Raw genomic sequence first — 55752 nt, 5'->3', positions numbered from 1 at the left:
TCCCGGCTTCACCGCACTGGATTTCATCGGACCCTACGAAGTGCTGCGCTGGCTGCCGAAAGCCGAGGTTCGCTTCCTCTGGCATGAGCCGGGGCCCGTGACTGCCGACTCCGGCGTGCTCGTCGTCGGCGCAACCCACTCCTTTGACGAAACACCGTCTCCCGACGTCGTTTTGGTGCCCGGCGGTATGACGTCGGTGGAGCATGCCCGCGACGAGAAGCTGCTGGACTGGGTGCGTCAGGCCCATCAGACCGCGACGTGGACGACGTCGGTGTGCTCCGGCTCGATCATCCTGGCCGCCGCCGGCCTGCTCGACGGCAAGCGCGCTACATCGCACTGGATGGCGCTGAGCGCCTTGAAGGCCTTGGGCGCCATACCGGTCGGCGACGAACGGGTTGTAGCAGAGGGGGAACCCGGAAAAAGAATCGTGACCTGTGCCGGAGTATCTGCGGGTATCGACCTGGCCTTGTGGCTTGCGGGCCAGATCGCCGGGGACGACCGCGCGAAGGTCATCCAGTTGTCGATGGAATACGACCCCCAGCCCCCGTTCGACTCCGGGCACATGTCGAAGGCGTCGGCGAAGACCAAGGCGACCGCCACCGCGCTGATGGCCCGCGATGTGGCCAAACCGGCCCAGCTGAAGGCGGGCACCCTGCTGATGTGGAATCATGCCCTGGATGCTGCCCGGGCCAAGGTCGCGCGCCGCTGACCGAAAGAAGCCGACGCGCCCGCGATTGCTGCAGTTGAGAGCGTACTTTCCGCCATATGCTTGGCGGATGCGACGGCTCGGACTCATGGCGATCGCGGTGTTAGCCGTGGCCGGGTGCGTCGGATGCACGTCGACCGTCCCGGGGACCGCGGTCGCCCGCGACATTCCGCGAGCGTCGGCCCCGGCGCCGGCGCGCGGCCTGAGGGGATTGCTGCTCAGCCTCGACGAGATGAAGCAAGTCCTGAAGTTCTCCGGTCTGGCCAGCCAACAGGCCTGGAGCCAGCCTGACCCGCGCGGGACGTTTCGGCCCGATCGCTGCGTCGGCGCTGTGTTCAGCGGGATGGCAGGATCCTATGACGGCAGCGGCTACCGCGACTTCTATGAAGTCAGACAGCAGGACGCCAGCGTAGGAGGCTGGTCGCACTGGGTCGATCAGGGCATCGCTGCATTCGACAATTCAGTGGCCGCAAAGGGTTTCGTGGCCAAACAGGTCAGCCAATGGCGGCGATGCGCGGGCCGGCAGTTCAGCTACGCGTTTCCGTACCCGGACGAGTGGCGGGACCCGTACGTCATCGGCAACACCCTGGATTCCGGTTGCGTGACGATGATCAGCAACGTGGTCCCGCACGACGAGCGCTACACGGACATCCGGGTATTGGCGGCGAAGTCCAACCTCGTGGTCGACCTGCAGTTCACCGGATTCGACCTGACCGATGAGCCGATGACGGCGACCTCTCGGATCCTGGATCGCATCGCGTCGGGAGGCCGTGACTGCGCGTTCTGGGGCTAAGCCCGCTGGGTGACCCGCCACAGCCGCCGGGGCAGGTCTCCTTCCTCGAAGGCATGCACCTCGATCAGCGTCCAGCCGTTCGCGAGGCCCTCGACGAGATCGCGGGTGAAGAAATGCACGGCAAAGCCACCGTGCTCGTAGATGTCGTCGCCGTGGGCGATGCCGGCGCCGTAGTGGGCATCGCCGGTATGCCGGACGGTGTAGACGAAAATCCCGCCCGGCCTTAGTACCCGGCGTACCTCGTCGACGAGCGCGTGAATCTGCTTGGTGGACAGCGCCATACACAGCAGCATGTGCGCGAAAACGGCGTCAACGGACGCGTCGGGCAGCGGAAGCGGGTCGCGGACGTCATGCCTGGTTGTAGTCAGGCGCTCATCGATGCCCGACGCCTGGGCGGCCTCGCGCAGCTGCCGCAGACCGATGTCGCTGAAATCCAGCGCGTGCACTGCGAAACCCTCACCGGCGAAAAACAGCGCGTCGCGGCCGTGGCCGGCCCCCAGCTCGAGCACGTGGCGGGCGCCCGCGCCCTGGAAGATGTCGGCGGCGTAGACGGCCGCGGCGGAGGGCTGGTTGCCATACATGGCCGGGTGGGCGGCATAGCTGGTGTCCCAGTGGTCGCGCTGCCGGTCGCCTGGCATGTCAGCCATTTTGCGCTGCTGAAGCGTCCGGGCTGAGCAGCGCGACGCACGCCGCGAGCCATCGCGTAGGTTCACACGCGTGACCAACTTGGCTTACGACGACCGCGGGAGCGGTGAACCCGTGCTTTTCATCGCCGGCCATGGCGGTGCCGGACGCACCTGGCACCTGCATCAGGTCCCGGCGTTCCTGGCGGCCGGCTACCGGGTCATCACCTTCGACAACCGCGGGGTGGGCGCGACGGCGAACGCCGAGGGTTTCACGACCCAGACCATGATTGCCGACACCGCGGCGATGATCGAATCCCTCAATGCCGCTCCGGCCCGCATCGTCGCCGCGTCGATGGGGGCGTACATCGCCCAGGAGCTGATGCTGTCCCGGCCCGATCTGGTCAGCAAGGCGGTGCTGATGGGTACTCGCGGCCGGCTGGATCACGTGCGCGAATTCTTCCACACCGCCGAAGCCGAGATGGCCGCCTCCGGCATCGAGCTACCGCCCTCGTACGACGCGAAAGTCCGGTTGCTGGAGAGCTTTTCCCCCAAGACACTGAACAACGACGCCGCCGTCGCCGACTGGATCAGCATGTTCACCATGTGGCCGTCGAAGCTCACCCCGGGCACGCGCTGCCAGCTCGATATCACGCCGCGGAACAACCGGTTGCCCGCCTACCGCAGCATCACCGCGCCCGTGTTGGTGATCGGTTTCGCCGACGACCAGATGACGCCGCCGCACCTGTGCCGTGAGGTGGCCGACGCCATTCCCAACGGCCGTTACCTCGAATTAGCCGATGCCGGGCATCTCGGGTTCCTCGAGCGCCCGCAGGAGGTGAACGCCGCGGCGCTGCAGTTCTTCGCCGGCATGGCCGCCTAGGGCCACTGACTAGGCTGTAGGGGTGAATCCCTCGACGGCACAGGCCCGCGTCGTCGTCGACGAGCTGATCCGCGGCGGGGTCCGCGACGTGGTGCTGTGCCCCGGCTCGCGCAATGCCCCGCTGGCTTTCGCGCTGCAGGACGCCGACCGGGCCGGCCGGATCCGGCTGCACGTCCGCATCGACGAGCGCACCGCCGGGTATTTGGCCATCGGCCTGGCGATCGGGGCGGGCGCGCCGGTGTGCGTCGCGATGACGTCGGGTACCGCGGTGGCCAACCTGGGTCCGGCAGTCGTGGAGGCCAACTACGCGCGGGTGCCGCTGATCGTGCTGTCGGCCAACCGGCCCTACGAGCTATTGGGCACCGGCGCCAACCAGACCATGGAGCAGCTGGGCTACTTCGGCACCCAGGTGCGCGCCACGATCAGCCTGGGCCTCGCGGAGGATGCGCCCGAGCGGATGCCGGAGTTCAACGCAACCTGGCGATCGGCCACCTGCCGGGTATTGGCGGCCGCCACCGGCGCTCGCACCGCCAACGCCGGGCCGGTGCAGTTCGACATCCCGTTGCGCGAACCGCTGGTGCCCGACCCTGGCTCGGCGCCCACCCCGGCGGGTCGGCCGGGCGGCAAGCCCTGGACCTACACGCCGCCGGTCAGCTTCGACCAGCCGCTGGACATCGACCTGAGCCTGGATACCGTCGTGATCTCGGGCCATGGCGCCGGCACGCACCCGAATCTGGCGGCGTTGCCGACTGTCGCCGAGCCGACCGCCCCGCCGGCGGTCAATCCGCTGCATCCGCTGACGCTGCGGCTGCTGCACCCGCAGCAGGTGATCATGCTGGGCCGGCCCACCCTGCACCGGCCGGTGTCGGCCCTGCTGGCCGACCCGTCGGTGCCGGTCTATGCGCTGACCACCGGGCCGCGCTGGCCCGACGTGTCGGGCAATTCGCAAGCCACCGGCACCCGGGCGGTGGTCACCGGCGAGCCGAACCCGGCATGGCTGCACCGCTGCGCGGAGCTCAACCGGCACGCGATCGCCGCGGTGCGCGAGCAGCTCAAGGCCCACCCACTCACCACCGGCCTGCACGTGGCCGCTGCCGTCGCCGACGCGCTGCGGCCGGGTGACCAACTCGTGCTGGGCGCCTCCAACCCGGTGCGCGACGCGGCGCTGGTGGGCCTCAACCCGCACGGCGTCCAAGTGCGCTCCAACCGTGGCGTGGCCGGCATCGACGGCACGGTTTCTACCGCGATCGGCGCGGCGCTGGTGCACGACGGCCGCACCGTCGCGCTGATCGGCGACCTGACCTTCGTGCATGACAGCTCGGGGCTGCTGATCGGGCCGACGGAGCCGGTGCCGGAGCAGCTGACCATCGTGGTGTCCAACGACAACGGCGGCGGCATCTTCGAACTGCTCGAGCAGGGCGATCCGCGCTTCTCCGACGTCTCCTCCCGCGTGTTCGGCACGCCGCACGACGTCGACGTCGGCGCGCTGTGTCGCGCTTACCACGTCGAGAGCCGCCAGATCGAGGTCGACGAGCTCGCCAGCGCGCTCGACGAACCGGGCAGCGGCCTGCGGGTGCTGGAAGTCAAGGCCGACCGATCCTCGCTGCGCCAACTGCATGCCGCCATCAAGGCCGCGCTGTGATATCACCGAAAACCCTGGCGCACATCCTGATTCACGGTCGCACCGATGACGGCCCCAACACCTTGACGCGGCGCATCCTGCGCTGGACGCGGATCGGGGTGTTGATCGCCGTCGGTCTGGTCACCCTGCAGTCGGTGCTGCTGGTGGCTGGGGCGTGGCGCAACGACCTTGCCATCGAACGCAATATGGGTGTGGCGCAAGCCGAAGTGCTGAGCGCGGGGCCGCGGCGCTCCACCATCGAATTCGTCACCCCCGACCGGGTGACCTACCGTCCGGAGCTCGGCGTGCTGTATCCGTCCGAATTGGCGACGGGGATGCGGATTTACGTCGAGTACGACAAGCACAACCCGAATTTGGTGCGGGTGCAACACCGCAACGCCAAGCTGGCGATCATCCCGGCGGGGTCCATCGCGGTGGTGGGCTGGCTGGTCGCCGCCGCTGCGCTCGTCGGTCTGGCGTTGCTGGAAAAGCGCCTCGATCGTCAGCCGAGCAAGGTGTCCAGCCAAGCCGGATCCTGAAGATCGATGACCCGGTTGGTCTTGGGGTCGTAAACCGTTGGGGTGCTGGGGTTCTCCGGGTTCACCGCCTTCAGCCGAGCCCGGTTGGCGCCGTTCATCGCGGCGGTGTCGACGGCCGGAAGGCTGGCCGCGATCCGCATCGCAACCCACTCAGGCACACCGCTTTCGCGGGCCATCGCCGCCAGATCGTCGTTGTTCGGGCTGCCTCCGGTTCGATACAAGTTCTGCACAAAGGCCTGATAGACCGTCGCCGAGGTCGTTGGATCGGCGGCCAGAAACAGCGCATTGCTGACTCTGGCGGAGGTGTCGTTGTGATGCCTGTCGTCGAGGAACGTCAGCCACCGATAGGTCACCGCCAGTCGACCGGAGCCGAGGTTGTCGGCGATCTGTTGGCCATACGACGATTCGAATTCCGCGCAGTGCGGGCACTGCGGTTCGCAGAAAATCTCCAACTGCACGGGCGCATCGGCCGATCCGACCACCACGCCGTAGCCGTCGCCGCTGTGCGGCACGTCGGCGTAAGCCGTGCCGGCGCCGATTGTGACCAAACACACCGCCAATACACCCAGCCACCACCGCATATCTCGACCCCTCAGCAGTACATTTCGCACACCGTATGCTCGTCGGCAACCTTATCGACAGGCGGCGCTGACACCCTGAGGGTGTGCGCGTAGCGATCGTCGCGGAGTCCTTCCTCCCGCAGGTCAACGGCGTCAGCAACTCGGTGCTGCGGATCCTCGAGCATCTGCGCCGCACCGGTCACGAAGCTCTCGTCATCGCGCCGGACACCCCGCCCGGCCAGCCACCCGCCGATCGGATTCACGACGGCATCCGGGTGCACCGGGCCCCGTCGCGGATGTTCCCGAAGATCACATCGTTGCCGCTGGGCGTGCCGCTGCCGCGGATGCTGGGCGTGCTTCGTGGTTTCGAACCTGACGTGGTTCATCTGGCCTCCCCGGCGCTGCTCGGCTACGGCGGGCTGCAGGCCGCCCGGCGTCTCCATGTACCGACGGTGGCGGTATTCCAAACCGACGTCGCAGGTTTCGCCGCCGCCTATGGCATCGGAATGCTGTCACGCGCGGCGTGGGCATGGACCCGGCACCTGCACCGGCTCGCCGACCGCACGCTGGCGCCGTCCACCTCGGCGATGGAAGACCTTGCCGCGCACGGCATTCCGCGGGTGTATCAGTGGGCGCGCGGAGTCGACGTGACCACGTTCGTGCCGTCCGCGCGCGACGAGGCGCTCAGGCGCCAGTGGTCCCCGCAAGGCAAGCCGATCGTCGGCTTCGTCGGCCGGCTCGCGCCAGAGAAGCATGTGGAAAGGCTGGTGCGCCTGGCGCGTAGCGACGCCGTTCAGCTGGTCATCGTGGGTGACGGCGTCGACCGCGCCAAGCTGCAATCAGCAATGCCGACAGCGGTTTTCACCGGAGCGCTGTACGGCGAGCAGCTGGTCGCCGCATACGCCAGCATGGACGTCTTCGTGCATCCCGGTGAGCACGAGACGTTTTGCCAAGCTGTGCAGGAATCGCTGGCGTCGGGGCTGCCGGTGATCGCCCCCGACGTCGGCGGCCCACGCGACCTCGTGAGCCCGTGGCGCACCGGCCTGCTGCTTGGCGTCGACGAGTTCGAAGCGCGGCTGCCCACCGCCGTCGCGCATCTGCTCGACGAGCGGCCGCGGTATGCGGTGGCGGCCCGGCGCAGTGTGCTGTACCGCAGCTGGCCGGCGGTCTGCGACGAATTACTCGGCCACTACGAGGCGGTGCTGGGAAACCGAGGGAACCGGGTAGCGTCGACGGCGTGAGCCGCGCGACATTGGACAAGAATCCCCGTGAGGTCGCGTCGATGTTCGACGGCGTCGCCCGGCGCTACGACCTGACCAACACCGTGCTGTCACTCGGCCAGGATCGCTACTGGCGACGGGCCGCCCGCTCGGCGCTGCGGATCGGGCCGGGCGAGAAGGTCCTGGATTTGGCCGCGGGTACGGCGGTGTCGACGGTTGAGCTGGCCACCTCCGGCGCATGGTGTGTGGCGGCGGACTTCTCGGTCGGAATGCTCGCGGCCGGCCGCGGCCGCAACGTGCCGAAGGTGGCCGCCGATGCCACCCGGTTGCCGTTCGGCGACAACGTGTTTGACGCGGTCACCATCAGCTTCGGGCTGCGCAACATCGCCGACCGGCAGACGGCGCTACTGGAGATGGCTCGCGTCACCCGCCCCGGCGGCCGCTTGGTGGTGTGCGAATTCTCCACTCCCACCAGCCGGCTCTTCGCCACCGTTTACAAGGAGTACCTGATGCAGGCCTTGCCTCGAGTGGCGCGAACGGTGTCGAGCAACCCCGAGGCCTATGTCTATCTGGCCGAGTCGATTCGGGCCTGGCCTGACCAGGCCACGCTGGCGCATGAGATCTCGCGGGCCGGCTGGTCAGCAGTGCGCTGGCGCAACCTCACCGGCGGCATCGTCGCGCTGCACGCCGCCTACAAGCGCTGACCGGCCCACACTCAACGCAACTGACCGAGCGTCAGCGCGAACGTCGCGGCGTTGAGCGCCAGGAACAGCGAGGCAAGGCCGAACTGCGGGGAGATGTCGTCGGCCAGGACATGGGTGTACATCGCGCAGACAAAGAAGATGACCAGCCCCGCCGCCGCGGCGAGTCCAATGCCCGGAATCCACAGGCCCACAACAAGTCCCAGCGCGCCGAGCGTCTTGAGTGTGCCGATCGGAAATGTCAGCCAGGACAACGGCACCCCCGCCGCTTCCATACCCGGGATGATCGGCGCGAAGTGCGCCAGCGCGGCCACGCCGGAAAACCCGTTGAACGCGATCGCGATCAGTGTCACGACCAGGTAGGCCGTATGCATCAGCCGGCCGCTAGCGGGTCGAGGCGGAAAACCGCGATTCGGCCGGCGAGCGCCTCGACTTCGTCGGGTGTGCCCTCGCGCACCAGGCCGGCGCGCTTCAGGAAGCTCACCCCGATCGGGACTTCGACCGGAAACGCGCGCAAGACCGGCCGGGCGTCTTCGGGAGGCAGTTCAACAATGTTGACGCGCCGCGATTTACGGCCCCGGGCAAGGGTTCCCGAGCCGGCGGCCCGGGCGTTGCGCGCCCAGTCGGCGTTCGGGAATCCGGCCACGGTGTAGAGCTGGCCGCGCAGAGTGAACGGGGTCATCGGCGTACTGCGCGGCCGGCCGGTCTTGCGGCCCGGCACCGTCAACACCATGGGCGGGCCCGTCGGGATGCCCAATTTTTGCATCGCGATCATGAGCTTGTTGGCCGGCTTCAGCCAACGCGGAGGCTTCGGGTCAGACATTGGATCACCCCAGATGTGCGGATAGCAGCCAGCCGGCAACCGACATGCGCCCATTGGGTTCGGGCCGGAAATCGGCGCCCATCAACGCGGACAAGTCGGTCGAGCCGTCGGGAGCATTGGCGTACAGGCGGGCAGGTTTGATCTCGTCGATCACCCAATACTTCGAGACGATATCCCGCAGCTCGTCGGCGGTGACGGCGTTGGCCGGGCCCTCGGGCATCGCTGCCTTGTCGAAGACCAGCACGAAATACGATGCCCCCGGCGCCGCGGTGCGCACGATCGATCGCTGGTAGCCCTCGCGGGCCTCGACCGGGATCGAGTGGAACAGCGTGGAGTCGACGATCGTGTCGAAGCGGCCGTCGTACCCCGTGAACGAGCTGATGTCGGCCACGTCGAAGCTGGCGTTGGTCAGGCCGCGTTTGCGGGCTTCCCGCCAGGCCAGGTCGATCGCCGTGGGCGAAAGGTCAATGCCCACCGTGGTGTAACCCCGCTCCGCCAGATACAGCGAGATCGCGGCTTCGCCGCAGCCGACGTCGAGCACCTCGCCGTGGAACTTGCCGGCATCGATCAACGCGGCCAGCTCGGGTTGTGGCTCCCCGATGCTCCACGGCGGTTTGCTTCCCGGGCCGAATTGCGCGGACTCGCCGCGGTAGGCCGATTCGAATTCGAAATCCAAAGGTTCAGTCATGCCACATGTATATCAACTTGCCTGATATATGTCAATGGTCTTGATATAGGAAGCCTGGCCTGATGGTGCGGTTTCATACGCGACACGCCGAGACGGGCGTATGAAACCGCACAGTCGATGCGAGAGAAAGCCCTCAGCTGAACGGTTTTCGGCGATCCACCAGCCGTGAGAGCCGCCCACCGGCGCGCCACATCCGCGCGACCCAGTCGGCGTCGTCGTCGGTGACCAGGTTGCCCATCACCCGCACGGCGATGCTCATCAGCCTCGTCGAGCGCATCGCCAGCGGACCAGAAGCGGGCAAGAACCGCGGGAAAGTCAGCAACAACGCCAGCCGGCGCGCCACCGAAAACCCGCGCCCGTAATGGGATTGCAGCACCCCAGGCCACGCCCGCGACAGGTCACGCGAATCCAGGAGCTCGGCGGCCAGTCGCCCGGTCTCCAACCCGTAGTCGATGCCCTCGCCGTTCAACGGGTTCACACAGGCCGCGGCGTCGCCGATCAGCATCCAGTTCGGCCCGGCCACCCCCGACACCGCGCCGCCCATCGGCAGCAGCGCCGACGTCACCGCGCGGGGCTGGCCGCTGAACCCCCACTCGTCGCGGCGCAGGTCGGTGTAATACGACATCAGCGGCTTTAAAGCCAGGTCGGCGGGCCGCTTCGACGTCGAGAGCGCACCCACGCCGATGTTCACCTCGCCGTTGCCCAGCGGGAAGATCCAGCCGTAGCCGGGCAGCACCGCGCCGTCGGGGGAGCGCAGCTCCAGATGCGACGTCAGCCACGGCTCCTCGCTGCGCGGCGTGGCCAGATACCCGCGCGCGGCGATGCCGTACACCGTCTCCTGATGCCAGCGTCGGCCCAATACCCGGCCCAACGGAGAGCGGGCGCCGTCGGCCACGATCAGCGAACGGCATCCGACCGCGCTACCGTCGGCGAACACAACCGATGCCACCCGTCCAGCTGAATCATGGTGGACACCAACCGCTTTGACACCAAGGCGCATCCGCGCACCGGCATCCTCGGCGACTTTGCGGATCCGGTCGTCGAGCTCCACGCGGGTCACCGCGCTGCCGGTCGACGGGAACGACGGACCGGGCCAGTCGACTTCCACCGCACTGCCGAACCCGCTCATCCGCAGCCCTCGATGCCGAATCCGTGCGTCCAGCCACTCGCCCAGGCCCAGCCGCTCCAGCTCTGCGACCGCGCGCGGGGTCAGCCCGTCGCCGCACGACTTGTCGCGCGGGAAGTTCGCCGAGTCGATGACGAGCACGTCGCGGCCCGCCCGGGCTGCCCAGGCCGCTGCCGCCGATCCGGCCGGCCCTGCGCCCACGACCACCACGTCGGCATGGGAGTCCATGTTCACCAGTATGTTGGTCGGGTGAGGACTCCGGCGACTGTGGTGGCAGGCGTGGACCTGGGCGACGCCGCCTTCGCCGCGAATGTGCGCGACGGGGTGGCTCGCATCGAGCAACTGATGGAGACCGAGCTCCGCGGGGCCGACGAGCTGATGACCGCGGCGGTGCTGCACTTGTTCGAGGCGGGCGGCAAACGGTTTCGGCCGCTGTTCACGGTGCTGTCCGCGCAACTCGGACCCAACCCGGACGCCGACGAGGTGACGATCGCCGGAGCGGTCATCGAGCTGGTGCATCTGGCGACGCTGTATCACGACGACGTGATGGACGAGGCGCAGGTGCGTCGCGGCGCGCCTAGCGCCAACGTGCGCTGGGGCAACAACGTCGCGATCCTGGCCGGGGATTACCTGTTCGCGACGGCCTCGCGGCTGGTGTCCCGGCTGGGCCCCAATGCGGTGCGGATCATCGCGGAGACGTTCGCCCAACTGGTGACCGGGCAGATGCGCGAAACCCGGGGTGCGGCCGACGGGGTGGATTCGATCGAGCACTACCTGAAGGTGGTGCATGAGAAGACGGCGTGCCTGATCGGTGCGGCCGGGCAGTTCGGCGCGATGTTCTCCGGCGCCGACGAGGATCAGGTTCAGCGCCTGTCCCGACTGGGTGGCATCGTGGGCACCGCGTTTCAAATCTCCGACGACATCATCGACATCGACAGTGACCCCGACGAATCCGGCAAGCTGCCCGGCACCGACCTGCGTGAGGGTGTGCACACGTTGCCGGTGCTCTACGCGCTGCGCGAAACAGGACCTGACGCCGACCGGCTGCGCCAACTGCTGGTCGGACCGGTCACTGACGACGCTGTGCTGGCCGAGGCGTTGGCGCTGCTGCGGGCATCGCCGGGCATGGCCAAGGCCAAGGAGACGGTGGCGCGATACGCGGCGCAAGCGCGATCGGAGCTGGCCGCGCTGCCCGACCTGCCTGGCCGGCAAGCGCTGGCAACCCTGGTCGACTACACGGTCAACCGGCACGGCTAGTTGCGGAACCCGGCGGCTCGCTCTGAGCGTTTAATGAGAAAGCCTGGGTGTTCGTAGGAGGAAGCTGATGACCTGGCATCCGCATCACAACACGTTCAAGACGTTCGCGCTGCTGGTCGGCATGTCGACATTGATCGTGCTGGTCGGCGGGCTGTTCGGCCGCACGGCGCTCTGGCTCGCTGTGCTGTTCGCCATCGGCATGAACCTGTACACGTACTTCAACAGCGACAAGCTGGCGCTGCGGGCGATGCATGCGCAGCCGGTATCCGAGGTGCAGGCACCGGCGATCTACCGGATTGTTCGCGAGCTGGCCACGGCCGCGCACCAGCCGATGCCGCGGCTATACATCAGCGACACCGCCGCGCCCAACGCGTTCGCCACCGGGCGTAACCCGCGCAACGCCGCGGTGTGCTGCACCACGGGGATCCTCAACATTCTCGACGAGCGTGAGCTGCGTGCGGTGCTGGGCCACGAGCTGTCGCACGTCTACAACCGCGACATCTTGATCTCGTGTGTGGCCGGCGCGTTGGCGTCGGTGATCACCGCGCTGTCCTACTTCGCGATGTTCTTCGGCGGCAGTAGCCGCGACGGCGGCAATCCCTTTGCGCTGCTGCTGGTTACGCTGCTCGGCCCGATCGCGGCGACGGTGGTGCGGCTGGCGGTGTCGCGTTCGCGCGAGTACCAGGCCGACGAGTCTGGCGCCGTGCTGACCGGCGACCCGCTGGCGTTGGCGTCGGCGCTGCGCAAGATCTCCGGCGGTGTGCAGGCTGCCCCGCTGCCGCCCGAGCCGCAGCTGGCCGCCCAGGCGCACCTGATGATCGCCAACCCGTTCCGCAGCGGCGAGCGGATCGGGTCGCTGTTCTCCACGCACCCGCCGATCGCCGACCGGATCCGCCGGCTCGAGGCGATGGCCGGGCGCTAGGGCTCGGCAGTCTCAGCAGCCTCAGGAGTCTCCACAGCCGACCATGCGGTGACTCTCCAAGTTGAGGGCGCATGTGATATCAAGCCGGCGTGAACCACTACACCTACCGCGCCGAATGGTGGCCCGAACAAAGCGAATACGTGTGCCGGTGTATCGAGTTGCCCTGGCTGCAGAAGTGGGCGTGGACTATGCGCGACGCGGTCGCGGCCGTGGAGCAGGCCGCCGACGAGTACATCGCCGAGTGCGACGCAGACGGCGTAAACCCGCCGGTGCCGCTGACCGAACGGAAATACAGCGGCAAGTTCGTCGTCAGGACGTCGCCGGCGCTGCATGCGCGCCTCGCTGTTGAAGCCGCCGAGCAGAATGTCTCCATGAACCAGTGGGTGATTCAGAAGCTGGCGGACCGCCGGCCGAGCGCCCTCTTCGACCTCTGATATCAGATGCGGCATCGTTTCCTAGCACCACATATTCCTTCGCTCACGGTGCTAATGAGACTGGTGTGACCTTCCATCGAACCTAAGATGAATTGATGGATATTCATGAGGCCGGCCTGTCGATGGATCTGGGCGAATTGGTCTTCGAGACGCGCGTGGGTGCCGATATGACGCAAGCCCAGTTGGCTGCCGCGCTCGGCACGGACCAGTCGACTGTTGCCGCGTGGGAGAGCGGTGAGCAGGTGCCGCAGGTCGACGAGCTAGACCGGCTGGCTCAGGTGTGCGGAAAGCGACTGCACATCCGCATCGACGTCGACTAGAAGCCCGCGCCGTGGACCTCGTGTCCCGGTGTCTCCGCGGTCAATCCGCGGTAAGCCTGCTCGACGGTCGAGCCGTGGTTGATCACGGCGTCAACCTCGCGGGCGATCGGCATATTCAACCCGTACTTGTCGGCGAACTCCATGATCACGCTGGCGGCCTTGACGCCCTCGGCGACTTGGTTCATCGACGAAATGATTTCGTCGATCGGTTTGCCCGCGCCCAGCTGCTCGCCGACGTGGCGGTTGCGGCTGCGCTGACTGGTGCAGGTGACGATCAGGTCGCCCATGCCGGCCAGACCGGCGAAAGTGTCGCGTTGCCCGCCCATGGCCTCGCCGAGTTTGGACATCTCGCGCACCGAGCGAGCCATCACCAACGCGCGGGTGTTCTCGCCGATACCCAGCGAGTACCCCATACCGACGGCGATCGCGTAGACGTTCTTCAGCGCACCAGCCATCTCCACGCCGATCACGTCGTCGATCGTGTACACGCGAAAACGCCTGGTGCGGAATACCTGTGCGAGCCGCGCAGCCAGATGGTGATCCGGCATCGCCAGCACCGCCGCCGCCGCGTAGCCTTCGCCCACTTCGCGGGCGATGTTCGGCCCGGCCAGAATACCGGCCGGATGGCCGGGCAAGACCTCGTCGATGATCTGCGTCATCCGCATGTTGGTGCCTTGTTCGAGGCCCTTGACCAACGACACCACGGGCACCCATGGGCGCAGCTCGGCTGCGAGTTGGGTCAGGACGTCGCGGAATCCGTGCGACGGCACACCCATGACGACGACGTCGGCGGCGTTGGCGGCTTCGGAGAAGTCGGTGGTCGCACGCAGCGTGTCGCTGAGGACGGCGTCCTCGCCCAGGTAGCGGGTGTTGCGGTGGTTTTCGTTGATGTCCTTGGCGGTTTCTTCGGAGCGCACCCATTGGAGCGTCGGTGCGCGACGCGCGCAGATGGACGCGACGGTGGTGCCCCAGGAACCACCGCCCAGGACGACGACCTTCGGTTCACGCAAAGCTGGCATGCCAATCAGCGTATTGCCGCCGACCGATCTTTACCGGCGGTTGGTGAACTGCGAAGGAAACGAAGCCTTTAGAGGTGGCCCCAGCCGCGGACGCCGTCCCAGCCGCCGCACCCACTGTTGGTGCACGCGTTGACGATCGCGCCCTGGAAGGGGTTCCAGCTGCCGCAGCCGTTCCAGCCCGGACCGCTGCCGCAGCCACCGCCGCCGCCTTGTCCGTCGGGGCCGCCGCCACCTTGTGTGCCGCCAGGATCGGCCAGGACGACCTGGTCGGGTGCGGCGGGCGGGGCCGTCGTGATCAGCACGGCCATTGGTCCGGCGCCGATTGCCGTCGCGGCAGCAGCTGCGACGACCATCGATCTGACGAAACTCCGTGTGATTAGCATTGCTTCATAATGCTCCGCGTGCGGCACGACTTTCAAGCAACTTGTGACCGCTGACACTGGCCGAACACCATCGCCTCGTCAATCCGGTCGAACCGGTAGTCGATGGCGTCGGCGAAATAGTTCTGCCGCACATTCCACGGCCGCTTGGTGCCGGATTTGGGCAGCGCGTGCAGCGAGCGCAGCACGTAGCCGGCCTGGATATCCCACGACGGTTTCTCCGGCATCGGCTCGCCGTCGAGATGCGGGTAGGCGTGCGTGTAGCCGCGGGATTTCATGTACTCCAACAGTTTTGCCGTCGCACGGGCGGTGATGTCGGCGCGCAGCGTCCACGAGGCATTGGTGTAACCGACGCACCAGAACAGGTTGGGCACATCCTCCAACATGTGCGCCTTGTAGACGAATCGGTCCTGCGGTTTGATCTCGGCGCCGTCGATGGAGATCGTCGCGCCGCCGAGTGCCTGCAGCTGTAGCCCGGTGGCGGTGACGACGATGTCGGCGTCCAGGTGCCCGCCGGATCTCAAAACTATTCCGGTGGAATCGAAGTGGTCGATGTGGTCGGTGACCACCTCGGCGCGGCCCTCGGTGATCGCGACGTAGAGGTCGGCATCGGGAATCAGGCACAGCCGTTGGTCCCACGGGTTGTACCGCGGCTTGAAGTGGGTGTCGACGTCGTAGCCTTGGGGGAGGTGTTTGAGCGCGATCTGGCGGATCCACCACTTCATGAACCCCGGCGTCTTGCGTGACAAGAACCAGATCACGCCCTCCAGCAACGCGTTGCGCAGCCGGATGATGAAGTGAGCAGCGCGGCCCGGCAACAGTTTTCGCAGGACGTCGGCGAATGGACTGTATCGCGACGCTGAGAACATATATGTGGGGGAGCGCTGCAGCATGGTAACCTTCGCTGCCTTTTCGGTAAGCGACGGAATCAGCGAAATCGCGGTGGCCCCACTGCCGATCACCACCATCTTCTTGCCGGCGTAGTCGAGGTCCTCGGGCCAGTGCTGCGGATGCACGACGGTCCCGCCGAACTGCTCGATGCCGGGGAAGTCCGGCGTGTAGCCCTCGTCGTAGTTGTAGTAGCCGGACCCGAAGAACACTAAGCGGCCGCGGTAGATCGTCTCAACGCCGTCCTGCTCGGCGGTCACCGTCCAGGTATCCGTCGACGAATCCCAGTCTGCGGAGCGAACATAACTGTTGAACCGGATGTTGCGGTCGATGCCGTACTTACGCGCAGTCGCGTTCAGGTACTCACGGATGTGAACCCCGTCGGCCACTCCTTCTTTTCGGGTCCACGGCTCGTATGGGAAGCACAGTGTGAAGATGCTGCTGTCGGAGCGAACGCCGGGGTAGCGGAACAGATCCCAGGTTCCGCCGATCTGGTCGCGCCGCTCCAGGATGACGTAGCGGGTATCGGGGTTGCGCTCGGTGATGCGGTAGGCCGCACCCAGACCCGAGATGCCGGCGCCGACGATGACGACGTCGAAGTCTCCACCATTCATGTTCATCAGACTAGGGACCCACCGGTTGATTGGGCCAGAGCGTCTACCGGTAGTTGACGAACTGCAGGGCGACGTCGAGGTCGGCCTTCTTGAGCATGGCGATGACGGCCTGCAGGTCGTCGCGCTTCTTGCTGGAGACGCGGACCTCGTCGCCCTGAATCTGCGTCTTGACGTTCTTGGGGCCCTCGTCGCGGATGAGTTTGGTGATCTTTTTGGCGTTCTCGCTGCTGATGCCCTGCTTGAGGGTGCCGGTGACCTTGTAGGTCTTACCGGAGGCCTGCGGTTCGCCGGCGTCGAAGGCCTTGAGGCTGATGTCGCGGCGGATCAGCTTCTCCTTGAACACCTCGACCGCGGCCTTGACCCGCTCCTGGGTGGAGCTCGTCAGCTCGACGGCGTCGTCACCCTTCCACGCGATCTTGGTGTCGGTGCCCCGGAAGTCGAACCGGGTGGCCAGCTCCTTGGCGGCCTGATTGAGCGCGTTGTCGACCTCCTGACGATCGATCTTGCTCACGACGTCGAACGATGAATCCGCCATTGGATCCGTCCTCTCTCGATTGGGTCTCCGGCCGTTTGTATCCTGGGTACATCCTCGTTGTAGTGTGCTAGGCGCACCAAGGCAGGTTGCCCGAGCGGCCAATGGGAGCGGACTGTAAATCCGTCGGCGTATGCCTACCCAGGTTCGAATCCTGGACCTGCCACCAAGGTCATGGATCCGCTGAAGCGGACGACTCGCCCGAAACATCGGTCGGTACATCCGCACAAATTGGGGTAGCCATCCACCCTAGGCGCCCAGCTCGGCCGCGCCGGACACTGTTGGGGTTCCGTTCCCTCTAGCAGAGGTTCCACCATGACAATCGTCGCAACCACTATCATCCATCCGAACCCCGGCGTGGCCTGGGACGACGTTCAGAAGCAGCTGAAGCGTGCGAGCGCGCTTGCCAGCAAGCATGGCGCCGAGAACGTCACGGTCCTCGTCAACATGGTCGGGGGTCAGGGGACCAACGCCATCGGCTTTCTGACGACCGCACAGGACTGGGCCACCTACGGCCAGGTCCAGCAGAGCCTCAACACAGACCCGGATTACCAGGGGCTTCTGATTGATGCAAGCCAAATAGCCACCTGGGAGAACTACGTCAGCCAGACGATCGACCTCTAACGCCCCACCTCATAGGTGGGCGACGCCCCTGAGCCGGATGATTGCCGGTGGGCCCTCCCGATTGCCTGGGTAGTCACTACCGGTAGTGACTACCCAGGCCCAGGCCACTCACTAAAGAGATCGGCGAGCGGGTGTAGTTCTGTTCTCTTTGCATTGAATACAATATTCGTCATTCGGCTTCTGACTTTCGTGTATTCCATTGCATTGAGGGCATTCCTGGATGTACTTATGAGTCGGATACCAATCCCACGCCATTAACTCTTGTTTTCGCCTGAATTGGTTTCCGGTGCTCCTACTTATGCTGGACAACATTCTGATCGTTTTCCCTGTCAGTGCTGTTTATGGTTTTCATTTACAGGTTGCTCGTGGCTAAACAACGCGCCCAGACGGGCTAGACTTCGGCAGCTGTGAATCCCCGGCAGTAGCAGCTACGGGCTTTCGGGCCTACCACTCAGTGTTCCCAGGCGCGGCTGGTTGAAACGCCCAGTGGGCGCACGCCAAGGGAAGCCAACGCTACTTCGCTAATCGGGGCTGACCACACAAATGAAAGATGCTACCGCTTTAGCGTGAGGCCCCCGTCAATGCCGTCGAGCCATGGCCGAATCGGGGGCTACCCAGTCGGTCGACACCTTGCGGTGCTTGATCAGCCATGTGTTGCCGTCGGGCACCAAAGTGTCGCGATAGCGGCCGAAGTGGTCGAGCCCGATGTGGGTGATCACCGTGAAGTAGGACGACACCTGCGCCTGCTCGGGAGTCACGTTGGTGAACAGTACGTTGGCGAGGTTGTGTCGCACGATCGGCTTGATGTCGGCGGCGACGGCGATGTTCCCGGCGACGCCGCCGAGGAACTCCACGATCTCGGATCGGCCACGCAACGGCGTTGAGGCGCGAATCTCGAGAACACCGTCGGCGCAGAAGGTCTCGGCGAGCTCGTCGAGCCGGCCGGCGTCACCCGACCAGTTGTACCGCGCGAGAGTGTCGCGGATCTGCTCACGGGCGACCAGTTCCCACAGCTCCACGGTTGGCAACCGTACTCCTACCCGCGATTGGTAATCTTCATTGCGATATGCGCAGGACCACAGCGCCGAAGAAGCCGACGGTGGCGATCGTCGGCGCGGGCGCGGGCGGCATCGCGATGGGCATTCAGCTGGCCCACGGCGGATACGACTTCACGATCTTCGATTGCGGCGACGGCTTCGGTGGAACGTGGCGCAAGAACACTTATCCCGGCGCCGCGTGCGACGTGCCGTCGCACTTCTACTCCTATTCGTTTGCGTTGAATCCACGCTGGAGCAAGACGTTTGCCGGCCAGCCGGAGATCCTCGCGTACCTGGAGAATGTCGTGGCCGACCATGGTCTGGCCGACCATTTGGTCCCGCACACCCGCGTCACGACGCTGCAATGGTCGGACACAGATCAGCGCTGGACGCTCACAAGCGAGGACGGCCGGATCCGCGAATTCGACGTCGTGGTGACCGCCGTGGGAATGCTCGACGTTCCCCATATCCCAGACATCCCCGGCGCCAGCCAATTCCGCGGACGAGCATTTCACTCGTCGAACTGGGACCACTCCAAATCGACTGCGGGCGAACGCGTCGCATCGATCGGCACGGGCGCGAGCGCCATCCAATACGTCCCGGCGATCGCGGCGGACACCGCCCACCTGACGGTATTTCAGCGCACTCCGATCTGGGTGTCGCCGCGGTTCGACGAGCCATTCACCGCGGAGCAGCAGGAGCTCTTTGAGCGCGACCCCGAGGAAGCGCTGAAGGTAAGGGAGGCGGCGCGTCAGGAATACGAGGCTGCGAATTTCGGCGCCGACTCCGCCATGACCAAACAGCTCACTGACATCGCGCAGAGCTATCTGATCCGCAAGGTCAACGATCCGGAGCTGCGTGCGAAGCTGACCCCGTCGTATCCGGTCGGCTGCAAGCGACCGCTGCAGTCCCGCAACTGGTTTCCGACGTTCGCGCTGCCGAACGTGACGCTGGAGACCTCGCCGATCGTGGAGTTCACCGAACGGGGTCTGCGCACGGCGAACGGCAGAGAGCATGAGGTCGACACCGTTATCTATGGGACCGGTTTTCGTGCCATCGACTTCCTGGGCACGCTCGACGTGTACGGCCGGGGCGGGCGCCGGCTGCACGACGATTGGCGCGACGGCGCCGAGGCCTATCTGGGCACCGTGGTGCCGGGATATCCCAACCTGTTCACGCTCTACGGCCCCAACACCAATGGGGTTACCTCGATCATCGCCATCCTGGAAGCACAATCCGAGTTCGTCCGCCGCACGCTCGACGAACTGACCGCCCGACGGCTGACGGCGGTGGAGATCAAGCGAGAGATCCATGACGCCTACAACGCCGAGATTCAGGAAGCCATGACCGGCACTGTCTGGCTTGCGAACTGCAACAACTACTTCCGTCACCCCAATGGCAAGGTCATCACCCAGTTTCCCTACAACGGGCAGACCTTCGTGGAACGGATCTCGCGAGTCGGGCTCGACGAGTTCCGGCTAACGACGCTCTCGTAGGGCCGTCAGCGCGCGACGTTCGTTCTCGTGCAGCTTGGCTGTGAGCAGCTGATGCTCGAAATCCGGATCGGCTGTCAGGAAGCTGCCCGTGCCCGGCGCGCCGGCAGACCCCAGCTTGTTCATCCGCTTGGGCACCGGAGCCCCTTGGTATTCCAGCGGAATCGGGCCGAGCGGCTGGTGGACTTCGATGTAGGCGCCATGCGGCAGCCGCTTGATGATGCCGGTCTCGATGCCGTGCTCGAGCACCTCCCGGTCACTGCGCTGTAAGCCGATCGCCCACCGGTAGGCGATGAAGTAGACGATGGGCGGCAGCACCACCATTCCGATCCGGCCCATCCACGTCATCGCGTTCAACGAGATGTGCAGCTTCAGGGCGATGATGTCGTTCATCGCACTCAAGGTCAGCACCATGTAGAACGCGATCGCCATCGCGCCGATTGCGGTGCGCACGGGGACATCTCGCGGCCGTTGCAGCAGGTTGTGATGTGCTCGATCGCCCGTCACCTTTCGTTCGATGAAGGGCCACGACAACAGCAGGACGAACACCGCCCCCATGAATACCGCCACCCACACCGGCGCGGGAATCGTGTAGTGGCCCAGGTTCAATTCCCATGCCGGCCATACCCGGAGAAATCCTTCGGTCCACATCAGATAGAAGTCCGGCTGCGACCCGGCAGACACATGCGACGGTCGGTAGGGGCCCAGATGCCAGATCGGGTTGATCTGCAACAGGCCGCCCATCAGTCCGAGAATGCCGACGATCATGGCGAAGAATGCGCCGGACTTGACCGCGAATACGGGCAGAACACGAACGCCCACAACGTTTTTCTCGGTACGGCCCGGGCCGGGGAATTGGGTGTGCTTCTGATACCACACCAGAGCCAGATGCACAGCGATCAGGGCCAAGATGATGGCCGGGAAGATCAGCACGTGGATGACGTACAGCCGCGGGATGATGACGTGCCCGGGGAAGTCACCGCCGAACAGCGCCCAGTGCAACCATGTTCCGATCACGGGCAGGCCGAGAGTGATCGACGACAGGGTGGCCCGCACCCCGATCCCCGACAACAGGTCGTCGGGCAGTGAATAGCCGAACAGACCCTCGAACATCGCCAGGATCAACAACAGTGAGCCGATCACCCAGTTGGCTTCCTGGGGCCGACGGAACGCGCCGGTGAAGAAGACTCGGGCCATATGCACCATGATCGCCGCGGCGAACAACAGCGCGGCCCAGTGATGGACCTGCCGCACGAACAGCCCGCCGCGCACCTCGAAGCTGATGTCGAGTGCGCTCTCGTACGCGCGTGACATCGCCACACCGCGCAGTGGCATGTAGACGCCGTTGTAGGTGACCTCGGTCATCGACGGGTCGAAGAACAGCGTCAGATAGACGCCGGTGATGAGCAGCACGATGAACGAATACAGCGCGATCTCGCCAAGCAGGAATGACCAGTGGGTGGGGAAGACCTTGTTGATCGCCCGCCGGACACCGCTGGCGAGCGGATAGCGCTGATCCAGCGCCTCGACTTGTTTGGCCGCGAGCTCACGCATGTCGAAACCACCCCAGCTCCGTTGCGGGTACTACAACAAGGTAGTACTACACAGTGTAGTACGCGACTGCGCGCTTGTATAGATCTGGGCCGTAGACGTTCGCCGTAAGGGTCGCGGCGTGGCGGAAATGAACGAATTCAACCAGTTTGCTGGCTAATTCGGTCGCAGTCGGCAGGTAAGGAGCGATCGTGGAGCTGGTGGTACGCCCTCCCGGGTTTCGGGCGGCTAACACGGATGTGGGCTGGCAGACGCTGCCTGCCAGCCCACATGTGACGAAGACGTCGCTAAACGAGTGTCACCCCGACTGCCTGAGGACCCTTGGTCCCCTGGTCGACGTCGAATTGAACCCGCTGGTTCTCGTCGAGCGACCGAAAACCGCTCCCGCGGATCTCTGAGTAGTGAACGAACACATCTTCTGTGCCGCCGTCAGGAGCGATAAAACCGAAGCCTTTGTCGCTGTTAAACCATTTCACAGTTCCCTGTGCCATACTTTTCAACTTCTCTCATTCAGAACGGATGTACGAAAAACATCCTGACTCACAGTAGCACAGCAATAACGCGCATCCGCAACGTGAGCGTAGTTGGCAATTTTGGTGCGCGACCTAGCCCCACGTGCGCTTGATTTGTCAAAGTTTCTGGTTTTGAGTCGCCTCGAACCACGTTGACATCGCCTCTACCTGCGCGTTTACTGGGAGGCCTACCCCGACAAATGCCGTCGCGACCATACGCATTCACCTTCGGATCGGTGCGTTTCTGTCTACCGGGATTCGCAGAGTGAAGGGCCAGAAATGAGCAAATCTGAGAATATGCAGCGAAATACCCTGCACAAGAACGTGATCCGTATAGGGGATTCCGAAGGTGGAGCGCCGGAGAAGATGTGGTCGTCTCCGACGGCGCCATGAAGCGAGAGGTGGGCGCGGAGCTCGAAGTCGAGATCACTGACCCGACTACGCTGGAGTTCCAGATTGCTATCGCGCCGCATCCGAATACTGAAGTGTCGGAGCGGTTGTCGTTCGTGCTGGACGGAAATCCCGTTCAACCCTTAGAGATCAGCGGTATGCATGGCAACCGCATCCATAAGTTGGACGCTCCGGTGGGCAGCTTGACGGTCGAATATGCCGCGACGATCGTCGGTAGGACCTGCCCGGCGCCGGTGACTGAATACGACCTGTCCATGTACCTTCGCCCAAGCCGGTACGCCGAGGCCGACAAGTTCTATGGTTTTGCCGCAACGGAATTCGGCAGCTACGTCGACTCGACGACTCTGCTGGAGAGAGTCTCCCTCTGGGTGGGCACTCGGTTGAACTACGTGCCGGGGTCTAGCGACCCGATCGACGGAGCGGTGGAGACCATGCTCGCCGGCGCCGGAGTATGCCGTGACTACGCGCACCTCGTGGTAGCGCTGCTTCGTGCGGTCAAGGTTCCTGCTCGCGTCGTGTCGGTCTACGCGCCGGGACTTTCTCCGATGGACTTCCATGCAGTCGCTGAGGCTTTCGTCGGCGGACAATGGCGCGTAGTCGACGGCACCTTGCTGGCGCCACGGCAGTCGCTGGTGCGCATTGCCACCGGACGCGATGCCGCCGACATCGCCTTCTTGGACAACCACAACGGTGCGATCACCCTGAACAAATTGGCGGTGACGGCGATCGTCGACGGCGACCTCCCCATAGACTCGATCGAACAGCTGGTGTCGATCGGCTAAACGATGAATCCATGCGCTAATCAGGTGACCAGCGCCAAGGCGTGGGTGCGTCGCAATTTTCCTGAGGGCGTCTTCGGGATCATTCCCGGCTCGAGCACGAGCACGTTGCGGGGCCGGACGTCGACCTCGGCGACGACCTCGTGGGCTACTCGACGCTCGATGCGGTGCACCTCGGCGGGGTCCTCCCAAGCATTGGATTCAACGGCGACGGCGAACGTCTCCCGCGGGTGTCCGGCGTTCAACCGCACCGCCACCGCACAACCGGGGCGGACCCCGTGAACACGGGATGCAGCACGTTCGATGTCGGTCGGATGGATGTTGCGCCCGGCCATAATGATCACGTCCTTCACGCGGCCGCACACCACGACGTTGCCGGTCTCCGTGAAGTAACCCAGGTCACCTGTGTCGTACCAACCCTGCTGATCCTGGGCGGCGATGAAACCAGCAGCCGTCGTGTACCCCAGCGTCACCGGTTCGCCGCGCACTTCGATGACGCCAACACCGCGGACCGGCAGCACGGTACTGTCTTGGCCGACGACACGGGCTTCCAGCCCCTTCAGCGGACGGCCGACCGAGGCCAACCGCCGGGTTTTACCCCTCGATGCCGGGACGGCTCGGTGCAGGATGGCGAGCAGGTCAGCGTCCACCTCGTCGACCACCAACCCGCGGCCACACTCGGTGAACGACACTGCGACGGTCGTCTCGGCCATCCCATAGGCGGGCACGATCGCTTCTGGACGCAACCCGAACGGCGCACCGGCCTCGCACAGGTCCTCGACGTCGGCCGGCTCGACTTGCTCGGCCCCCGAGAGCGCCCAGCGCAGCGTGGATAGGTCGAACTGGCCGGGCTGCGCCTGCCTACGTAGGCGTTTGGTGAACATCGTGTAGGCGAAATTGGGCGCCGCCGTCATGGTCGCCTTGTACTTGTCGATGAGCTTCGCCCACAGCAAGGTGTCGCGCAGGAAGTCCATGGGGGTGACCTTGACCAGCTCGACGCCGAAATACATTGGGACGGTTAAATAGCCGGTCATGCCCATGTCGTGGAAGCACGGCAGCCAGCTGACGATGACGTCGTGTTCCCGGTCGACGTTTGCGCCGATGAACATCGCCTCGGCATTCGAGACGAAGTTGCGATGACTGATCCGGACGGCTTTCGGCGGTCCCGTGGAACCCGACGTCAGTTGCAGTAGGGCCACGTCATCGTCGTCGGTCTCGACCGGGTCGGTCGAACGGCATTCGAGCAAGTGCTCGATCGTGAGCAGCGGCATTCCCAGAGGGCCCGCTCGTGCACCTGACGCCAGGTATGCCGGACTGGGGCGTCCGGTTCGCCGGTGATCATGCCCTTGAGACTGCTATGGGCGCTGTCATACATCGTGTCGGTGAATCGGCTCACGACAATCCCTTTGGCTCCGGCGCGACGGCGCGGTGTGTTTGGTCGGATCGGTAGTGCGTCGGTATCGACGAGCCGCTGAGGTACGACCGGGGAAGTAGCGTGACCCTCTCATGTACACCCCAGATGGTGTTAGACCCCCTGACTGTACAGACCCGGCCACCGTCGAGCGGCTGACCGCGCAAAAAGCGCTGGATCTGTAATCAAAGGGCGACCTCCGGCTGCCGATCGCACAAACCGACTGTCGGGCGGCTGTGCAGTCATTCGATGCGTCTTTGTGGGACCTAAGATCACACGGTGACTACCGGACCTGAACCGTTCACGATCGACGGGGTCGGCGGCACCCGGATCGTGGCCGACCGGCTGGGCGATCCCCGAACGCACGCGGTGGTGTTCCTGCATGGCGGCGGGCAGACCCGGCGCTCGTGGGGGCGGGCGGCCGCGGCTGTGGCCGAGCGCGGATGGCAGGCGGTCACCGTCGACCTGCGCGGCCATGGCGAGTCGGACTGGTCGGAAGACGGCGACTATCGCCTGATCAGCTTCGCCGGCGACATTCATCAATTACTGCGCCAGCTACCGTCACAACCCGTGCTCGTCGGCGCATCGCTGGGTGGCTTCACGACAATGCTTCTCGCGGGGGAGATTTCGCCGGGCATCGCCCGCGCGGTCGTCCTCGTCGACATCGTCCCGAACATGGATCCATCCGGTGCCACGCGGATCCACAACTTCATGGCGGACCGGATGAAATCGGGATTCGAGTCGCTCGACGAGGTCGCCGACATGATCGCGGAGTACAACCCGTATCGGCCGCGGCCAACCGACCTCGACGGGCTGCGCACCAACCTGCGTCGCCGCGACGGCCGGTGGTACTGGCACTGGGATCCGAAGTTCATCAGCGACACCGCGTCGCGCCCGCCCAGCGAGGTCGCCGACGTCGATCGGTTGTACGCGGCGGTGGAAACGATAATCGCCGACGAGGTCCCCATGCTGCTCGTGCGCGGTCAGATGAGCGACCTGGTCAGCCAGGAACGCGCCGATGAATTCTTAGCCCGTTTCCCGCAAGTCGAGTTCGTCGACGTCGGCGGCGCGGGACACATGGTCGCCGGCGATCGCAACGACGTTTTCGCAGATGCGGTGTTGGACTTCCTCATCCGCCACGGGCCGTCCTGAACGTCCCAATATCGTCGAGTGTGTAATTTCGTACGCGACGCGCCGGCGCTGGCGTCCAGAATCGCACACTCGATGAAGAGCCCTGTCCGCGGCCATGCCAAGCTCAGTTCGTCGCACTAGCAGCGACGGCCACGACGTCCTGTGCGCCCAGGTCTGTCGCGGCGGTGATCACCGCCCGGTCGATCTGGCGCAGTGCGTGCAACGCGGCCCGAAGTCGTCGGCTATCGGGCTGCTCGCTCTCGGCGGCGTCGAGGAAGTCGGTAGCCGGGAAAACCGTTGCCGGGTGGTTGAACTCAAGCGCAGTGATCAGCACGTCGATGTTGCGGCGTATCTGCGCAGCGGCCGACCGGACCGCGCCGGCCAAATCCGGAGAGGCCTCGTCGTATCTGTCGCAGCTGCGGGCCAGGACTCGCGCGTAGCGGTCGCAGGCGGTCAGCATCCGCAGGCCGTGTCGCATACTGCGTCGGCCCGCGAGGCCACCGAGCCCGGCAGTCAGCGGCTTGGCGGTGTTTCGGAACTGCTGCAGATCTCGGTCGAGTTGGCGCGCTGTCTCGGTCAGACTCGCGGCCGGGCGGTCACCGAACATGGTGGCAACAGAAGCCTCGATCACATCGGACAGCGTGGTGAAAAACGTGCGGGCATCGTTGCGGATCGTCGTTCTGGTGTTCACCGGCAGCACCAGCATCGCGACGGCGACGCCGATCACCGCGCCGATCGCCGTTTCTTCAATCCGCAACAGCAACAAGTGATACGTGAACTGCCCGAGCAGGCCATAGAGCAACGCCAGCATCGTGGTGATCCAGAAGGTCATCAGGCTATAGGTGACCTTCATGAAATAGAAAGCGCAGAACAGACATACGAAGATCATGACGAGCGAGGCCGCGGTGTTGCCGGAGACCAACGTCGCGACCAGCACGCCAGACGGCACGCCGAGCGCGGTGCCCAGTAGCCGCTGCCAGCCCTTGGTGAGGGTTTCGCCCCAAGTGTTGGTGCCCGCGAAGACCACGAACGCGGCGATCACCGCCCAGTACCAGCGCGCCGGCGACACCGACTCGCCGACGACGATGGCCAACGACGCGGCCACGGCTACTTGGATGGCTTGCCGGGTCGTCGGCCGCAAGCCTGGCCGGGCTTGTTCGGGCTCGTCCGACATCCGCGCCGTGCTGGTCTCCACCTGGGCCGCGACTCGCTCGATGCGCGCACGGACCTCGGAAGCCGCTCTGGCCGTGTCGGTTACGGCCAGCGCCAGCCGGCGGACCGCCGGATCAGCAGCGGGGTCCGACGGCGGATCGACCAACCGCTGAGCCAGATCCGCGGCCTGCCGCAGACCTTCGGGCTGCGGTGTCCGGATCGCCCTGGACAGCTGCAAGAGCGCCGACGTCAATTCGGTGCGGGCAGCGGCGGGTATGTCGGCGGCCGCGGCTCGCGCACCGGCAGTCGCGAGGCGCTCGACGGTGAGCTCGGCGTCGAACAACCACAGCGCGAGGTCTTCGCCGCTCACGCCGGGCCACAGTGCGCCCGGGTTGACTCTTTCTTCGATCTGGCTCTGCACCATCAATGCGGTCTCGTTGAGCCGTGCGGCCCGGATCCGCAGCCGCCGTCGCCGCCGTTCGTCAAGACGGCCGGCCTGCACGGCTTCGGCGGTGGTGTCGACGACGATGGCCATCCGCGCCCGCAGCGACCGCACCGTGCGTCGCAGCACGCCCTCGGGCCGGTCGGGCAGAAGGTACGTGCTCCACGCAAAGCTGCATACGGCGCCCACCATGACGGCCCCGATCAGCCAGGGCAGCTCGGCGGCGTTGGCGCGCAGATACAACGAGAAGAAGTAGGACATGAATGTGACCATCCCCAGCGCGGTGCCGCGCGTGCCGAACCGGCGGATGTAGACCGCGATGAACACGATGAGGACGAACATGACGTCGGCGGCCACCACATGCGGCGCCAGCAGGGCAGCGGCGGTGATGGCCGCCGCGGCGGGTAGCGGCAGCAACGCCATCGTGATCCGCTGGCGGCGCGGGTCGGGCTCGTTGACCGATCGCGCCGAGACCATGGTGATGACGACGCCGAGCAGCGCCACAGTCAACGGTTGCCCGGTGGCCCTGGTCAGCAAGAACAGGATCAACAGCGCGGACGCCAGCGCGGCCGTCGTGCGGCAGGCCATTCGCAGCCGCAGCAATCCGGGATCCGTCCCGATTGCCCAGTTGCGCGCCCGCGCGTAGAGCACGGCAATCGACATGTCCGGCACGTCACCAAGCTAGTGTTCGAGATCGTGACGGCGCCGACGCGGGCCAAACTGGCCGACGGGCGTGATCTGCTGTTCTTCTCGTTGCCCGGCCACACCGCTGAGCCGGTGGCCGACCGCCGGCCGCTGACGCCGCGTGACCCGCAGCAATCGGAGTTGCGGTTCGACCGGACGACGGGGCAGTGGGTGATCATCGCGGCGCTGCGCCAGGACCGCACCTACAAGCCGCCGCCCGACCAGTGTCCGCTGTGCCCTGGGCCGACGGGGTTGACCAGCGAGGTTCCCGCGCGTGACTACGACGTCGTCGTCTTCGAGAACAGGTTCCCAAGCCTGTCGGGCACCGGTAAATCGCTGGTGGTGCCCGACGGTTTCGAGCCCGTGCCGGCCCATGGTCGTTGCGAAGTGATTTGCTTTTCGGCCGACCACACGGGGTCGTTCGCCGAACTGGAAGCGGCGCATGCCCGGCTGGTCGTCGAGGCGTGGCGGCATCGGACGGCCGACCTAATCGCGACGCCCGGCATCGAGCAGGTGTTCTGCTTCGAGAACCGCGGCGAAGAGATCGGCGTGACGCTGACCCATCCACACGGCCAGATCTACGGCTACCCATATTTGACCCCGCGGACCGCCGTGATGTTGCAGCAGGCGGGCGAACATCGAAAACAGCATGGCAGCAACCTGTTTGCTGATCTGCTGGCGCGCGAGGTCGCCGACGGAAGCCGCGTTGTCGCACGCACCGAGCTTTTCACGTCGTTCGTGCCGTTCGCCGCGCGCTGGCCGGTGGAGGTGCACATCTATCCGAATAGGCTCGTGCACAATCTGATTGACCTCGATGCGGCCGAGCTGGACGAGTTCACGCAAATCTATCTCGACATCCTGCAGCGGTTCGACCGGATGTATTCCGGTCCGCTGCCGTACATGTCGGCGCTGCACCAGTACGCCGACACCGAGGCGCAAAAAGAGGGCTACTTCCACGTCGAGCTGATGTCGATTCGGCGCAGCGCCGTCGCGCTCAAGTATCTGGCGGCATCCGAGTCGGCCATGGACGCGTTCATCAGCGACGTGACGCCCGAAAGCGTGGCCGAGCGCCTGCGAGAACTCGGGCCATGACGGTGCGCTACGCCGCGCCGGGGCGGATCAACCTGATCGGGGAGCACACCGATTACAACCTCGGCTGGGCGTTGCCGATCGCGCTGCCCCAACGCACCGTGGTGACGTTTCAACCCTCGGACGTCGATGCGATCACGGTGTGCAGCGACCGGGTTGACGGCTCGGTGCGGATTCCGTTGGGCACCAAGCCCGGTGAGGTGACCGGCTGGGCGGCCTATGTGGCCGGTGTGGTGTGGTCGCTGCATGGCGCAGGCTATTCGGTGCCGGGCGGGACGATGTCGATCACCAGCGACGTCGAAATGGGATCGGGCCTATCGTCCTCGGCGGCGCTGGAATGCGCGACGCTGGGAGCTATTGCGTCCGCGTCCGGTGTGCGCATCGACCGCATCGAGCAGGCGCGGCTCGCGCAGCGCGCCGAGAACGACTACGTCGGCGCCCCAACGGGTTTGCTTGACCAGCTCGCCGCGATGTTCGGAGAGGCGTCGACGGCGCTGCTGATCGACTTTCGTGAGCTCACCGTGCGACCGGTGCCGTTCGACCCGGAAGCGTCCGGCGTTGCGCTACTGCTGATCGACTCCCGCGCCCGGCATGGTCACGTCGGCGGCGAATACGCGGCCCGCCGCGCGTCATGTGAGCGGGCGGCTGCCGAGCTGGGCGCGTCGTCGCTGCGTGACGTCGAGGACCTTACGGCGCTGGACGCCGTCACCGATCCGGTCGATGCCCGTCGCGCCCGCCATGTGCTGACCGAGAACCAGCGGGTGTTCGATTTCGTCGCGGCATTGGGGGATTCGGACTATGTCGAAGCAGGCCGCATCTTGAGCGCCTCGCATGCCTCCATGCGTGACGACTTCGAAATCACCACTGAGCACATCGATCTGATCGCGGACAGCGCGGTGGGGGCTGGCGCTTTCGGCGCCCGGATGACCGGCGGCGGATTTGGCGGCTGTGTGATCGCGTTGGTGCCGTCCGATCGGGCGGAAGCGGCCGGTGAGGCGGTGCGGGAAGCGGTGCGCGGCGCGGGCTACGACGAGCCGACGACCACCCGGACTCACGCCGCCGAGGGCGCGGGTCCGGCGGGTTGAACCGGGGGCGGCACCAGGGCGCGGGCGGGCAATAAGAAAGGTGGTCGGCGGGCGGTGTATCTGAGGTCATGCTTGCTGTATGTCCCGCACCAACATCGATCTGGATGACGAGCTGATTGCTGAGGTAATGCGCAAGTTCGGTGTCACGACGAAGAAGGCGGCGGTTGACCTTGCGCTGCGTCGTCTGGTCGGTGCTCCGCTAAGCCGCGAATTCCTGCTCAGTCTCGAAGGCGTCGGCTGGGCAGGCGATCTTGATGAATGAGCAGCCCGGCGAAATCGTCACCACGCTTTTAGCATCCGGTGCTTGCCCGGAGTGTGTGGCACGCGTGGTGGAGACGTGCTGGAGACAAGCGCGTGATCCTGCGGCGGAACACGCTGCGCGGCAGCGTATGAATGTTGTCGAAGTTGATCACGCAGTCGCTTGGCACCCCGTCCTCGGCAGCGGTTAGTTGGAGCTCCGACACCAGTCCCCTACGAGTCCGGGTCAGCGCTGCGACGACGACTGCGCCGATCCGATCTGCGACCGGATCCCTGGTAAGGACCAACACAGGCCGGTCACCACCAGGGGTGGCAGCGAACCAGAGCTCACCGCGCCGCATCGGCCCAGTCAGCCCATTCCTCCGCGGGCCCCCAGTCGGCGATCTGGGCGAGCGCCTTTTCCTCGTCCGTCACCGGCTTTTCGGCATACGCGCGAATATCCTGGTCGGCCGCAAGCTCGGCCAAGTGGCGTCGCAGCGCATCTCGAAGCAGCTCCGACCGGTCGATCTGGAGGCGACGCGCCCATTGCTCGATCTCTGCTGCGTCCGCGTCGTCGACGCGGAAGCTAATCATCGTCATACATCGATTCTAATCTGTATGACAACTTTGCGCGTCGCCCATCGCACGGGTGACCATGAGGAAATGGTCGGCTATGTCGACGTCCGGGCCTACGCCGAGCTCAACGACTTCCTGGATCCGGAGTCGCGCGGCGTGACAGTGCGCCGCCCGTTCCGTAGCCACCAAACCGTCAAGGATGTGCTCGAGGCGATGGGCATTCCGCACACCGAGGTCGACCTCATCCTGGTCAACGGCGATCCGCACAGCTTCGCGCATCGCCCGCGGATAGGCGATCGCATCGCCGCCTACCCGATGTTCGAGGCGCTCGACATCGGGTCGACGGCGCGGCTGCGCCCAACCCCGCTGCGTGATCCGCGCTTCGTCATCGACGTCAACCTCGGCCGGCTGGCGCGCCTGCTGCGCATGCTCGGCTTCGACGTGTGGTGGTCCAGCGACGCCGACGACCGGACACTGACCGACATCAGCCTCGACGAGCAGCGGATCCTGCTCACCCGCGACCGCGCCCTGCTCAAGCGCCGCGCGATAACCCATGGTCTGTTCGTGCATTCCGAGCAGCCCGAACAGCAGACGCTCGAGGTGATCCGGCGCCTGGACCTACGCGAACGGTTGGCCCCATTGACTCGATGTGTGCGGTGCAACGGCACGCTGGCCGCCGTCAGCAAAGACGAGGTGATCGATCGCCTCGAGCCGTTAACCCGCCGCTACTACAGCGAATTCAGCCGCTGCACCCAATGCGGGCGCATCTACTGGGCCGGCTCACACCACGAGCGGCTGCTCAGCCTTGTGGAACGGCTGCGCAGTCAGCTCTGAAAGTAGAATCGTGCACATGACGCTGCCGCCGGGACCTCGACTTCCGCAAATTGTGCAGGCCGCGTTGATGTTGCACAACGCGCCGGGCTTCCTGGCCGCTTGCCGCCGCCGCTACGGCAGCGTATTCACGATGCGCGTAGCAGGATTGGGCACGCTGGTGTATTTGACCGATCCCGCCGACATCAAGACGGTGTTCGCCGGCGACCCGCGCATATTCCATGCGGGCGAAGCGAATTCACTGCTGAGCACCCTGCTCGGCGAGAGCTCCGTGCTGGTGATCGACGAAGACGCGCACCGAGACCGACGCCGGTTGATGCTGCCCCCATTCCACGGCAGCGCCGTCGCCCGGCAGGCCGAGCTGATGGCCGAGATCGCGGCGACGAACATCGCCAATTGGCCGGTGGGTGCCGAGTTCAAAGCGGCGCCCAAGATGGCCGAGATCACCCTCGAAGTGATCCTGCGGACGGTCATCGGCGCCACCGACCCGGCCCGGCTGGCCGCGCTGCGACAGGTCATGCCGCGCCTGCTCAAGGTGGGCCTGTGGGAGACGCTCGCAATCACCAAGCCGGAGCTGCTGGGCCGCCGTCCGTGGCGGACACTGCAGCGGCGCATCGCGGAAGCCGACCGTCTGCTCTACGCCGAAATCGCCGACCGTCGCGCCGATCCCGACCTGGCCACGCGCACCGACGTGCTGGCCATGCTGATCCGTGCCCGCGACGATGACGGGCGCACGATGACCGATCGCGAACTGCGTGACCAGCTGATGACGTTGCTGGTGGCCGGGCATGAGACCACCGCGACGGGACTCTCCTGGGCGCTGGAGCGATTGACCCGCCACCCGGCGATCCTGGCCAAGGCGGTCCAGGCGGCCCATGCCGGCGACTCCGCCGGCGACGAGTACCTCGACGCCGTGGCCAAAGAGACGCTCCGGATCCGTCCGGTGGTGTACGACGTGGCCCGGCTGCTCAAGGAGCCTGTCGAGCTGGCCGGCCACCGGTTGCCTGCCGGGGTGATGGTGGTCCCGGGTATCGGACTGGTGCATTCCAGCGCGGCGGTATACCCGGATCCGGAGCGGTTCGATCCGGACCGGATGCTCGACGCGACGCTGAGCCCGACGACGTGGTTCCCCTTCGGCGGCGGCAACCGCCGCTGTCTCGGCGCCGGCTTCGCCATGGTCGAGATGCGGGTCGTGCTGCGCGAAATTTTGCGCCGGGTCGAATTGAGCACCACCACGGCAGCCGACGAACGCCAGAAGCTCAAGCACGTGACCCTCGTGCCGCACCGCGGCGCGCGCATCGGCGTCCGGGCGATCCGCTATGCCGGAGTGAACCTCACCGCGGCCAGGTGAAGCTGATCGACCGCCTGGGCGAACTGGTCGCGGCTGGGCACTTGCTGGTCGGCGAACTTCAAACCCATCATGCGCTGCGCCTGCTTGGCGCCGTAGGACTCCGCGCAGCGCGAGTAGATGTCGGCGACCAGCGCCCGGTCTGCGACGAGTTCGCCGCGCATGGTCGCCGTCTTCCCGTTGTGCATGACCTGAGCGGTGGCGCCGTCGCGGAAGTTGTGCTTCCAGGGCGCGGCGGTCAGCGCATACAGAACGTCGTCGAGTAGGTGGGCGCTCAACGGAATCGAGTACTGCCGGCCGCTCTTGCGTCCAGTGAAGCTCACGACCATCAGCTGCTGGCGTGCGCCGCCGGCGAGCGGTGTGCGCAGCAGCAGCTTCATCATCGGGTTGACGGCACGAAGCACCGCATCCGGCGGATGCGAGATCGTGATCCCATGTGATTGCTCTGCCATGCCGCTACGGTAGGACCGATCGGCATTGGCCGCAGCAGAACTGCCTTAGCCGTCGAAGTCCCAGCCGACGGTAAAGCCATGGTGCAGGACGAGATCGGTGAGGACATCGGCGCGTTCGGCCAGTGGCCACGACTCGGTTGAGAACGGCTCGAGAGCAAAGAACGCGTAATTGGTCGACGTCTCGGGGGTGGTCCGCGGCCGGTAAACCAGGGCGTCCAGAGCATCGGGCTCGGGCCACCACCGCTTGACGGCGTCGACGAGCCGGTGACAGGTGTCCCACACGTCGGGGTGCTGGCCGGTGTTGATCTGGTCGTCGAGACGGAGGACGTCGAGGTTGGCCTCAGTGCGCAGGTCCAACACCCGCAAGTGACGGGTAGCGACCAGTCGCACCAGATAGTGGGCGGCGTGATCGGCGGGAATCATCAGCCCCGTCGGTCGGTAGCGCTCCCGGAATGCGCCGACGAGAGTGCTTGCGGCATAACGTGTTCGGAATGCGCCGGACTCTGGATCGAAGCGATAGCGGGGCTCCGGAAACCCGGTCCAGGTCCACTCGTCGGGGCGCGCCGCCTCGACTCGCCATAATTCCGTGCCCGCCTCGACACGACGACGGCGCAGACCGACCGGCCGAGCCTCGGGCAGCGGCGCCCGGTAGCCGGCAGGAAGGTCAGGCACCGACGGCGGCGAGCATCCGCCACGCAGTGTCGGCGGTCTTCGGGCGGCGTAGCGCCTCGGCGATCGACGAGCCGCCCAACTCGTCATGAGTCAGGCGCATGACGCGGTCGGCGGCCAGCGGGTCGGAGGTGAACCGGGTCAGCAGCTCGAGAATTCGCGGTAGGTCCGGCCGCAGCCGGCCGTCGTCGAATTGCCAGGCAGGAAACCAGGTTTGGTTGCCGACGGCGGAGCCCAGCAGCTTTCCCCGGCTGCGAAGCCGGTGCACCGCCTGCGGCGAATGCAGACCCAGCCGCGCCTGCACCGTCGGGGTCGGTAGCGAGCCCTCGACGAACTCGCGCACCAGCGCGCCGCGGCGCTCGTCGTTTAGGCTGCGGGCGGCAATGCGCTCCAGCGTTCCCTGCGGTGTGGTGGGCGCCTCCAGGATGGCGTCGAGCACCTCGGCGAAACCGGAGTCTTTTCGGGCACGTTCGGCGACCTGGCGAGCCAGTGGAGCAACAGCGGTAGGCATGTCACCATGCTACCAGCGCTGCCATTCAATTGAAACAATCGAAACACATGATGGCTGTAAGGGCAACGCCGCTGTAAATGGCCTGAGACCATACATCTTGTGGAGAAGAAGACGGTCTACTTGCCCGACGAGCTGCTTGCAGCTGTGAAGCGAGCTGCTCAACAGCGCGGAGTCTCCGAGGCTGAGGTCATTCGGGACTCTCTCCGGCAGACACTGGGTGCTGCCAAGCCCCCGCCGCGCAGCGGGCTGTACACGGCCTCGGAGCCGATCGCTGGGCACGTTGACGAGCTGCTCGATGGGTTTGGTGAGCGGTGACGCTAGATCATGTCGTTGTTGGTCAGCCACCGCATCACCGGCCAGCCGATGAACACCGGCAACCAGCAGGTGAGCACCCGATACAGCAGCACTGACGGGACGCCGACGGCCGCGGGAACGCCGAAGGCGGCCAGCCCACCGATCAGCGCCGCCTCGACGGCGCCAACGCCGCCGGGCGTGGGAGCGGCCGAGGCGAGGGTTCCGCCGACCATCGTTACCACGGTGACGGTGACGAACGTCGCGTGACCGCCGAAGGCTTCGACGCTGGCCCACAGCGCCATCGCCGCACCGAGAGTCGTTCCCGCACAACCTAATACGATCAACCCCAGCCGCTTGGGCTCGCGGGCAAGCTCGATCAGGTCGGCGGTGATCTCCTTGAGCTTGGGTCGGACCGCCGTCGCCAGCCACCGTCGCAGGTTGGGCACCAACAAAGCCGTGCCGACGATGCCCAGCGCCACACCGGCGATCAGGTACAACACCGTGGCGTGCGGGACGAAATGACGCAGGTCGGTACCCGCACCCGCGGCCGTGCTGAAGAAGATCAGCAGGATGACGTGGACGATCACCTGCATCGACTGCTGTAGTGCCACCGCCGTGGTGGCCCGAATAGTGCTCAGCCCGCCCTTCTGCAGGAATCGGGTGCTCAACGCGAGCCCGCCGACGCCGGCTGGGGTGGTGGTCGCGGCAAAGGTGTTGGCCACCTGCATGATTGACAGGCTGCGGAAGCTCACTAGCCCATCGGCCGCGGCCCACAACGCGCCCGCCGCGCCGACATACGTCAGCGCCGAGACCGTTAGCCCCAGCAGTGCCCACCACCAGTTCGCGGTCTTCAGCTCGGAGAAGAACGCCGGCACGGTGCTGATGAACGGGTAGGCGACGTAGACCAGCGCGATCAGCAGCACCAGCTGAATGAGCTGGGCGCGGGTGAACCGGGTGATCGTCTCGGTCTGGATCTTGTCCGTGGCGGTTTGGCGCATGACTTCCGCACGGCTTCCGGAGATGACGGCCTTAGGGTCGGTCACAGAGTCCCGGATATGTTTGGGCACTGCGGATTTGGTGAGCCGCCGAGACGCCGTCAGGACGGCGTCCTTGCCGAACGCGTCGATCGCCGCCCCCACCGCGGACTCCGCCTCATACAAAGCCGACGTCGTCACCAGCAGCTGGGCGATGTCGGACTGCAGTTGCGCGTCGGTGGCGCCGTATTCGGCGCTGCCGAATCCGCCGAACAGCACGGCGCCGTCGTTGACCGTGATCTGCTCGCTGCGTAGATCGCCGTGGGAGATCTGGTGGTCGTGCAGGTTTCGCAGCGACTCCCACACCCGGGCGACCGGAGTCGTCGTCGCGCATTGGCGGATCGAGACGCCGCGAATCGGCTTGTGCGCGTACAACGTCCAGCCCCGCTCCAGCGCGGCAACGGCAGGTGTGGGCGTATTGGCCGCCCCGACGTCACCGACCGCAATGGCCATCAATGCGCGATGCTCGACGGCGCGGCGCATGGACGCCTGCAGGGGCGCGGTCTCGCTGCCGCGCAGCCGCAGCTTGCGCCACAGCTGGCGCAGCGCGCCGCCGCTGCTTTGATGCGGGCCGTACATCTCGATCACCGCGCTGGCATCCGGGTCCTCGGACGCCGCCGACAGCACCAGCGGCCCGGATCCTGCCGGCCGGACCACCGTCAGCGCGGACACCAGGAAGCCGCGTTTGGCCATCGCGCGGACCGCGCCGTCGAGCGGCACCTCGAGCGCGGGAGTGCCGCTGACCAGGACCACCAGCGCGCCGACGAACCACCCGACCGCCAGGCCCAGCAGCGCGCGGGCCGGCACGATGGCGCTGACCAGCAGGTGGATCGGCACGAAGGCCAGCAGCAGCGCCCACCACCAGTGCCGCCAGCGCGCCGGCAGCCACGGGCCCGACACGGTGAGCACCGCCGCGAGCATCGCGATCCACCGCGGGTCGTCGAGGAATTGGGACAACACCGTGCGCAGCCGGTCGGACAGATCGAAGTGCCAGTTCGGTGGCGAGAAGCGACGGCCGGTGACCGACAGCGCGAGAACGGCGATGGCTCCCGCGGTCGCGTACGCGGCGAGCAGTTTCCATTGCCGGGCGACGATCAAGCCAACAAGGATCATGAACGGCAACACCAGGATCGCGATGCCGTAGATCAGGTACACCAGATCGGATTGGGTGGGGGAGAGTACCCCGATGATTTCCGAGATGGATTTCTCCAGGGCGTCCCAGCGCTTGCGGGTGATCAGCGAGCTGGTGATCACCGCCGCGAGAAGCAGCGCCGCCGCCACGAGCCGCAGGATGTCGTTGGTGCGTCGGGTCAGCGGTTGCAGCAGGCTGCCGGTAACGGTGATCTCGCGCCCGTCGACGTGCATGTCCCACGATCCTTAGTCAGCGGCTCGCCGACAACATAACCGGACAGCGGCTCTGCGTACATCTAGTGATGCATCGGACTCAGACGTGCAGGGTGGGCCGGTAGGTGAGCTCTTGGATATTGCCGTCGAGCGTTCGGCTCTCGATCAGCTCGAGGTCGAAGTCGGCCGCACCCAGGAAGATCGGGTCGTCACCGGTCTGACCGGTGATCACGGGGAAGAGCGTCACCTGGACGCGGTCGACCAGGCCGGCGGCCATCAGCGCTCGGTTCATCGACAGGCTGCCGTGCGAGCGCAACGGCATCTCGGACTCCTCCTTGAGCCGGGCGACGACGTCGACGGCGTCGCCGCTCACGACGGTCGCGTCCGGCCAGTCGAGAGGTTCTTCCAGGGTGGTCGACACCACCGTCGCCGGCAGGTGCCTCATCCGGGTGACCCACGGGTCGCGCACCTCGGACTCCTCGGTGCTCTCAGCCAGCATTTGCGCGAATAACCGATATGTGTTGGCGCCAAAGACCATTCGCTGCTCCTCGCCGTACAGGGCGAGGCGGTGGTCGAGCAGTTCGGGGCCTTGCTTGCCCCAGTAGCCGCCCCAGTCGCCGCCGCTGACGCCGCCGAAGCCGTCGAGGCTGGAAAACACGTCGAAGGTGTAGGTCGCTGTCATGATGCTCTCCCCGTATGCGGTTGAAGGCGTGTTGGGGATACAGACTGGAAACCACGACGAAACTCATCGCGAGCGGCGAGCCGACGTAAGGTCGAGAACGGCTGTATGGAGCAGGAGGAAGACGTGGGCCTAGCCAGAACCGATAACGACAGTTGGGAGATCACTGAGAGCGTGGGCGCGACGGCGCTGGGGGTAGCCGCGGCGCGCGCGGCGGAAACCCGAAGCGAGAACCCGTTGATCAGCGATCCGTTCGCCCAGGTTTTCCTCGACGCCGCCGGCGACGGCGTGTGGAACTGGCACGCCGCGCCGCAGCTGCCGCCCGAACTCGTCGAAGCCGAACCGACGTTGCCGCTGCAGATGCAGAGCATGGTCGGCTACATGGCTTCGCGGACAGCGTTTTTCGACGAGTTCTTCCTCGACGCGACGCGGGCGGGCATCCGTCAGGCGGTGATCCTGGCGGCGGGTCTGGATGCGCGGGCCTGGCGGCTGCCATGGCCCGACGGGACGACCGTCTACGAGCTCGACCAACCCAGGGTGCTGGAGTTCAAAGCGTCAACGTTGGCTGAGCATGGTGCGGAGGCCGCCTGCAACCGAATAGCCGTCGCTGTGGACCTGCGTCAGGACTGGCCGACGGCGTTGCGGCAGGCGGGTTTTGACCCATCAGCGCCCAGCGTGTGGTCGGCCGAGGGGCTGATGCCGTATCTGCCCGCCGCGGCCCAAGACTTGCTGTTCGAGCGGATTCAGGCCCTCGCCGCCCCCGGCAGCCGAGTCGCCGTCGAGGCGCTGGGACCGAAATTTCACGACCCGGAGATTCGCGCGGAGCGTCGTGCCCGGATGGATCGGCTCCGGGCGCTGATGGCCCAGGTGGAGCCGCAGCGTGAGATCCCGAGGACCGACGAGCTGTGGTACTTCGAGGAACGCGAAGACGTCGGCGATTGGTTTGCCCGCCACGGCTGGGAGGTGACGGTGACGCCGACCGACGAGCTGATGGCCGGCTATGGCCGCCGAGTCCCCGAGGAGGTCGAGGACCGGATCCCGGGCAACTTGTTCGTGAGCGCGCAGCGGGTAAGGGCAGTACCTTAGTCAGCCATGGCACTTCCCTCGCTGACCGAGCTGGACCAGTACAAGGCCGCGCCGTTTCCGCCCGGCTATCCCGACCACACCCGCACGTTCTACAGCCCGGTCGACCGCGTGCACGACGCGCTCAAGGCGTTGCTGACCTCGGCCAACAAGAGCCTCGTCGTGGCGATGTACGGCTACGACGACCAGGAGCTGAACACCGTCCTGCAGTCCAAGCTCAAGGACGAGAAGGTCTACGTGCAGATGAGCCTGGACTCCACGCAGGCCGCCGGACGCGCCGAGACCCCTCTGCTGGCGCCGTGGCTAAATGACAAGACCGGCAACAGCATTGCGATCGGCCACAGCGAGAAGTCGGCGATCATGCACATGAAGATGGTGATCGTCGACGGGGTCGACGTCATCACCGGTTCCACCAACTGGTCCACGGGTGGAGAATCCAAGCAGGATAACCAGCTCACCGTGATCCGCGACCCACTGGTGTGCGCGGAAGCCCGCTCGAGGGTCGACATCATCCACGACGACATGCTCAAGCAGATGGCGGCGAAGGCTGCGCGCAGTAAGGGGAAGTGACCGTGCCGAGAAGCGATGACGACAGCTGGGAGATCACCGAGGGCGTAGGAGCGACGGCGCTCGGCGTGGCCGCGGCCCGCGCGGCGGAGACCGAAAGTGAGAATCCGCTGATCAGCGATCCGTTCGCGCGGGTGTTTCTGGACGCCGCCGGCGACGGCGTGTGGAACTGGTTCGGCAACCCCGAGGTGCCTCCCGAGATTGCCGAGGCCGCACCGGACGTGCCACTGCGAATGCAGGGCATGCGTGACTACATGGCTTCGCGGACAATGTTTTTCGACCAGTTCTTCCTGCAGGCCAACAACGCGGGTGTGCGCCAGGCGGTGATCCTGGCGGCGGGCCTGGACGCGCGGGCGTGGCGGTTGCCGTGGCTGGGCGGGACGACGGTCTTCGAGCTAGACCAACCCCAGGTGCTGCAGTTCAAGATGTCGACGTTGCAGGAGCGCCGCGCGCTGCCGAGGTGCAATCTGATCAACGTCGCGGTCGATCTGCGTCAGGACTGGCCGGCGGCGTTGCAGTATGCGGGCTTTGACACCTCGGCGCCGAGTGCGTGGACGGCCGAGGGACTGCTGCAGTTCCTGCCAGCCGCGGGTCAGGATCAGCTGTTCGAGCGCATCCATTCGCTGGTTGCCCCCGGCAGCCGGATCGCGGTCGAGGGGCTCGGCCCGGAGTTCAACAATCCCGAGGCGCGGGAGCGGCAGCGGGCGAACATGCAGCGCTACCGCGAGCTGGCGGCCAAGGTGGGACGCGGGGAGGACGAGATTCCCGACTTCGAGGAGCTGTGGTACTTCGAGGACCGCACCGACGTCGGCGACTGGTTGCGCTCGCACGGCTGGAATGTGTCGGTGCAAACGGCCGAGGAGATGATGGCCCGCTACGACCGCCATCCTCCGAAGGGCATCGAGGACGGGGTGCCGAAGAGCCTGTTCGTGTCGGCGGAGCGAACCTAGGCGATGTAGGCTCGCGGCAACACCGAGCAGTCGACGCAGGCCGCCGCCAACACGTCGCCAAGTTCCGGGCCGACAGGCGCGGAGAGCTTGAGCAACGCGCCTGCCGACGGCGCTTTCAACCCTCTCGCGTAGCTGTAGTTGAGTACCAGTTGGTAGATGTCCTCTTCGATATCGGTCCAGCCTGTGCGAATCCTCATCAACGTCAGGACGCCCAGCTCCTGACCGGCCGGGGTGAAGATCGGATGGTGCCATGCACTATCGGCCTTGAACCCGACGTGCGGCCGCATGACGGCAAGCACAGCGCCCGCGGCGTTCTCGAATCGCGCCGCGCCATCGGCGGGCACAATCTTTCCCAATACACGGTCTGAGTTGGTGATGGTGGTCGTGCCGGCCACGTCGATCCGCAAAGCCTCACCACTGACGGCCGAGACGTTGTACGTCGCCTTGCCGCCGTTCTTGAATCCAAGCAAAACGCCGAGGCCGCCCTTCTGCTGCGCGTGCGCCAACTCGACGCCAGTGGGAGTCGCTAACTGAACACGCAGCGCGTTGGAGATGGACCTGGACACCTTTGCGGCAACCACAGTTGCATCACCGAGGATCGGCACGGGCAAATAGTAGGCCTTGCGGTCGCGTCCCACGCGGACCCAGCGCGGTTCTCGTATGGTCGGTCTGTGCTGTTGGGGTTACTGCTGGCTCTTGGTTGCTCGCTGTGTTACGGCACGGCGTCGGTGTTGCAGGCGGTGGCGACGCGGTCGGTGGAAGCCGGCAGCGGCTCGGGTGTCGACGCGATGTTGCTGCTGCGCGCCGTCCGGCAGTGGCGCTACATCGCGGGCTTCGGCCTTGACGGCCTCGGCTTCCTGTTACAGGTGCTGGCGCTGCGCCTGGTACCGATCTACGTGGTCGCCGCGGCGTTAGCGGCCTCGATCGCCGTCACCGCGATCGTGGCCGCGTGGGTTCTGTCGGCGCAGCTGTCACCGACGGAGTGGACGGCCGTGGGTGTGGTGTGTGTAGGCCTGGCGATGCTCGGGCTTGCCGCCGGACCGGAGGGTTCCGGGCGCGGCCCGGCTGGACTCGGCTGGGCACTGCTGGGCGTGGCCGCCGCGGTGTTGATCGCGGGTGCGACGGCGGGCGGACTGGGCGACCGCTCGCGCGCTCTGGTCCTGGGGTTAGGGGCCGGGTGCGGCTTCGGTGTCGTCGAAGTCGCGGTGCGCCTGATCGATTCGATCGATCCGACGAAGGCGGCTTTCTACAGGAATCCCGGCCTGTATGCGGTGATCGCGGGCGGTGTGGCGGGGTTTCTGTTGTTGACGTCGGCGCTGAGCCGCGGGTCGGTGACGACGGCCGTCGCCGGAATGGTGGTGGGGGAAACGATCGGGCCCGCGCTCGTCGGGGTGGCGTGGCTGGGCGACCGTACCCGTTATGGCCTGGGCTGGATGGTCGTCGTGGGATTCGCCATCGCCGTCGTCGGAACGCTGGCGCTGGCCCGCTTCGGCGAAGCGCCCGCACCCGAAGTCACCTGAAAAGGCCGCGGGCACTGACGGCTATGCAGTAAGAGAGACTGCTATGCGGTCACGACAGGCGCTTGCCGCGCTGGTGGTAGGTTGCCTTCTGTTGACCGTGGGCCCGGTCGTGGCGCGTGCCGAGGAGCCCGCATTCGTGACGAACCCGGTGGCGCACGTCGACACGCTGATCGGCACAGGGTCGAGCGAGACGGGTGGTTCGATCAACAACTTTCCCGGCGCCGCGGTGCCGTTCGGGATGGTGCAGTATTCGCCGGACACCACCGACACCTACGCCGGCTACGACCACGACAACGACCGCTCGACCGGGTTCAGCATGACCCACGCGTCGGTGGGCTGTAATGCGTTCGGCGACATCCCAATGCTGCCGACGACGACGCCGATCGGCTCGCAGCCCTGGAGCGCCTGGGAGAAGATCGCCCACGACGACACCGAGGTGGGCGTTCCCGGTTACTACAAGGTGCAGTTCCCGGATACCGGAGTGACGGCCGAACTGACCGCCACCACCCGCACGGGTGTTGGCCGGTTCCGGTATCCGAGCGACGGGCGCCCCGCGTTGTTTCACGTGCGCACCGGCGGGTCGCTGGCGGGCAACTCGGCGGCGACCATTCGGATTGGCGACGACAACACGACGGTCACCGGTTCGGCGACGACGGGCGACTTCTGCGGCAAGGGCAACGTCTACACCGTGTATTTCGCGATGACGTTCAGCCGGCCGTTCATCTCCTACGGCACCTTCGAAGGCAATTCCGTCTATCCCGGTGCCCGCAGCGCGAATTCACAGTGGGCCGGAGGATGGGTCGAGTTTCCCGCCGGCTCGACGGTGGTGGCGCGTACCGGGCTGTCGTATGTGAGTGTCGACGCGGCGCGAGCGAACCTTGCCGCCGCGGGCGAAGGGAGCTTCGACGACGTTCGGGCGGCCGCTGTGGGTGAGTGGAATGCTGCGTTATCGCGTGTCGCGGTGGCCGGCAGCAATAGTGGCGATGTAAAGACCTTCTACACGTCGCTGTACCGGTCCTTGCTGCACCCCAACACGTTTAACGACGCGGATGGGCGCTACCTCGGATTCGACGGCAACGTCCACACCGTGGCCAAGGGGCATACCCAGTACGCCAATTTCTCCGACTGGGACACGTACCGTTGTCTTGCGGCCTTGCAGGCATTGCTTTTTCCGGAGCGAGCCAGTGATATGGCGCAGTCGTTGGTGAACGATGCCAGGCAGAGCGGGTCGTTGCCGCGTTGGGCGCTGGCGAATTCGGCGACCGGCGAGATGACCGGAGACAACGTGGTTCCGCTCATCGTCAACCTTTATACGTTCGGCGCGAAGGACTTTGACGTCAAAGCGGCGCTGTACTTCATGTTGAAGGCGGCTGTCGAGGGCGGTACTGGGCTCGGCGGTTACGTGGAGCGGCCGGGCATCGGCACCTATCTGCAGCATGGCTATGCGCCGCAGACCGAGGAGTTCCGTGGCGATCATGGGATCGACGGCGGTTCGATCACGCTGGAGTGGTCGATCGACGACTTCGCCATCTCGCGATTCGCCGACGCGCTGGGTGAGCATGCGATTGGCGCTGAGTTTCTGCGCCGGGCGCAGTATTGGCAGAACCTGTTCAATCCGTTGACGGGCTATATCACGCCGCGCACCGCGGAGGGTATTTTCCTTCCGTGGCCCGGATCATCTGGGCCCACATCGGATTTCGGGCAGGACGGGTTCGAGGAAAGCAACGCCGCGCAGTACACCTGGATGGTGCCGCATGACATCGCGGGGCTGGTGACCGCGATTGGTGGGCGTGAGGCGGCGGCCGAGCGGTTGGACCGGTTCACGGCGGAGGTCAATGCGGGCCCGGACGAGCCGATGCTGTGGCTCGGCAACGAGCCGGGCTTCGGGGTGCCGTGGCTGTATAACTACGTGGGTCAACCGTGGAAGACGCAGGAGACGGTTGACCGGGTGCGAAGGGAACTGTTCGGCCCAACGCCGGCTGGCGAGCCGGGCAATGACGACCTCGGCGCGCTGTCCAGCTGGTACGTCTGGGCGGCCCTCGGGATGTACCCAGTGACGCCTGGAACGGCAGTCCTCGCCGTGAACACGCCGTTGTTCGACCGCGCTCAGATCGCGCTGCCGGCAGGTAAATTCATCAGCATTTCCGCGCCGGGCGCATCGAGCGGCTTGAAGTACATCAATGGCCTCAGCATCGACGGCAAGCCCACCGATCGGACGTTTGTGCCGGACTCGATCATCCGCACCGGCGGCGATGTGGCGTTTTCGCTCTCCGCTGTCCCTAACCCGGTGTGGGGCACTGCCGAATCCTCGGCACCGCCCTCGTTCGGTGTGGGCAACTCGGCGTGACTGCTGGCGCCTTTCCCGCCCGGCGCCGCGATCCCGCCGCGCCTAGACGGATGGATGGATGGGGCGCCAAACCCGCAACCCAAGGATGTGGGCCTGTACCTGGGGCGACTCGCAACGATTCAGCAACGAAAAATGAATGTCCCTCGGCAACCAATCTGCGGATGAATCGCTTGGCATTCAACGGCTTTCATCGATTGAGACCATTCAATTGGCGCTGTAGAGAGCAAATCCGATGCTCAGGGCGGCAGTACCTGGCGATTGGCGGTGGCGTCAGTGCGTTGACAGCGGCGGTCGCGAGTGGTGTTTGCTGAACCAATTAGAGCGGTTGGATCGGCGCGCCATCGCCAAAGGGGGTATGGGTCTCGCTACCTTTGGAGCTTGTGTTGTTGGGCGAAAGCTTCCTGGAGCGCAACTCGTGGCTGCCGGGCGTTGTGGTCGCGATAGTCTTGTTCATTACCGGAACCGCTGTCACGCTATACCTGCGGCGACGAGACAAAGAATCGAAGACGTTTGACTATCGCGTGATTTCAGACCTGCCCATTTTGCTTGCACGCCCCGATAATGAACTCAAAGTCACCTACATGAACCACGAAGTTCAGAATCCACGGATGCTAAGAGTCAGATTCGTCAACACCGGAAAACAGGTCATCAAAGCCGCCGATTTTTTAAACCCATACTTCATAAGGTTAGAAGGCTCTCAACTCTTAAACACCGCCATCACCGAGATGTCTGCCGAGGATCTCGCCGATTTTGCCGCCGACGGGCAAAAAGGTTGGGTGCAGCTCACGATAAAAACGCTGAACCCCGGCGACAGCTTCACGGTTCAAATGATTGTTGACAATGAGGACTCGCCAAGCATATCGATTAGCGGCCGAATCGAGGGCGAAACACGCAAAACCGCTATCTACCCGACAAAGTCAGAGCTGACGCTCACCCGCGAATGGTTCAACATCGGCTTACTAGTCGGTCTAGCGTTCATGGTCTTGTCGGGGTTAACGTTCTTTGGGATCGGAAACAAGCCTCACCATCACCTTGCGGGAGCCATTGGCGTCAGTTCTGGCGTGGTAATCATCATTATCAGCGCGGCGTCTTGGCATCGATCAAGACAGCGTTTATTGGCAGGGTTAGGTCGCGACCAGCAAACGCAGAGTTGAACGTGTGCGACACGCACTTGTACCGGTAGCGTCGCTCTCATGGGGCATCGATTCATCTTGCGCTGTAAATCAATCCGCGACAGTCAAAGCGCGATTTGGGGCTGCATTCCCACTCAGCAGAGGACATTCTTCGGAAAAGCCGAGTGTGCAACGAGTAGCGGCCTCATCCGCTCGCCCCATCGCTTAACACGAATTCTGCCCCTCTCCGGAGTTTCTACCTGTAGCACAAGTCGATTCGGATCACGACCAAGGCGCGAGTATTGTTCCGCGTCAAGTACGCATACATAACTTGTGCCGCACACGAGAACAATGAAGACCGGGCCGGAGCGCTCAAGGAATTCGTCTTCTAGAAATTTTCTCTCATGTTTAGTGAAGCTAAAACGGAACGGTTCGAGATTTCGTGAAATGTACTTGATATACAAATAGCGATTATCTTCCTTTTCTCCATCTATGCCTACTAAAACTCGATAATACGGCTCTGGCCACATGCGCGATATAACTGGGCCGCGCCCGTCCTCGATTATCTGCAGCAGAGCCGCGCCGTGGTAAAGGTCTTGCCGGTCGATTTTCACGTTGCGCTCCTCCTCGCTGGTGCTCAAGATCCGCGACATTCGAGTGATCAACGCCAAGTATTTCGCATAAGCGCATGGATTGTGCAGGATTTAGTTCGATACGAACACACCTATGTTCGAGATGACTCCACCAAACCCGCGCTCTTTGCCACCATCGCGATCCACGGGCGTAGCTCGTCTAGGACGATTCGACGACCGCGATACGGGTGTCGCTTTCAGCGACCTTGACCTCGCCACCTAGTGCGGAAAGAGTCGCTATGAACCCAAGCAGGGAAGGCACCGCATTTCCGATCCATCGACCCAGTTCGGAACGGCTTGGCGGCTCGGACTTGGTGGTCAAGCTGAACCAGTCCGGGAAGCCCTGCAGTCGCGCGGCCTCATGAGGAGTCAATACACGTCTCTGTGTGGGGTGAATGAATCGCCCGCGACCGGGTGTAAGAAACCCGCCGGTGATGGTGGGGGCCGGTTGGTCGCGGTACATGCGTCCGTATGTGGCCTCATACGTGGTGCCGTCTTTGTGGCAGTCAGGCCTGATCGCATTTGGAAGGGTGTACTCGTCGTTGTCGAACAGCCAGTCGATTCGCTGACGATTCTGTTCGCTTAACTCAGGGACCGAGTTCATAACGTCCGAGCCGTCTACTGGCGTGCTTTCCAAGTCCTCAACCAACCACCAGACCGGCCTCGCGTCCCGCAGAAACAGTTTTTTCAATGTGTCAAGTGCTATTGGTTTTGTGTCGCGCGAGGCTACTAGGAAGAACCGCTTGCGCGTCTGGGGCCACCCGAACTGATCAGCCGCTAGCGTCCCCGAAGTCACGTAGTACCCGTTATCGCGCAACAGCGTCATCGTCGTCTGGACGACGCCGTTCCGGTCGCTCACCACGTTCGGCACGTTCTCCACTACGACGTGCCGCGCGCCGAGCGCCACGGCCGTGGCCGGCACCGTAAGGTACAGCAAATTCTTTGGGTCGTCATGCCGGGAACGGTTGTTCAGCGAGGAGTGTCCCTGGCACGGTGGACCCGCCAAGATCAAATCAGTGGCGCCGACAAGGCTCACTAGCCGTTCGTCGATGACAGTGGGTTCGTAAGCGAATCTGGCGTCATCCCCGGTACCGGACACTCGGTAGTCGATCGTGCTTCGGACCGAACCGGCAATCGTCTGCCGTGGTCGAAAATTGGAGCGGTAGACCTGAAGCGCGCGGGCGTCAACGTCAGCAGCGAGAAGGGGCATGCCGCGCATCCCGAGCGCGGCAATAGCCTCTGACGCACCCAGCGACAGTCCGCCCACCGACGAAAAAAGGTCGATAAACCGCAGCGGCTGACTATCGCGATCGGGTGGAGGCTTGGGTCCGCGGATATACGCACGCCACCATGAAGCGAACGGATCCGACCCCTCATCTCCAACCGTCAGATCGCGGGTATCTACGATCTCACGGTCGCCTACCGTGGCCACCCTGCAGACCTTCCCTTCCCCAGCCGTGTAGGCAATGCGAAGACCCACTTCGTGTTGGACTTGGAAAACACCGTCGGGAAAGGGCAGCATGCTGTGAACCTTAGCCGGCACCCCCGTCAGAATTGGACGACACGACGGCTTGAGCAGTCTCAAGGTCGAGGAGTTCGCGAGCCTGCTGCTGACCCAATACTTCGAACAAGACATTCGCGCGCACGCGTCGGAGGTTCTTCACAACTTCTCGCACCAGATCGGTCTTCAACTTGCCCGCAGCGACATCTGCCAAGATCTCGTGCGCCACGAGCGGCGCGTTGCCGTTGAGCGTCCTGAGGAGATGACTGCGCCAGACGTCGGATGCGCCGAAGCGCGCCAGCGCGAACGGGTCAGAGTCGTCAACTGCCTCGCCGCCGAGGAACGCGATGTGGGCGCGCTCGAACATTTTGTGGGGCAGGCATTCATGACTGATCGCGTTTGTCGCAGCACCGAAATTGGCAAGGCTTCCGTTTTCTCCGTAGCGCCATTGGACGATCTCGTACAGGCGGGCGGCGCAGTACCGCCAGAAGTCGCGGTCCGAGAGGATGCTCCCGGGGAGGTCGCGAAGCCGTTTGTAGAGCACCACTGAAAGCTCGCCCTCAACCTTGTCGCGAGCCGAATCGGACTTTGCTTTGAATGGGTCAAGGCCACGCCACCCATCGATAACGTCTTGGAGGGCTTCTTCAACAATGTCGAAGCAGTCATCGTCCGGGCCGCGGAGTTCGTGCTCAGGAGGGCAGTCGGGCAGAGTGCCCTCCCGTCGTCCGCGCACATACTCTTCGGTCTTCGGTCGCGACAAAACTGGGTAACCCATCATCAGTCCCTTAATGCCTCAAGCGTGAATTTGGTGGCTTCGAACTTAGCCTCTAGGAACGGTCGCACGTATTGTCCATCTTCGGCTCGTGAAAGAAGTTCCGAGAAACTGCACTCGAATTTCACGGCAAGGTTCCCCATGAAGCGATGCGCTGCGGGGTACGGCTCAAGATCAGCCTCGGTTAGAGGACGTCCCGGGACTTCGTCACGAATCTGACGAATGATCATCTGCGCCGTCATGTCGTAGGCAAGGATCGCCAGCTCTACTTCCTGCTGTCGCACAACGTGATCCGATTGGTTGTTAAGCATCCAATTAAGCACCGACGGCTCAACGTAGACGTGTACAGAATCAGAGAGGTCGTCGGCCGCGAGCAGGTCGTCGAACGCGACGAACCGCAGTACACCGTCGGGGAGGTTGTGCGTCTTGCGAACCTCCTCAGTGAGCTCCTCGGGACTAAAGCTGGTCTCTTGCTTTTCTGGACTGACTCTGAATACACGGCGAGCTAGCCAGGTGCCCGCCTGATGCGGTGTGAGCGGCGCAGGGGGAATCTGGTCAAGCAACACAACAGCTACCGTGACCGCATAACCGGCCCGGTCGTTGAGGATTAGCTCGGCCGTAGCGCGCTCCAGTGCAAATTCCTCGGGATACTCAGCACCCTCCGTCAAGCGTTCGTTGAGGAGGATGGTGCTCGCGCGGTGAGTGCTGCTGGTGACCATCACTACGAGCGCGCAGTTGGCAACTGGGATTGTCGTTTGCTCAACGGCCCAGCGAAGCTTCGTGGCGGGCGGCAGGAGCAGCTTGAACCTGGCGTTACTGAGCAAGTCCTCCGCCACGACAACTGCGCCGGCTTCGAACGGATCACCGCCGACTACCAACTGCACCGAATCAAGCTCGCCGTCGATGACGTCGATTTGGCTGAAGGGACGGATTGTTACCCGCTCGGAACGGGTGGCCGCTTTCTCTGCAGACCCGGGCGCCGTCACTGCTCGCTCCAGGAGTCCACGGTCACCACGGGTTGCACCGTCGTCGTCCAAAGGTTGGAGTAGGGCTCCGACGTGACGGAGAAGGTCGTCTTCTTAGTCTTTGTTATTGGACCCGACCATGCGCCGTCGCCGTCTTTCGTGAATCCGTGATCCTTTCCTTCCGGCGCGATGAGGACAGGAAGCGTCGCCCCATTTGGGTTCTCGTCCTCACTTACATGCAATTGGCAGCTTACGGTTACATCGCAGGTGGATTTCGGGGCATCGTCGGCAACACGGACGGTGAAGTCGGAGGTGACCTTCACTTGATCATCGCCAACGACGGACAGTGACGTGCCCTTCGGGAACTGCAATTCAATTGGTTCGCCCCCAGGGCCAGGCTTTGGTTTCGGGCCGCGCTTCTTACCCACGAATCCGCTCATCAGCTTCGCGAAGTGGCTCAGTGCGCGAGGAGTCCGTGGAGGCGGCGGTGCCACTTCCTTCGCCATCTTGGATACCGAGCGCCGGATCTTGTCCAGAACAGCCTGGGCTGTGAGGGTTGCCATTTCACTCACATCGGTTGAGGGGTCGGTTGACCATGCGTCATGACTTGACGGTTCTGTTTCCTGCAGCAGTTCGTTGCTCTTATCGCTGGCGACGAACACACCGCGCAGTGGAATTCGCTGTTTGTACTCCTGGTATCGAATGATCATTCGCGGGTTTCGCATAAGGGCGACAACGGCCGTTCCTTCGGCGGGTTCGCCGTCCATACCGATTGGGTCATCGGCCACGACGAGGCCTAGCCCACCGAGGTCTGAACCACCAGCGCGATTTGTGTTGCGCCAGATGCCCGATGCATATTGCTCCCGGTTGGGATCTTGTGGTTCCTGTTCTTTCTTAGCTATGCGGTACGGCGTTAGAAACTGTGCCACGACAGGCAGCATGGCCGGCCGTGGCGTCGTGACCCTGCTGTCTGGTGTCACGACTTCGACGTCGAACATGTGGTCCTCAAGGGCAGGCCACCACCAAATCGCTAACTGGTCAATCAACTCGCTGGGGTCAACGAGCGGATCGACGATCAAGAAGGAGGTACCAAGTTCGTTCAAGTTGTCGGGATTGCGGGGCCGAAAGCCGAGTCGCTCCGCTACCTCTTCAGCCTCGTCGTCCTCAAACGGATTGATCCGCTTGTCTTCGGTGCCTTCGCCGGCGAATATCGCTCGACCTCCGTAATGCTCGTCGTCCGCTTCGTGCGAGCGCCACCACGTGACGCCCAACAGTCGAGTGCGCGCGGGGTCCTGCTCGCTCGGCTCAAATGTCGTGTGGGCGACGATTACCTTGGCCTTGCTGACGCCGACAAGCGCGGCCTTGCCGAATCCGTACGAACCCCCGACGCCGCTGTCCTTCTCCGATCCGCCGACCTCAAGCATGGCTCGGAACATGATGCTGTCCCTTGTGTGGCTCGGGTGGCCGTATAACCCGTGGGTGGAGTAGTCCTCGACATACAGCAGGGTTAGTGGCACATCCGAATCCTCGAGGTGATCCAAGGCAGTTCCCGGGCCGACCGGGGGCTTCCTGAACGCGGCGCTGCCCCGGCGTTGGTTCAGAGCGCCGAGACCGAGGGATTCGATCATCGACGCCTTAGCCGTACCGGTCAGCTCTACGAATCGAAACACGACCCGGAGTTTCAGCTTGTCGGCGGGGTGATCCCGCTGAAACCGCCAGAACGCATCACTTGAGTTCTGCACCGCCTCACGTGCCAGAAAAGCGGTCGGCGACAGGTTGACCTGGTTGCGGAACATCTTCGTTAGGGTGCTGCCGTCAAGATCGCCCGTCGGGCTCATCGGCAACCAGACCCACGAGGCCGACGCCGTCGCCGTCTTACTGCTCGCCATTATTTCGTTTCGCTCCTAAATCCTTTGAACGCGGCACAATCCTTGGTCTGTGTACCACCATCACTTCAGTTTGAAGGCCGTTTCCCGCCCATTGGTGGCATCCGCGAACCGCGCCTTAAGCGCACGTACCTCACCGTCCAACGCCTTCACGATTTGCGTCACATCCGCATCGGTGTACTCGTAGTTCGACTTATTCGACAGGTTTCCAACCAGCCGAATCGCATTCATCGCCTTCGCAGTACGCGCCTCGGCAAGCGTGACGAACCGCTCCCGACGATCTCGCTCCATCTGCGCCACCTCCACATGTCCCATATATTGAGTATATTTGTCACACATACACACCGTACCACAGGCGCGGCTAGAACAACAATATTTGAGCCTATTTGTTGCCACATTGTACATATGTAGGCTCACCGAGCCGTCCGTCAGACTGAGTTCCGGCTGGTGGCAGCATGGACGTGATGGCTGAATCGTGGGCGTCGACTCCGCTAGTTCGACGCCGAATGCAGACCAACCGGCGCCGTGACACCGGTCCGGAGCTCGCCGTGCGTCGTGCCGTACATGCTCTCGGCTTGCGTTATCGAGTTGACACACGGCCGGTGCCTTCACTTAACCGCCGCGCCGATATGGTCTTCACCCGGTGGAAGGTCGCAGTGTTTGTGGATGGTTGTTTCTGGCACGGGTGCTCTTCTCACCACACCGTCTCGCGGACCAACTCCGAGTTTTGGGCAACGAAAGTCAAAATGAATATGGCGCGGGATGCCGAAACTGATCGCTTGTTGACGCAGGCTGGGTGGCTCGTGGTCAGGGTATGGGAACACGAACCGGCCAGTGAGGCGGCAGGACGCGTCCTCCAGGCAGTACGTCAGCGTGCAAGTGTCCGGACGTGAGTTCCTGGTGTGGCTATGCATACCAGCGTCGCGATTTGATGCTTGGCCTTAGCGTCCAACGACCGGAGTAAAGCTGAATGTCAGCGCATTGGCCGACGTCATTCTCGATTCAGGCGTCCCGGAGAATCGAGCGGAAGTCGTCGCGTGCCTGCAGCAATTCCTTTTGGATGCAGCCGCTGAACTCGGCTATCTCGCATGGCGCTACGCCGCTGTGCGACCGTCCCTCTCCGACTCTCGCAGCCGCTGCAGCGGCTGGCGGCCCAGCTCGCTGATCACGTCGCCTTCCGGCCGGTGACGATGTAAGGGTGTCGATCCGCTTGCAGCGTTGCAACACGATCGGGATACGTGCACGCTCGGGGGCGCACCCCGAGGAGCCTGGAGCTGAGCACGTCGTGGTCGCGGAAACCGCTCACCAACCCCAGACGTACGGTCGTTCCCGGCAGGTGTTGAGGTGCTTGAGGAGCGGGGCGCGGCGGAATGGCCGGGTCCTGCAGCGGGTTTGACTTAACTAATTGTTGCCGGCACACGGAGGAAGGGCATGGAAACCTGGGATGCGATCTGCGCGCGGCGCAATGTACGGCAGTACAGGTCGGAGCCGGTGTCAGACGACGACTTGAACCGTATCGCCGAGGCCGGATGGCGGGCGCCGTCGGCGAAAAACCGCCAGGCGTGGCACTTCGTCATCGTCACTGACCGGGCTCAGCTGCAGGAACTCTCGACGGTCTGGCAGGGCGCCGGTCACATTGCCTCGGCTGCAGCTGCGATCGTGTTCGTCATCCCCGAACCGCCGAGTGAACGCAGGAAGGTGACCGACCAGTACGACGTCGGTCAGGCCACGATGGCCATGATGATCGCGGCCACCGACCTCGGGATCGGCACCGGCCACTCCTCGGTGGGCGATCAGGACAAAGCCCGCGCCATCCTCGGCGTTCCGGACGACTACCTGGTGGCGTACATGCTCGGCGTCGGCTATCCCGCCGACCGCCCGCTCAAGCCGATCCGCAAACCGAATCGACGCCCCTTCGACGAGGTCGTCCATCACGGACATTGGTGATTTGGCGTCCAAACCTGCTGCGGCGCCATGCAATGCTGGCTGGGTGCCGCCTGTACCGACGACCTCATCCCGGGCAACCGTTGCCTGGAACATTGCCGGCTACCTGTGCTATGCGGGACTGGTCTTGGTCGGGCTGGGCGAAATCTGGTTTTCCATGTTCTTCGCCATGGCTACCGACGCCTGCCATGACTCGGCATGCGACGCCAGCTATCACGTATGGCCGGCCATGCTCACCATGTGGATCGGCGTCGGCGCGGTGTTGTTCGCGACCGGCGTGTGATTGTGGTCAATTCGGCTCGAGGCAAAATTGTGTTCGGCTGGCCATTCCTTGGCTTGCTCGGCCTCGGCATGGCCTATGTCATCGCCCTGAAGGTCTTGCACTGAGAGGATGTGATGATGGCTGACACCACCTTGGCAACTCACGAGCACAAGGGCGACTACGGGATCGACGGGTCGTTTCACACCGTCTCGGCGCGCGGACAGGCCATCGGTCTCGGCGTGGCAAGCGCCGCGTTGCTGGTGTGGTCGGGGATCAGCCTGGCCCGCGGTAAGCGCTTGCAGGCGGCGCTAACGAGCGCCTCGGCCGTCAATATCGTCGCCAACGCAGCCGTCTACATCTACGCCACACGCGTCGGCAAGTTCGTGGTCTGGAATCGGATCCTCGACGATCTGCGGCTACAAGGCGACGAAACCCTGCTGGACATGGGGTGCGGCCGCGGCGCGGTATTGCTGGCCGCGGCCAAGCGGCTGCCGCGCGGGCATGCTATCGGCGTCGACCTCTGGCGGGCCGACCAGACCGACAACTCACGGTCAGCAACCCTGGCCAATGCCGAACTGGAGAACGTCGCCGACCGGATCGAGCTACACACCGCCGATATGACCGCGCTGCCGTTCGACGACGACAGCGTCGACGCCGTCGTCAGTAACCTTGCTATTCATAACATTCCGAGACGTGCCGACAGGCGTCGAGCCCTTCCCGAGGCGATGCGCGTGCTGCGCCCCGGCGGTCGTCTCGCCATCGCTGACCTGTGGGAGACCCGCCAGCATGCCGCCCATCTTCGGGAGCAGGGCTGGCAGCACGTGCGACGCCGCAACCTCGGTTGGCGCATGTGGTACGGCGGCCCGTGGGTGTCGACTCGACTGGTCAGCGCGACCAAGCCGGGGACGTGAAAGTGCCGGTGCGGTGGCGGCACGGCGAGTCCGAACACATCCGCGCATACCTGTGAGCCGCAATGGCTTTCGCAGACCATTGAGCGAGGCTCGATCATCCCACAGATAACCGTTGCCGGGCCATGAAAGGATGGGTGCGGTGATTCTCGCCGTCGACCTCGGCAAGACGTCCTGCCGCGCCGCAGCAGGCGGCCGGAGGGCCGAGGGGGCGGGCGCGCCGGGGCTCGCAACGCCTGGCGGCGTGCGGGCCGCGGAGGCGGCGATCCTGGCCGTCGCGCGCGAGCTCGGCCCGGCCCACGAGGTGATCGTGGGCGCCGCCGGCGCACTGGCGGCGCCGGACGCGGCGCGCGCGCTGGGCGATGCGCTGCTGGCCTCGCTGCGGGCGGAGCGGGTCGCGGTGACCAGCGACGCCGTGATCGCGCACGCGGGCGCGCTGGACGGGCAGCCGGGCGTCGTGCTGATCGCGGGCACCGGCGTCGTGGCGCTTGGGATCGGCGCGGACGGCGCGCTGCGGACCGCCGACGGCTGGGGCCCGTGGCTGGGCGACGAGGGCGGCGGCGCGTGGATCGGCGCCGCCGGGCTGCGCGCGGCGCTGCACGCCCACGACGGTCGCGGCCGGTCCACGACGCTGCTCGACGTCGCGCGCGCCCGGTTCGGCGCGCCGGAGACCTGGTCCGCTCAGCTCACCAATGCCGCCGCGCTCGCGTCCTTCGCGCCCGATGTCCTGGCCGCCAATGACGCAGCGGCCCAAGCGATTATCAGCGCGGCCGCCGAGGCGCTCGCCGCTACCGCCCGCGCGGTCGGGGACGGTCCGGTGGCGATGGTCGGCGGACTGGCGGGGGCTGAGGCGCTGCGCGAGCGCCTCGATCTCGTCCCCGCCGTCGGCGACGCACTCGACGGCGCGCTGCGGCTGGGGCCGATCCATGAGCCGTACGTGATCCGCGTGCAGGCGGGCCCCAATGCCTTTGCGCCGCATGGACTCGACGCGCTCGGCACCGAGGCCGTGCGGCCAGACTTGGACGACCTCGACGCGCGGGCTATCGGTGAGGTCGTCGCGCTGCTCATCGCCGCCGAGGGCGAGGCGCACGCCGCGGTGGTGGCGGCGGTCCCGCGGATCGCGGCGGCGGCCGCGGCGATCGCCGCACGGCTCGAGCGCGGCGGACGTCTGATCTACGCCGGCGCCGGGACGTCCGGGCGGCTCGGTGTGCTCGACGCGGCCGAATGCGGGCCCACGTTTGGCACCGACCTCGTGCGCGGCGTGATCGCCGGCGGGCC

Annotated in this window: 58 protein-coding genes, 1 tRNA gene and 4 pseudogenes (2 of these 63 running past the window's edge); 34 read left to right on the top strand and 29 right to left on the bottom strand. The window is 65.0% G+C overall.

Annotated elements, in window-relative coordinates; all coding sequences use genetic code 11:
* On the top strand, positions 1-709 hold the 3' portion of the coding sequence (locus tag AWC06_RS11760; RefSeq protein WP_085197512.1) for a DJ-1/PfpI family protein. It extends 23 nt beyond the left edge of the window; 709 of the gene's 732 nt are visible here — the last part of the coding sequence; the start codon falls outside the window, past its left edge; it ends in the stop codon at positions 707-709.
* A 67-nt stretch (positions 710-776) separates the two neighbouring features.
* On the top strand, positions 777-1499 hold the full coding sequence (locus AWC06_RS11755) for a sensor domain-containing protein (protein ID WP_169715339.1): 723 nt from the start codon (positions 777-779) through the stop codon (positions 1497-1499).
* Here AWC06_RS11755 and AWC06_RS11750 read toward each other — a convergent pair.
* Positions 1496-2146, bottom strand: coding sequence for a class I SAM-dependent methyltransferase (locus AWC06_RS11750; protein WP_085197508.1), 651 nt, complete (start codon positions 2144-2146; stop codon positions 1496-1498). The genes AWC06_RS11755 and AWC06_RS11750 overlap by 4 nt on opposite strands.
* Before the next feature lie 70 nt (positions 2147-2216).
* Here AWC06_RS11750 and AWC06_RS11745 point away from each other — a divergent pair, with 70 nt between their 5' ends.
* Genes AWC06_RS11745 through AWC06_RS11735 form a run of 3 tightly spaced genes read left to right on the top strand, consistent with a single transcriptional unit; the run spans position 2217 to position 5165 of the window.
* Positions 2217-3005, top strand: a complete 789-nt coding sequence (locus AWC06_RS11745; protein ID WP_085197507.1) for an alpha/beta fold hydrolase — start codon at positions 2217-2219, stop codon at positions 3003-3005.
* Positions 3006-3027: 22 nt separating this feature from the next.
* Positions 3028-4647, top strand: a complete 1620-nt coding sequence (gene menD / locus AWC06_RS11740; protein WP_085197505.1) for a 2-succinyl-5-enolpyruvyl-6-hydroxy-3-cyclohexene-1-carboxylic-acid synthase — start codon at positions 3028-3030, stop codon at positions 4645-4647.
* On the top strand, positions 4644-5165 hold the full coding sequence (locus AWC06_RS11735; RefSeq protein ID WP_085197503.1) for a DUF3592 domain-containing protein: 522 nt from the start codon (positions 4644-4646) through the stop codon (positions 5163-5165). Before menD ends, AWC06_RS11735 begins: the two co-directional genes overlap by 4 nt.
* Here the strand turns inward: AWC06_RS11735 and AWC06_RS11730 are convergent.
* Positions 5129-5746, bottom strand: a complete 618-nt coding sequence (locus tag AWC06_RS11730) for a DsbA family protein (protein WP_085197501.1) — start codon at positions 5744-5746, stop codon at positions 5129-5131. The genes AWC06_RS11735 and AWC06_RS11730 overlap by 37 nt on opposite strands.
* Positions 5747-5829: 83 nt before the next feature.
* Between AWC06_RS11730 and AWC06_RS11725 the strand changes: the two genes are divergently transcribed.
* Complete coding sequence (locus tag AWC06_RS11725; protein ID WP_085197499.1) at positions 5830-6966, top strand: glycosyltransferase family 4 protein; 1137 nt, start codon at positions 5830-5832, stop codon at positions 6964-6966.
* Positions 6963-7649 carry a demethylmenaquinone methyltransferase gene (locus AWC06_RS11720; protein WP_085197497.1) on the top strand — a complete coding sequence of 229 codons (687 nt, stop codon included), beginning with the start codon at positions 6963-6965 and terminating at the stop codon, positions 7647-7649. Before AWC06_RS11725 ends, AWC06_RS11720 begins: the two co-directional genes overlap by 4 nt.
* An 11-nt stretch (positions 7650-7660) precedes the next feature.
* Here the strand turns inward: AWC06_RS11720 and AWC06_RS11715 are convergent, their stop codons facing one another.
* The 4 genes from AWC06_RS11715 to menJ all read right to left on the bottom strand — a co-directional run bounded on the left by AWC06_RS11715 (position 7661) and on the right by menJ (position 10511).
* Positions 7661-8020 carry a DoxX family protein gene (locus AWC06_RS11715; protein WP_085197495.1) on the bottom strand — a complete coding sequence of 120 codons (360 nt, stop codon included), beginning with the start codon at positions 8018-8020 and terminating at the stop codon, positions 7661-7663.
* Complete coding sequence (locus AWC06_RS11710) at positions 8020-8469, bottom strand: nitroreductase family deazaflavin-dependent oxidoreductase (protein WP_085197493.1); 450 nt, start codon at positions 8467-8469, stop codon at positions 8020-8022. The genes AWC06_RS11715 and AWC06_RS11710 overlap by 1 nt, the downstream gene beginning before the upstream one ends.
* 4 nt (positions 8470-8473) lie before the next feature.
* On the bottom strand, positions 8474-9157 hold the full coding sequence (locus AWC06_RS11705; RefSeq protein WP_085197491.1) for a class I SAM-dependent methyltransferase: 684 nt from the start codon (positions 9155-9157) through the stop codon (positions 8474-8476).
* A 133-nt stretch (positions 9158-9290) separates the two neighbouring features.
* Positions 9291-10511, bottom strand: a complete 1221-nt coding sequence (gene menJ, locus AWC06_RS11700; protein WP_085198046.1) for a menaquinone reductase — start codon at positions 10509-10511, stop codon at positions 9291-9293.
* A 21-nt stretch (positions 10512-10532) separates the two neighbouring features.
* Here menJ and grcC1 point away from each other — a divergent pair, with 21 nt between their 5' ends.
* From grcC1 to AWC06_RS11680, 4 genes are all read left to right on the top strand, one after another.
* Positions 10533-11540 (top strand): nonaprenyl/(2E,6E)-farnesyl/geranylgeranyl diphosphat synthase, encoded by a 1008-nt coding sequence (gene grcC1, locus AWC06_RS11695; protein WP_085197489.1) that lies wholly within the window; start codon positions 10533-10535, stop codon positions 11538-11540.
* A 67-nt stretch (positions 11541-11607) separates the two neighbouring features.
* Positions 11608-12462 (top strand): zinc metalloprotease HtpX, encoded by an 855-nt coding sequence (gene htpX / locus AWC06_RS11690; protein ID WP_085197487.1) that lies wholly within the window; start codon positions 11608-11610, stop codon positions 12460-12462.
* An 89-nt stretch (positions 12463-12551) separates the two neighbouring features.
* A complete protein-coding gene (locus AWC06_RS11685; protein ID WP_085197485.1) occupies positions 12552-12896 on the top strand; it encodes a type II toxin-antitoxin system HicB family antitoxin in 345 nt (114 codons plus the stop codon).
* Positions 12897-12991: 95 nt separating this feature from the next.
* Positions 12992-13216 carry a helix-turn-helix domain-containing protein gene (locus AWC06_RS11680; protein ID WP_085197483.1) on the top strand — a complete coding sequence of 75 codons (225 nt, stop codon included), beginning with the start codon at positions 12992-12994 and terminating at the stop codon, positions 13214-13216.
* Here the strand turns inward: AWC06_RS11680 and AWC06_RS11675 are convergent.
* The 4 genes from AWC06_RS11675 to AWC06_RS11660 form a co-directional block, all read right to left on the bottom strand.
* Positions 13213-14235, bottom strand: a complete 1023-nt coding sequence (locus AWC06_RS11675) for an NAD(P)H-dependent glycerol-3-phosphate dehydrogenase (protein ID WP_085197481.1) — start codon at positions 14233-14235, stop codon at positions 13213-13215. The genes AWC06_RS11680 and AWC06_RS11675 overlap by 4 nt on opposite strands.
* Positions 14236-14303: 68 nt before the next feature.
* Complete coding sequence (locus tag AWC06_RS11670; protein ID WP_085198044.1) at positions 14304-14618, bottom strand: hypothetical protein; 315 nt, start codon at positions 14616-14618, stop codon at positions 14304-14306.
* 32 nt (positions 14619-14650) lie between these two features.
* Positions 14651-16123: a flavin-containing monooxygenase gene (locus tag AWC06_RS11665; RefSeq protein WP_085197479.1), complete on the bottom strand. Its 1473-nt coding sequence runs from the start codon at positions 16121-16123 to the stop codon at positions 14651-14653.
* Positions 16124-16160: 37 nt separating this feature from the next.
* Positions 16161-16652 (bottom strand): YajQ family cyclic di-GMP-binding protein, encoded by a 492-nt coding sequence (locus AWC06_RS11660; protein WP_085197477.1) that lies wholly within the window; start codon positions 16650-16652, stop codon positions 16161-16163.
* Between the two features lie 80 nt (positions 16653-16732).
* Between AWC06_RS11660 and AWC06_RS11655 the strand changes: the two genes are divergently transcribed.
* Positions 16733-16818: transfer RNA gene (locus AWC06_RS11655), tRNA-Tyr, on the top strand.
* 146 nt (positions 16819-16964) lie between these two features.
* The gene (locus AWC06_RS11650; protein WP_085197475.1) at positions 16965-17273 is read left to right on the top strand and encodes a hypothetical protein; all 309 of its coding nucleotides are present in this window, start codon (positions 16965-16967) and stop codon (positions 17271-17273) included.
* Between the two features lie 578 nt (positions 17274-17851).
* Here AWC06_RS11650 and AWC06_RS11645 read toward each other — a convergent pair.
* Entirely contained in the window at positions 17852-18292 is a 441-nt protein-coding gene (locus AWC06_RS11645; protein ID WP_085197473.1) for a nuclear transport factor 2 family protein, read from the bottom strand.
* Positions 18293-18339: 47 nt separating this feature from the next.
* On the opposite strand from AWC06_RS11645, the gene AWC06_RS11640 reads away from it, so the two are divergent.
* A complete protein-coding gene (locus AWC06_RS11640) occupies positions 18340-19806 on the top strand; it encodes a flavin-containing monooxygenase (protein WP_085197472.1) in 1467 nt (488 codons plus the stop codon).
* On the opposite strand, the gene qcrB is transcribed toward AWC06_RS11640, so the two are convergent.
* Both qcrB and AWC06_RS11630 read right to left on the bottom strand, forming a co-directional pair.
* Entirely contained in the window at positions 19789-21357 is a 1569-nt protein-coding gene (gene qcrB / locus AWC06_RS11635) for a cytochrome bc1 complex cytochrome b subunit (protein WP_085197470.1), read from the bottom strand. The genes AWC06_RS11640 and qcrB overlap by 18 nt on opposite strands.
* 284 nt (positions 21358-21641) lie before the next feature.
* On the bottom strand, positions 21642-21845 hold the full coding sequence (locus AWC06_RS11630) for a cold-shock protein (RefSeq protein WP_085197468.1): 204 nt from the start codon (positions 21843-21845) through the stop codon (positions 21642-21644).
* Positions 21846-22255: 410 nt separating this feature from the next.
* On the opposite strand from AWC06_RS11630, the gene AWC06_RS11625 reads away from it, so the two are divergent.
* On the top strand, positions 22256-23059 hold the full coding sequence (locus tag AWC06_RS11625) for a transglutaminase-like domain-containing protein (RefSeq protein ID WP_169715344.1): 804 nt from the start codon (positions 22256-22258) through the stop codon (positions 23057-23059).
* Between the two features lie 20 nt (positions 23060-23079).
* Here the strand turns inward: AWC06_RS11625 and AWC06_RS11620 are convergent.
* Positions 23080-24452: pseudogene (locus AWC06_RS11620) on the bottom strand (fatty acyl-AMP ligase).
* 294 nt (positions 24453-24746) lie between these two features.
* Between AWC06_RS11620 and AWC06_RS11615 the strand changes: the two are divergent.
* The gene (locus AWC06_RS11615) at positions 24747-25619 is read left to right on the top strand and encodes an alpha/beta fold hydrolase (protein WP_085197466.1); all 873 of its coding nucleotides are present in this window, start codon (positions 24747-24749) and stop codon (positions 25617-25619) included.
* Between the two features lie 103 nt (positions 25620-25722).
* On the opposite strand, the gene AWC06_RS11610 is transcribed toward AWC06_RS11615, so the two are convergent.
* Positions 25723-27855, bottom strand: coding sequence for an FUSC family protein (locus tag AWC06_RS11610; RefSeq protein WP_085198038.1), 2133 nt, complete (start codon positions 27853-27855; stop codon positions 25723-25725).
* A gap of 33 nt (positions 27856-27888) precedes the next feature.
* On the opposite strand from AWC06_RS11610, the gene galT reads away from it, so the two are divergent.
* The 3 genes from galT to AWC06_RS11595 all read left to right on the top strand — a co-directional run bounded on the left by galT (position 27889) and on the right by AWC06_RS11595 (position 30312).
* Positions 27889-28968, top strand: coding sequence for a galactose-1-phosphate uridylyltransferase (gene galT, locus AWC06_RS11605; protein WP_372458055.1), 1080 nt, complete (start codon positions 27889-27891; stop codon positions 28966-28968).
* A complete protein-coding gene (locus tag AWC06_RS11600; RefSeq protein WP_085197462.1) occupies positions 28965-30050 on the top strand; it encodes a galactokinase in 1086 nt (361 codons plus the stop codon). Before galT ends, AWC06_RS11600 begins: the two co-directional genes overlap by 4 nt.
* Positions 30051-30129: 79 nt before the next feature.
* The gene (locus AWC06_RS11595) at positions 30130-30312 is read left to right on the top strand and encodes a type II toxin-antitoxin system VapB family antitoxin (protein ID WP_085197460.1); all 183 of its coding nucleotides are present in this window, start codon (positions 30130-30132) and stop codon (positions 30310-30312) included.
* 28 nt (positions 30313-30340) lie between these two features.
* On the opposite strand, the gene AWC06_RS11590 is transcribed toward AWC06_RS11595, so the two are convergent.
* Both AWC06_RS11590 and AWC06_RS11585 read right to left on the bottom strand, forming a co-directional pair.
* Positions 30341-30649 (bottom strand): type II toxin-antitoxin system PemK/MazF family toxin, encoded by a 309-nt coding sequence (locus tag AWC06_RS11590; RefSeq protein WP_085197458.1) that lies wholly within the window; start codon positions 30647-30649, stop codon positions 30341-30343.
* Complete coding sequence (locus AWC06_RS11585; RefSeq protein ID WP_085198035.1) at positions 30636-30881, bottom strand: ribbon-helix-helix domain-containing protein; 246 nt, start codon at positions 30879-30881, stop codon at positions 30636-30638. Before AWC06_RS11585 ends, AWC06_RS11590 begins: the two co-directional genes overlap by 14 nt.
* A gap of 69 nt (positions 30882-30950) precedes the next feature.
* Here AWC06_RS11585 and AWC06_RS11580 point away from each other — a divergent pair, with 69 nt between their 5' ends.
* The gene (locus AWC06_RS11580) at positions 30951-31697 is read left to right on the top strand and encodes a Mut7-C RNAse domain-containing protein (protein ID WP_085198033.1); all 747 of its coding nucleotides are present in this window, start codon (positions 30951-30953) and stop codon (positions 31695-31697) included.
* A 16-nt stretch (positions 31698-31713) separates the two neighbouring features.
* Positions 31714-33045: a cytochrome P450 gene (locus AWC06_RS11575; protein ID WP_085197457.1), complete on the top strand. Its 1332-nt coding sequence runs from the start codon at positions 31714-31716 to the stop codon at positions 33043-33045.
* Here AWC06_RS11575 and AWC06_RS11570 read toward each other — a convergent pair.
* From AWC06_RS11570 to AWC06_RS11560, 3 genes are read right to left on the bottom strand one after another with little or no spacing between them, the layout of a single operon-like run.
* Positions 33012-33494, bottom strand: a complete 483-nt coding sequence (locus AWC06_RS11570) for a hypothetical protein (RefSeq protein WP_085197455.1) — start codon at positions 33492-33494, stop codon at positions 33012-33014. The genes AWC06_RS11575 and AWC06_RS11570 overlap by 34 nt on opposite strands.
* 45 nt (positions 33495-33539) lie before the next feature.
* Complete coding sequence (locus AWC06_RS11565; RefSeq protein WP_139820020.1) at positions 33540-34166, bottom strand: RES domain-containing protein; 627 nt, start codon at positions 34164-34166, stop codon at positions 33540-33542.
* Entirely contained in the window at positions 34159-34674 is a 516-nt protein-coding gene (locus AWC06_RS11560; protein WP_085197453.1) for a hypothetical protein, read from the bottom strand. The genes AWC06_RS11565 and AWC06_RS11560 overlap by 8 nt, the downstream gene beginning before the upstream one ends.
* Before the next feature lie 99 nt (positions 34675-34773).
* Between AWC06_RS11560 and AWC06_RS11555 the strand changes: the two genes are divergently transcribed.
* Positions 34774-34989 carry a ribbon-helix-helix domain-containing protein gene (locus AWC06_RS11555; RefSeq protein ID WP_085197451.1) on the top strand — a complete coding sequence of 72 codons (216 nt, stop codon included), beginning with the start codon at positions 34774-34776 and terminating at the stop codon, positions 34987-34989.
* Between the two features lie 2 nt (positions 34990-34991).
* On the opposite strand, the gene AWC06_RS11550 is transcribed toward AWC06_RS11555, so the two are convergent.
* Together AWC06_RS11550 and AWC06_RS11545 are read right to left on the bottom strand one after the other, a co-directional pair.
* Entirely contained in the window at positions 34992-37367 is a 2376-nt protein-coding gene (locus AWC06_RS11550; protein WP_085197449.1) for a lysylphosphatidylglycerol synthase transmembrane domain-containing protein, read from the bottom strand.
* 79 nt (positions 37368-37446) lie between these two features.
* On the bottom strand, positions 37447-38028 hold the full coding sequence (locus tag AWC06_RS11545) for a dihydrofolate reductase family protein (RefSeq protein ID WP_085197447.1): 582 nt from the start codon (positions 38026-38028) through the stop codon (positions 37447-37449).
* A 123-nt stretch (positions 38029-38151) separates the two neighbouring features.
* Here AWC06_RS11545 and AWC06_RS11540 point away from each other — a divergent pair, with 123 nt between their 5' ends.
* The 3 genes from AWC06_RS11540 to AWC06_RS11530 are packed head-to-tail and all read left to right on the top strand — an operon-like array spanning position 38152 to position 40625.
* Positions 38152-39111 carry a class I SAM-dependent methyltransferase gene (locus AWC06_RS11540; protein WP_227371029.1) on the top strand — a complete coding sequence of 320 codons (960 nt, stop codon included), beginning with the start codon at positions 38152-38154 and terminating at the stop codon, positions 39109-39111.
* Positions 39112-39117: 6 nt separating this feature from the next.
* A complete protein-coding gene (locus tag AWC06_RS11535; protein WP_085197443.1) occupies positions 39118-39678 on the top strand; it encodes a phospholipase D-like domain-containing protein in 561 nt (186 codons plus the stop codon).
* Between the two features lie 2 nt (positions 39679-39680).
* Positions 39681-40625: a class I SAM-dependent methyltransferase gene (locus AWC06_RS11530; protein WP_085197441.1), complete on the top strand. Its 945-nt coding sequence runs from the start codon at positions 39681-39683 to the stop codon at positions 40623-40625.
* On the opposite strand, the gene AWC06_RS11525 is transcribed toward AWC06_RS11530, so the two are convergent.
* A complete protein-coding gene (locus AWC06_RS11525) occupies positions 40622-41230 on the bottom strand; it encodes a hypothetical protein (RefSeq protein WP_139820019.1) in 609 nt (202 codons plus the stop codon). The two genes, AWC06_RS11530 and AWC06_RS11525, sit on opposite strands and share 4 nt — an antisense overlap.
* A gap of 66 nt (positions 41231-41296) precedes the next feature.
* On the opposite strand from AWC06_RS11525, the gene AWC06_RS11520 reads away from it, so the two are divergent.
* The 3 genes and pseudogenes from AWC06_RS11520 to AWC06_RS11510 all read left to right on the top strand — a co-directional run bounded on the left by AWC06_RS11520 (position 41297) and on the right by AWC06_RS11510 (position 45646).
* Positions 41297-42145: a DMT family transporter gene (locus AWC06_RS11520; RefSeq protein ID WP_085197437.1), complete on the top strand. Its 849-nt coding sequence runs from the start codon at positions 41297-41299 to the stop codon at positions 42143-42145.
* 43 nt (positions 42146-42188) lie between these two features.
* Positions 42189-44489: pseudogene (locus AWC06_RS11515) on the top strand (GH92 family glycosyl hydrolase); the annotation flags it as partial.
* A 383-nt stretch (positions 44490-44872) separates the two neighbouring features.
* Complete coding sequence (locus AWC06_RS11510) at positions 44873-45646, top strand: hypothetical protein (RefSeq protein ID WP_085197433.1); 774 nt, start codon at positions 44873-44875, stop codon at positions 45644-45646.
* Positions 45647-45759: 113 nt separating this feature from the next.
* On the opposite strand, the gene AWC06_RS22995 is transcribed toward AWC06_RS11510, so the two are convergent.
* From AWC06_RS22995 to AWC06_RS11485, 6 genes are all read right to left on the bottom strand, one after another.
* Positions 45760-46218 (bottom strand): hypothetical protein, encoded by a 459-nt coding sequence (locus tag AWC06_RS22995; RefSeq protein ID WP_139820018.1) that lies wholly within the window; start codon positions 46216-46218, stop codon positions 45760-45762.
* A 178-nt stretch (positions 46219-46396) separates the two neighbouring features.
* Positions 46397-47758 (bottom strand): DNA cytosine methyltransferase, encoded by a 1362-nt coding sequence (locus AWC06_RS11505; protein ID WP_169715338.1) that lies wholly within the window; start codon positions 47756-47758, stop codon positions 46397-46399.
* 10 nt (positions 47759-47768) lie between these two features.
* Entirely contained in the window at positions 47769-48512 is a 744-nt protein-coding gene (locus AWC06_RS11500; protein WP_085197429.1) for a DUF6339 family protein, read from the bottom strand.
* A gap of 2 nt (positions 48513-48514) precedes the next feature.
* Positions 48515-49495, bottom strand: a complete 981-nt coding sequence (locus tag AWC06_RS11495; protein WP_085197427.1) for a hypothetical protein — start codon at positions 49493-49495, stop codon at positions 48515-48517.
* Complete coding sequence (locus AWC06_RS11490; protein ID WP_139820017.1) at positions 49492-51363, bottom strand: hypothetical protein; 1872 nt, start codon at positions 51361-51363, stop codon at positions 49492-49494. The genes AWC06_RS11495 and AWC06_RS11490 overlap by 4 nt, the downstream gene beginning before the upstream one ends.
* Before the next feature lie 60 nt (positions 51364-51423).
* The gene (locus tag AWC06_RS11485; RefSeq protein ID WP_211281953.1) at positions 51424-51675 is read right to left on the bottom strand and encodes a hypothetical protein; all 252 of its coding nucleotides are present in this window, start codon (positions 51673-51675) and stop codon (positions 51424-51426) included.
* 140 nt (positions 51676-51815) lie between these two features.
* Between AWC06_RS11485 and AWC06_RS11480 the strand changes: the two genes are divergently transcribed.
* From AWC06_RS11480 to murQ, 6 genes and pseudogenes are all read left to right on the top strand, one after another.
* Complete coding sequence (locus AWC06_RS11480; protein ID WP_308066114.1) at positions 51816-52253, top strand: very short patch repair endonuclease; 438 nt, start codon at positions 51816-51818, stop codon at positions 52251-52253.
* A gap of 538 nt (positions 52254-52791) precedes the next feature.
* The gene (locus AWC06_RS11475) at positions 52792-53307 is read left to right on the top strand and encodes a nitroreductase family protein (protein ID WP_085197421.1); all 516 of its coding nucleotides are present in this window, start codon (positions 52792-52794) and stop codon (positions 53305-53307) included.
* A gap of 43 nt (positions 53308-53350) precedes the next feature.
* Positions 53351-53691, top strand: a pseudogene (locus AWC06_RS11470) (hypothetical protein).
* A 12-nt stretch (positions 53692-53703) separates the two neighbouring features.
* A complete protein-coding gene (locus AWC06_RS11465) occupies positions 53704-54477 on the top strand; it encodes a class I SAM-dependent methyltransferase (RefSeq protein WP_139820016.1) in 774 nt (257 codons plus the stop codon).
* Between the two features lie 130 nt (positions 54478-54607).
* A pseudogene (locus AWC06_RS23885) lies at positions 54608-55330 on the top strand (BadF/BadG/BcrA/BcrD ATPase family protein); the annotation flags it as partial.
* Between the two features lie 90 nt (positions 55331-55420).
* Positions 55421-55752, top strand: the start of a protein-coding gene (murQ, locus tag AWC06_RS23880) for an N-acetylmuramic acid 6-phosphate etherase (protein ID WP_372458063.1). 571 nt of this gene lie beyond the right edge of the window; the window shows 332 of its 903 coding nt (coding positions 1-332); its start codon is at positions 55421-55423; its stop codon lies off the right edge, out of view.

Origin of the sequence: Mycobacterium fragae (assembly GCF_002102185.1) — a bacterium.
GTDB lineage: Bacteria > Actinomycetota > Actinomycetes > Mycobacteriales > Mycobacteriaceae > Mycobacterium > Mycobacterium fragae.
The sequence above is the reverse complement of the archived record's forward strand: the minus strand, read 5'-3'. Positions and strand labels throughout refer to the sequence as shown.

Excerpts from the sequence above, each read along its gene's own strand:
- AWC06_RS11625 (WP_169715344.1), top strand. The coding sequence starts at position 22,256 with ATGAAGCGAGAGGTGGGCGCGGAGCTCGAAGTCGAGATCACTGACCCG.
- AWC06_RS11475 (WP_085197421.1), top strand. The coding sequence starts at position 52,792 with ATGGAAACCTGGGATGCGATCTGCGCGCGGCGCAATGTACGGCAGTAC.
- AWC06_RS11590 (WP_085197458.1), bottom strand. The coding sequence starts at position 30,649 with ATGCGGCGCGGTGAGCTCTGGTTCGCTGCCACCCCTGGTGGTGACCGG.
- htpX (WP_085197487.1), top strand. The coding sequence starts at position 11,608 with ATGACCTGGCATCCGCATCACAACACGTTCAAGACGTTCGCGCTGCTG.
- AWC06_RS11680 (WP_085197483.1), top strand. The coding sequence starts at position 12,992 with ATGGATATTCATGAGGCCGGCCTGTCGATGGATCTGGGCGAATTGGTC.
- qcrB (WP_085197470.1), bottom strand. The coding sequence starts at position 21,357 with ATGCGTGAGCTCGCGGCCAAACAAGTCGAGGCGCTGGATCAGCGCTAT.
- AWC06_RS11705 (WP_085197491.1), bottom strand. The coding sequence starts at position 9,157 with ATGACTGAACCTTTGGATTTCGAATTCGAATCGGCCTACCGCGGCGAG.
- AWC06_RS11580 (WP_085198033.1), top strand. The coding sequence starts at position 30,951 with ATGGTCGGCTATGTCGACGTCCGGGCCTACGCCGAGCTCAACGACTTC.
- AWC06_RS11675 (WP_085197481.1), bottom strand. The coding sequence starts at position 14,235 with ATGCCAGCTTTGCGTGAACCGAAGGTCGTCGTCCTGGGCGGTGGTTCC.
- AWC06_RS11480 (WP_308066114.1), top strand. The coding sequence starts at position 51,816 with ATGGACGTGATGGCTGAATCGTGGGCGTCGACTCCGCTAGTTCGACGC.
- AWC06_RS11545 (WP_085197447.1), bottom strand. The coding sequence starts at position 38,028 with ATGACAGCGACCTACACCTTCGACGTGTTTTCCAGCCTCGACGGCTTC.
- AWC06_RS11750 (WP_085197508.1), bottom strand. The coding sequence starts at position 2,146 with ATGGCTGACATGCCAGGCGACCGGCAGCGCGACCACTGGGACACCAGC.
- AWC06_RS11560 (WP_085197453.1), bottom strand. The coding sequence starts at position 34,674 with ATGCCTACCGCTGTTGCTCCACTGGCTCGCCAGGTCGCCGAACGTGCC.
- AWC06_RS11670 (WP_085198044.1), bottom strand. The coding sequence starts at position 14,618 with ATGCTAATCACACGGAGTTTCGTCAGATCGATGGTCGTCGCAGCTGCT.
- AWC06_RS11755 (WP_169715339.1), top strand. The coding sequence starts at position 777 with ATGCGACGGCTCGGACTCATGGCGATCGCGGTGTTAGCCGTGGCCGGG.
- AWC06_RS11630 (WP_085197468.1), bottom strand. The coding sequence starts at position 21,845 with ATGGCACAGGGAACTGTGAAATGGTTTAACAGCGACAAAGGCTTCGGT.
- AWC06_RS11610 (WP_085198038.1), bottom strand. The coding sequence starts at position 27,855 with ATGTCGATTGCCGTGCTCTACGCGCGGGCGCGCAACTGGGCAATCGGG.
- menJ (WP_085198046.1), bottom strand. The coding sequence starts at position 10,511 with ATGGACTCCCATGCCGACGTGGTGGTCGTGGGCGCAGGGCCGGCCGGA.
- AWC06_RS11465 (WP_139820016.1), top strand. The coding sequence starts at position 53,704 with ATGGCTGACACCACCTTGGCAACTCACGAGCACAAGGGCGACTACGGG.
- AWC06_RS11500 (WP_085197429.1), bottom strand. The coding sequence starts at position 48,512 with ATGGGTTACCCAGTTTTGTCGCGACCGAAGACCGAAGAGTATGTGCGC.
- AWC06_RS11485 (WP_211281953.1), bottom strand. The coding sequence starts at position 51,675 with ATGGGACATGTGGAGGTGGCGCAGATGGAGCGAGATCGTCGGGAGCGG.
- AWC06_RS11730 (WP_085197501.1), bottom strand. The coding sequence starts at position 5,746 with ATGCGGTGGTGGCTGGGTGTATTGGCGGTGTGTTTGGTCACAATCGGC.
- AWC06_RS11585 (WP_085198035.1), bottom strand. The coding sequence starts at position 30,881 with ATGATTAGCTTCCGCGTCGACGACGCGGACGCAGCAGAGATCGAGCAA.
- AWC06_RS11600 (WP_085197462.1), top strand. The coding sequence starts at position 28,965 with ATGACGGTGCGCTACGCCGCGCCGGGGCGGATCAACCTGATCGGGGAG.
- AWC06_RS11650 (WP_085197475.1), top strand. The coding sequence starts at position 16,965 with ATGACAATCGTCGCAACCACTATCATCCATCCGAACCCCGGCGTGGCC.
- AWC06_RS11665 (WP_085197479.1), bottom strand. The coding sequence starts at position 16,123 with ATGAACATGAATGGTGGAGACTTCGACGTCGTCATCGTCGGCGCCGGC.
- AWC06_RS11710 (WP_085197493.1), bottom strand. The coding sequence starts at position 8,469 with ATGTCTGACCCGAAGCCTCCGCGTTGGCTGAAGCCGGCCAACAAGCTC.
- AWC06_RS11640 (WP_085197472.1), top strand. The coding sequence starts at position 18,340 with ATGCGCAGGACCACAGCGCCGAAGAAGCCGACGGTGGCGATCGTCGGC.
- AWC06_RS11550 (WP_085197449.1), bottom strand. The coding sequence starts at position 37,367 with ATGCACGTCGACGGGCGCGAGATCACCGTTACCGGCAGCCTGCTGCAA.
- AWC06_RS11715 (WP_085197495.1), bottom strand. The coding sequence starts at position 8,020 with ATGCATACGGCCTACCTGGTCGTGACACTGATCGCGATCGCGTTCAAC.
- AWC06_RS11660 (WP_085197477.1), bottom strand. The coding sequence starts at position 16,652 with ATGGCGGATTCATCGTTCGACGTCGTGAGCAAGATCGATCGTCAGGAG.
- AWC06_RS11570 (WP_085197455.1), bottom strand. The coding sequence starts at position 33,494 with ATGGCAGAGCAATCACATGGGATCACGATCTCGCATCCGCCGGATGCG.
- AWC06_RS11595 (WP_085197460.1), top strand. The coding sequence starts at position 30,130 with ATGTCCCGCACCAACATCGATCTGGATGACGAGCTGATTGCTGAGGTA.
- AWC06_RS11575 (WP_085197457.1), top strand. The coding sequence starts at position 31,714 with ATGACGCTGCCGCCGGGACCTCGACTTCCGCAAATTGTGCAGGCCGCG.
- AWC06_RS11535 (WP_085197443.1), top strand. The coding sequence starts at position 39,118 with ATGGCACTTCCCTCGCTGACCGAGCTGGACCAGTACAAGGCCGCGCCG.
- AWC06_RS11505 (WP_169715338.1), bottom strand. The coding sequence starts at position 47,758 with ATGCTGCCCTTTCCCGACGGTGTTTTCCAAGTCCAACACGAAGTGGGT.
- AWC06_RS11490 (WP_139820017.1), bottom strand. The coding sequence starts at position 51,363 with ATGGCGAGCAGTAAGACGGCGACGGCGTCGGCCTCGTGGGTCTGGTTG.